General features: G+C 38.0%; 48 protein-coding genes and 1 pseudogene (1 of these 49 running past the window's edge). 35 read left to right on the forward strand and 14 right to left on the reverse strand.

Translation table 11 applies throughout. From position 1 onward, the window contains the following. From AC4MRQ_RS04385 to AC4MRQ_RS04400, 4 genes and pseudogenes are all read left to right on the forward strand, one after another. Positions 1–206 (forward strand): annotated as a pseudogene (locus AC4MRQ_RS04385) (gfo/Idh/MocA family oxidoreductase); the annotation flags it as partial. A gap of 75 nt (positions 207–281) precedes the next feature. Beyond that, positions 282–1,157 (forward strand): FAD:protein FMN transferase, encoded by an 876-nt coding sequence (locus AC4MRQ_RS04390; protein WP_491196433.1) that lies wholly within the window; start codon positions 282–284, stop codon positions 1,155–1,157. 14 nt (positions 1,158–1,171) lie between these two features. Further along, positions 1,172–2,449, forward strand: coding sequence for a Gfo/Idh/MocA family protein (locus tag AC4MRQ_RS04395; RefSeq protein WP_491196434.1), 1,278 nt, complete (start codon positions 1,172–1,174; stop codon positions 2,447–2,449). 42 nt (positions 2,450–2,491) lie between these two features. Next, on the forward strand, positions 2,492–2,740 hold the full coding sequence (locus AC4MRQ_RS04400) for a hypothetical protein (protein WP_491196435.1): 249 nt from the start codon (positions 2,492–2,494) through the stop codon (positions 2,738–2,740). A gap of 437 nt (positions 2,741–3,177) precedes the next feature. On the opposite strand, the gene dnaJ is transcribed toward AC4MRQ_RS04400, so the two are convergent. The 7 genes from dnaJ to AC4MRQ_RS04435 all read right to left on the reverse strand — a co-directional run bounded on the left by dnaJ (position 3,178) and on the right by AC4MRQ_RS04435 (position 10,933). Further along, positions 3,178–4,326 carry a molecular chaperone DnaJ gene (gene dnaJ, locus AC4MRQ_RS04405; protein WP_491196436.1) on the reverse strand — a complete coding sequence of 383 codons (1,149 nt, stop codon included), beginning with the start codon at positions 4,324–4,326 and terminating at the stop codon, positions 3,178–3,180. Between the two features lie 12 nt (positions 4,327–4,338). Next, entirely contained in the window at positions 4,339–4,947 is a 609-nt protein-coding gene (locus AC4MRQ_RS04410; RefSeq protein ID WP_491196437.1) for a nucleotide exchange factor GrpE, read from the reverse strand. Positions 4,948–5,149: 202 nt separating this feature from the next. Further along, positions 5,150–5,671 carry a TlpA family protein disulfide reductase gene (locus AC4MRQ_RS04415; RefSeq protein ID WP_491196438.1) on the reverse strand — a complete coding sequence of 174 codons (522 nt, stop codon included), beginning with the start codon at positions 5,669–5,671 and terminating at the stop codon, positions 5,150–5,152. A gap of 22 nt (positions 5,672–5,693) precedes the next feature. After that, positions 5,694–6,224, reverse strand: coding sequence for a TlpA family protein disulfide reductase (locus AC4MRQ_RS04420; RefSeq protein ID WP_491196439.1), 531 nt, complete (start codon positions 6,222–6,224; stop codon positions 5,694–5,696). Positions 6,225–6,536: 312 nt separating this feature from the next. After that, on the reverse strand, positions 6,537–7,841 hold the full coding sequence (murA, locus tag AC4MRQ_RS04425; RefSeq protein WP_491196440.1) for a UDP-N-acetylglucosamine 1-carboxyvinyltransferase: 1,305 nt from the start codon (positions 7,839–7,841) through the stop codon (positions 6,537–6,539). A gap of 26 nt (positions 7,842–7,867) precedes the next feature. Then, positions 7,868–8,470, reverse strand: coding sequence for a DUF4290 domain-containing protein (locus AC4MRQ_RS04430; RefSeq protein WP_491196441.1), 603 nt, complete (start codon positions 8,468–8,470; stop codon positions 7,868–7,870). A 132-nt stretch (positions 8,471–8,602) separates the two neighbouring features. Continuing rightward, positions 8,603–10,933, reverse strand: a complete 2,331-nt coding sequence (locus AC4MRQ_RS04435) for an ATP-dependent helicase (RefSeq protein ID WP_491196442.1) — start codon at positions 10,931–10,933, stop codon at positions 8,603–8,605. A 149-nt stretch (positions 10,934–11,082) separates the two neighbouring features. Here AC4MRQ_RS04435 and AC4MRQ_RS04440 point away from each other — a divergent pair, with 149 nt between their 5' ends. After that, positions 11,083–12,321 carry a T9SS type B sorting domain-containing protein gene (locus AC4MRQ_RS04440; RefSeq protein WP_491196443.1) on the forward strand — a complete coding sequence of 413 codons (1,239 nt, stop codon included), beginning with the start codon at positions 11,083–11,085 and terminating at the stop codon, positions 12,319–12,321. Positions 12,322–12,387: 66 nt separating this feature from the next. Here AC4MRQ_RS04440 and fusA2 read toward each other — a convergent pair whose 3' ends face one another. After that, complete coding sequence (fusA2, locus tag AC4MRQ_RS04445; protein WP_491196444.1) at positions 12,388–14,544, reverse strand: elongation factor G2; 2,157 nt, start codon at positions 14,542–14,544, stop codon at positions 12,388–12,390. A 258-nt stretch (positions 14,545–14,802) separates the two neighbouring features. Between fusA2 and AC4MRQ_RS04450 the strand changes: the two genes are divergently transcribed. After that, positions 14,803–15,153: a DUF190 domain-containing protein gene (locus AC4MRQ_RS04450; RefSeq protein WP_491196445.1), complete on the forward strand. Its 351-nt coding sequence runs from the start codon at positions 14,803–14,805 to the stop codon at positions 15,151–15,153. Positions 15,154–15,327: 174 nt separating this feature from the next. Here AC4MRQ_RS04450 and carB read toward each other — a convergent pair whose 3' ends face one another. After that, positions 15,328–18,543 (reverse strand): carbamoyl-phosphate synthase (glutamine-hydrolyzing) large subunit, encoded by a 3,216-nt coding sequence (gene carB, locus AC4MRQ_RS04455; RefSeq protein WP_491196446.1) that lies wholly within the window; start codon positions 18,541–18,543, stop codon positions 15,328–15,330. A gap of 457 nt (positions 18,544–19,000) precedes the next feature. Here carB and argR point away from each other — a divergent pair, with 457 nt between their 5' ends. The 18 genes from argR (at position 19,001) to AC4MRQ_RS04545 (ending at position 37,803) form a co-directional block, all read left to right on the forward strand. Then, positions 19,001–19,480 (forward strand): arginine repressor, encoded by a 480-nt coding sequence (gene argR, locus AC4MRQ_RS04460; protein WP_491196447.1) that lies wholly within the window; start codon positions 19,001–19,003, stop codon positions 19,478–19,480. A gap of 57 nt (positions 19,481–19,537) precedes the next feature. Then, positions 19,538–20,185, forward strand: a complete 648-nt coding sequence (locus AC4MRQ_RS04465; protein WP_491196448.1) for a GNAT family N-acetyltransferase — start codon at positions 19,538–19,540, stop codon at positions 20,183–20,185. Between the two features lie 33 nt (positions 20,186–20,218). Further along, entirely contained in the window at positions 20,219–21,436 is a 1,218-nt protein-coding gene (locus AC4MRQ_RS04470; RefSeq protein WP_491196449.1) for an argininosuccinate synthase, read from the forward strand. Next, entirely contained in the window at positions 21,390–22,391 is a 1,002-nt protein-coding gene (gene argC / locus AC4MRQ_RS04475) for an N-acetyl-gamma-glutamyl-phosphate reductase (RefSeq protein ID WP_491196450.1), read from the forward strand. The genes AC4MRQ_RS04470 and argC overlap by 47 nt, the downstream gene beginning before the upstream one ends. A gap of 169 nt (positions 22,392–22,560) precedes the next feature. After that, the gene (locus AC4MRQ_RS04480) at positions 22,561–23,691 is read left to right on the forward strand and encodes an aspartate aminotransferase family protein (protein ID WP_491196451.1); all 1,131 of its coding nucleotides are present in this window, start codon (positions 22,561–22,563) and stop codon (positions 23,689–23,691) included. Positions 23,692–23,702: 11 nt separating this feature from the next. Beyond that, on the forward strand, positions 23,703–24,293 hold the full coding sequence (locus AC4MRQ_RS04485; protein WP_491196452.1) for an NUMOD4 domain-containing protein: 591 nt from the start codon (positions 23,703–23,705) through the stop codon (positions 24,291–24,293). 101 nt (positions 24,294–24,394) lie between these two features. Continuing rightward, positions 24,395–25,195: a pyrroline-5-carboxylate reductase gene (gene proC / locus AC4MRQ_RS04490; RefSeq protein WP_491196453.1), complete on the forward strand. Its 801-nt coding sequence runs from the start codon at positions 24,395–24,397 to the stop codon at positions 25,193–25,195. Between the two features lie 5 nt (positions 25,196–25,200). Continuing rightward, positions 25,201–26,289 (forward strand): glutamate 5-kinase, encoded by a 1,089-nt coding sequence (proB, locus tag AC4MRQ_RS04495; protein WP_491196454.1) that lies wholly within the window; start codon positions 25,201–25,203, stop codon positions 26,287–26,289. Positions 26,290–26,307: 18 nt separating this feature from the next. Next, positions 26,308–27,555 (forward strand): glutamate-5-semialdehyde dehydrogenase, encoded by a 1,248-nt coding sequence (locus AC4MRQ_RS04500; RefSeq protein ID WP_491196455.1) that lies wholly within the window; start codon positions 26,308–26,310, stop codon positions 27,553–27,555. A gap of 62 nt (positions 27,556–27,617) precedes the next feature. Continuing rightward, positions 27,618–28,568, forward strand: coding sequence for an N-acetylornithine carbamoyltransferase (locus AC4MRQ_RS04505; RefSeq protein WP_491196456.1), 951 nt, complete (start codon positions 27,618–27,620; stop codon positions 28,566–28,568). Between the two features lie 4 nt (positions 28,569–28,572). Continuing rightward, positions 28,573–29,352, forward strand: coding sequence for an acetylglutamate kinase (gene argB / locus AC4MRQ_RS04510; RefSeq protein ID WP_491196457.1), 780 nt, complete (start codon positions 28,573–28,575; stop codon positions 29,350–29,352). Between the two features lie 5 nt (positions 29,353–29,357). Further along, positions 29,358–30,431 (forward strand): M20 family metallo-hydrolase, encoded by a 1,074-nt coding sequence (locus AC4MRQ_RS04515; protein WP_491196458.1) that lies wholly within the window; start codon positions 29,358–29,360, stop codon positions 30,429–30,431. 178 nt (positions 30,432–30,609) lie between these two features. Then, positions 30,610–31,941, forward strand: coding sequence for an argininosuccinate lyase (gene argH / locus AC4MRQ_RS04520; RefSeq protein ID WP_491196459.1), 1,332 nt, complete (start codon positions 30,610–30,612; stop codon positions 31,939–31,941). A gap of 6 nt (positions 31,942–31,947) precedes the next feature. After that, positions 31,948–33,288: a citrate/2-methylcitrate synthase gene (locus tag AC4MRQ_RS04525; RefSeq protein WP_491196460.1), complete on the forward strand. Its 1,341-nt coding sequence runs from the start codon at positions 31,948–31,950 to the stop codon at positions 33,286–33,288. A gap of 819 nt (positions 33,289–34,107) precedes the next feature. Then, complete coding sequence (carA, locus tag AC4MRQ_RS04530) at positions 34,108–35,190, forward strand: glutamine-hydrolyzing carbamoyl-phosphate synthase small subunit (RefSeq protein WP_491196461.1); 1,083 nt, start codon at positions 34,108–34,110, stop codon at positions 35,188–35,190. Positions 35,191–35,339: 149 nt separating this feature from the next. After that, positions 35,340–36,269 carry an AraC family transcriptional regulator gene (locus tag AC4MRQ_RS04535; protein ID WP_491196462.1) on the forward strand — a complete coding sequence of 310 codons (930 nt, stop codon included), beginning with the start codon at positions 35,340–35,342 and terminating at the stop codon, positions 36,267–36,269. Positions 36,270–36,567: 298 nt separating this feature from the next. Beyond that, on the forward strand, positions 36,568–36,852 hold the full coding sequence (locus AC4MRQ_RS04540) for a putative signal transducing protein (protein ID WP_491196463.1): 285 nt from the start codon (positions 36,568–36,570) through the stop codon (positions 36,850–36,852). A 6-nt stretch (positions 36,853–36,858) separates the two neighbouring features. After that, entirely contained in the window at positions 36,859–37,803 is a 945-nt protein-coding gene (locus tag AC4MRQ_RS04545; protein ID WP_491196464.1) for a pyridoxal-phosphate dependent enzyme, read from the forward strand. 142 nt (positions 37,804–37,945) lie between these two features. Here AC4MRQ_RS04545 and AC4MRQ_RS04550 read toward each other — a convergent pair whose 3' ends face one another. After that, positions 37,946–38,380, reverse strand: coding sequence for a Rieske (2Fe-2S) protein (locus AC4MRQ_RS04550; protein WP_491196465.1), 435 nt, complete (start codon positions 38,378–38,380; stop codon positions 37,946–37,948). A gap of 177 nt (positions 38,381–38,557) precedes the next feature. Between AC4MRQ_RS04550 and AC4MRQ_RS04555 the strand changes: the two genes are divergently transcribed. The 11 genes from AC4MRQ_RS04555 to AC4MRQ_RS04605 all read left to right on the forward strand — a co-directional run bounded on the left by AC4MRQ_RS04555 (position 38,558) and on the right by AC4MRQ_RS04605 (position 53,481). Beyond that, positions 38,558–38,974 (forward strand): hypothetical protein, encoded by a 417-nt coding sequence (locus AC4MRQ_RS04555; RefSeq protein ID WP_491196466.1) that lies wholly within the window; start codon positions 38,558–38,560, stop codon positions 38,972–38,974. Positions 38,975–39,128: 154 nt separating this feature from the next. Further along, positions 39,129–39,593: a transcription elongation factor GreA gene (gene greA, locus AC4MRQ_RS04560; RefSeq protein WP_491196467.1), complete on the forward strand. Its 465-nt coding sequence runs from the start codon at positions 39,129–39,131 to the stop codon at positions 39,591–39,593. A gap of 12 nt (positions 39,594–39,605) precedes the next feature. Continuing rightward, on the forward strand, positions 39,606–39,998 hold the full coding sequence (locus AC4MRQ_RS04565) for an HIT family protein (RefSeq protein ID WP_491196468.1): 393 nt from the start codon (positions 39,606–39,608) through the stop codon (positions 39,996–39,998). Positions 39,999–40,451: 453 nt separating this feature from the next. Further along, positions 40,452–42,179, forward strand: coding sequence for a T9SS type B sorting domain-containing protein (locus tag AC4MRQ_RS04570; protein ID WP_491196469.1), 1,728 nt, complete (start codon positions 40,452–40,454; stop codon positions 42,177–42,179). Then, on the forward strand, positions 42,176–43,111 hold the full coding sequence (locus AC4MRQ_RS04575; RefSeq protein ID WP_491196470.1) for a PorP/SprF family type IX secretion system membrane protein: 936 nt from the start codon (positions 42,176–42,178) through the stop codon (positions 43,109–43,111). The genes AC4MRQ_RS04570 and AC4MRQ_RS04575 overlap by 4 nt, the downstream gene beginning before the upstream one ends. A gap of 9 nt (positions 43,112–43,120) precedes the next feature. Further along, a complete protein-coding gene (locus AC4MRQ_RS04580; RefSeq protein ID WP_491196471.1) occupies positions 43,121–44,524 on the forward strand; it encodes a PKD domain-containing protein in 1,404 nt (467 codons plus the stop codon). A 2-nt stretch (positions 44,525–44,526) separates the two neighbouring features. Beyond that, positions 44,527–45,495, forward strand: a complete 969-nt coding sequence (locus AC4MRQ_RS04585; RefSeq protein ID WP_491196472.1) for a hypothetical protein — start codon at positions 44,527–44,529, stop codon at positions 45,493–45,495. A 74-nt stretch (positions 45,496–45,569) separates the two neighbouring features. Continuing rightward, positions 45,570–48,773, forward strand: coding sequence for a two-component regulator propeller domain-containing protein (locus AC4MRQ_RS04590; RefSeq protein WP_491196473.1), 3,204 nt, complete (start codon positions 45,570–45,572; stop codon positions 48,771–48,773). Between the two features lie 136 nt (positions 48,774–48,909). Next, positions 48,910–49,257, forward strand: a complete 348-nt coding sequence (locus AC4MRQ_RS04595) for a hypothetical protein (protein WP_491196474.1) — start codon at positions 48,910–48,912, stop codon at positions 49,255–49,257. 422 nt (positions 49,258–49,679) lie between these two features. Continuing rightward, on the forward strand, positions 49,680–50,903 hold the full coding sequence (hydF, locus tag AC4MRQ_RS04600; protein ID WP_491196475.1) for a [FeFe] hydrogenase H-cluster maturation GTPase HydF: 1,224 nt from the start codon (positions 49,680–49,682) through the stop codon (positions 50,901–50,903). 106 nt (positions 50,904–51,009) lie between these two features. Continuing rightward, positions 51,010–53,481 (forward strand): AMP-binding protein, encoded by a 2,472-nt coding sequence (locus AC4MRQ_RS04605; protein WP_491196476.1) that lies wholly within the window; start codon positions 51,010–51,012, stop codon positions 53,479–53,481. 40 nt (positions 53,482–53,521) lie between these two features. Here AC4MRQ_RS04605 and AC4MRQ_RS04610 read toward each other — a convergent pair whose 3' ends face one another. The 4 genes from AC4MRQ_RS04610 to AC4MRQ_RS04625 all read right to left on the reverse strand — a co-directional run. Then, entirely contained in the window at positions 53,522–55,087 is a 1,566-nt protein-coding gene (locus tag AC4MRQ_RS04610; RefSeq protein ID WP_491196477.1) for a PAS domain S-box protein, read from the reverse strand. A gap of 92 nt (positions 55,088–55,179) precedes the next feature. Then, on the reverse strand, positions 55,180–55,725 hold the full coding sequence (locus tag AC4MRQ_RS04615) for a hypothetical protein (RefSeq protein WP_491196478.1): 546 nt from the start codon (positions 55,723–55,725) through the stop codon (positions 55,180–55,182). 162 nt (positions 55,726–55,887) lie between these two features. Further along, positions 55,888–57,330 carry a lyase family protein gene (locus AC4MRQ_RS04620; protein WP_491196479.1) on the reverse strand — a complete coding sequence of 481 codons (1,443 nt, stop codon included), beginning with the start codon at positions 57,328–57,330 and terminating at the stop codon, positions 55,888–55,890. 5 nt (positions 57,331–57,335) lie between these two features. Continuing rightward, positions 57,336–57,671, reverse strand: the end of a protein-coding gene (locus AC4MRQ_RS04625) for a sigma-54-dependent transcriptional regulator (protein WP_491196480.1). Its footprint extends 828 nt past the window's final position; 336 of the gene's 1,164 nt are visible here — the last part of the coding sequence; its start codon lies beyond the right edge, outside the window — the gene reads right to left on this strand; the stop codon is at positions 57,336–57,338.

Here is a 57,671-nt window from a genome sequence, read left to right on the forward strand (position 1 = left end):
TTTTTGACGCTATTCGTGGTAAGGATAAACTGACTTCATCTATTGAGGTGGGAGCAATCAGTCAGATGCTAACACATTATGCCAATATCTCGTCAAGAATTGGTAAGGGTTTTGAAGTTGATGAAATAACCGGCCGGATTTATGATCGTGATGCCATGAAACTATGGCGTCGTGATTACGAACCAGGTTGGGAACCCAAATTATAATGTTGATATTTAAAATTCCCTTTCCCTTCTTATCATTTGAAGGGAAAGGATATAAATAGATATTAATTCTCAATCATGAAAGTCTTTTCTCACAGTTTTTGGGCAATGAACACACGCTTCGTGATAGTCATTCCAGGCCTTGATCAACACACCGGCTCTGAACTATCCAAGGGTGCTGAATTAATTACTGAAGAGTGGGAGCAAAGACTTTCGCGTTTCAGGTCAAATTCTGAACTAAGTCAGCTAAATGAGAAGGCGTACGAGATGGAATTTGATGTTTCACCTGAAATGGCAGAGGTATTGAGTACTTGCACACATTATTATCATGAAACAGGAGGCCTTTTCGATCCTGCTTTTTCAACTGTTTATGATCAGATTCGAGCTAATGCAGCATTCAATAAGGAACAACTTGATAAGCTTCAGCAAAATTGTGGCTGGCGACATGTTGACTGGGATGAGAAAAAGCAGAAAATCAGGTACCAAAAATCCGATGTAAAACTTGATTTTGGTGGCATTGGCAAAGGAATAGCTTTGAGGGAAGTTGTTGCATATTTAAAAGAACACGATATCAACAGTGCTTTTCTGAGTTTCGGAGAAAGTTCTATAGCAGGTATTGGATCGCATCCACATGGTGATTATTGGCCTGTAAGCAATAGTAATGTTGAAGGCAATACTATAGAAGATCAGGTATTTCAACTGAAAGATGAATTTCTCTCTGTTTCAGGCCTGCAAACAGGGGCTGATGATCTTAAAGCCCATATATATCATCCTCATAAGGGGCACATGGTAAATGAAACAGGAGAGGTGATGGTTAAAGCACATTGCCCGATAGAAACAGAAGTTTTATCTACTGTTGGTTATTTGGCAACTGACAGTGAAAAAGAATGGTTAAAGAGTCGGTTCCCAAAAGCCAGCTGGCATTTCAATAGAACAGCCGGAACTGTGAAATAAAACAATTAAAGTATATGAATAATAAACAGCATAGACGACAATTTATAAAGAATAGCGCAATAATTGGCAGTAGCTTGTTACTGCCGGGAAAGTTACTGGCAAGCCTTTCCAGTCCGATTGATTCAGACAGGAAGGTTAAACTCGGAGTGATTGGAGTTGGATCGCGTGGTAAATACCTGATCCAGATTATTCATTCACTTGGGGAAAACAATCCCTTTGAAATTGTTGCCGTGTGTGATAACTACGAACCTAATTACCAGAAAGCTTTAAAGTTGACGGGCTCTAAAGCAAAGGGCTTCTATGATTACAGGAAATTGTTGGAAGTAAAAGACCTGGATGCTGTTATTGTGGCAACACCACTATATCAACATGCCCACATTGTAATTGATGCATTAGAGGCCGGAGTCCATGTTTTCTGCGAGAAGGCGATGGCGCGTACGCTTGAGGATACAAAAAAGATGGCTGATGCTTTCTACCGGACAGGTAAGATCCTGCATATAGGTCACCAACGATTGTTTGATCCAAAATATCTGAAAGGGTTGGAAATGGTGCACCAGGGAAAATTAGGTACTATTACCCAGATGAGAGCCTACTGGCATCGTAACAATGATTGGCGCCGTAAAGTACCAAGCGATAAGCCGGAATTGGAACGTCAAATCAACTGGCGACTGTACAAAGAGTATTCGTGCGGTTTAATGACCGAACTTGCTTCTCATCAGATTCAGGTGGCTAATTGGGCTAAGCAGACTATTCCGGTTTCGGTTCAGGGAGTAGGCAGTATTAATTACTGGAAAGACGGACGCGAAGTATACGACAATGTTGCGTTGATTTATTCTTATGCTGATGGTACCCAGTTTATCTATGATTCAATGACCAGTAACCGACATTACGGTCTTCAGGAGCAGATTATGGGACCTAAGGGAACTTTAGAGCTGGAAACGAATACTTTCTTTTCTGAAAACCCGCCTTCACCTCCAAAGCCAGCCGGTATCCTCCAGCTTATAACTGATATTGAAAAAGGAATATTTGAAACAGTACCTATTGGCGGGGCTTCCTGGTTACCTGAAACAGAGGTAAAATATAAAGGTGAAACTGTGGCACAAGGTAATGGAACAGATGGCACACCTGAACAATTAAAAGCTTTTGGGAAAGCAGTGATAGACAATAAGCCAATACCAGGATTGTTTGAACACGGTTACCATGCATCGGTATGGACTCTGTTAGGTCAGGAAGCAATGGACAGCAGAAAAGTAATGACACTTCCCGATGATATGAAGTTATCCAATCAATAAAAAGTTATAATTCAATGTGACAGTTGAAGAAAATATAAATACATGAAGTCAATTATCATTAGTCCCCGACAAATAAAGAAGGAAGCATTAATTATTTTAATTGCTTTTATATTGGCAAACATCCTCAATATCTATGCAATTATCCATTATCAAACAGAATGGAAAGAGTTATTAACTCACCTGCATGTGGTGATAATACTAACTGGTTTGATTTATTTGCTGGCTGGTATAATCAGAGGATTAATCAAGCTCATTAAAGGAGTTGTATCTGTTTTTAAGCGTAAGAGATGATATTCCAATCTCAGAAAATATCTATAAAAGAAAAGCTACACATTGATTTGGGTAGCTTTTTCTATTCTAACGGATCGCATCTTTAATTACAGCTTGCAAATAAAGATGCGATCCGTTTACTCCAAAGAGGCAGGACATGTGCCGAAGGGGGTACAAAAAGATTATTCAATAAGAATGTATGCGAAGGATTGAATTTTGGGCAATAAAACACGTTCCTTTTTTCTCAAAATACCAAATCCCTCTGGGCAGAGTTAAATCCAACTTAATTTGGTATTTTACGAATCACACCTTTAAACCCGATTACTAATAAAGGTTGTATGTTTGTAATTGCACGAGCAAACTAGGGTAACTTTGTGTAGAAGATACAATCCTTATAAGACTATAATAAAAAAAGCCGGCAAATAGCCGGCTTCCGTATATTATAAACAAAGAGTTTTCTAATCAAACATATTCCTCATTCGACTAAAAAAGCTGTCACCACTTCCTTCTTTTGGTTCAAAGCTTTCGGATCCGTGAAGCTTTTCAACTGTCTTTCTTTCTTCTTTGTTAAGATCTTTCGGGATATATACCTGAATGTGAACTAATAAATCACCTTTGCCATAACTATTTACTTCAGGCAGTCCTTTTCCTCGTAAGCGAAGAATTTTACCTGGTTGTGTTCCTGCATCAACCTTAACCTTTACGGCTCCATCAACGGTTGGAATTTCTGCTGTCTTTCCTAAGATAGCATCAGGAATACTAATATTCAGACTATATATCAGGTTGTTTCCATCACGCACAAGATCGGGATGCTTTTCTTCTTCGATAAGTACCAACAAATCACCATTGATACCTCCTCGACGAGCTGCATTACCTTTGCCTGATACAGATAGTTGCATGCCTTCTTCAACTCCAGCCGGAATATTCAGGCTGATGACTTCTTCATCGCGCATGATGCCTTCCCCGGCACAGTGTTTACATTTATTGGTGATTATTTTGCCTTCTCCACCACAAGTAGGACAGGTAGAAGCAGTTTGCATTTGTCCTAGAATGGTATTGGAGATTCGTGTTACCTGACCAGTACCATGACATGTTGAACAAGTGCTGTGTGAAGAACCATTCTCTGCCCCTGAACCACTACAGTGATTACATTCGACATACTTCTTGACTTTGATCTTCTTTTCGGCGCCATTGGCAATTTCACTCAGGTTAAGTTTAACCTTAACACGAAGATTGGAACCTTTGTTAACCCGGCGACCACCTCGTGATGATCCGCCAAAGCCTCCGAATCCACCAAAACCGCCACCAAATATATCACCAAAGTGAGAGAAGATATCATCCATTGACATACCTCCGCCACCAAAGCCACCACCTGCAGCTCCACCAACACCTGCATGACCATACTGGTCGTAACGTTGACGTTTTTCGTCGCTCGAAAGGACTTCGTAAGCTTCAGCCGCTTCTTTAAATTTTTCCTCTGCGGCTTTATCTCCCTGGTTTTTGTCCGGGTGGTATTTAATAGCCTTTTTTCGGTAGGCTTTCTTTATTTCTTCTTTTGAAGCACCTTTTGATACCTCCAGCACTTCATAGTAATCTCTTTTAGACATAGCAAAGTTTGTTTATTCGCCTACAACAACTTTTGAAAAACGTACTACTTTCTCATGTAGGGTATAGCCCTTCTCAATACAGTCAATAACCTTTCCCTTCATATCTTCTGCAGGAGCCGGTATTTTTGTTACAGCTTCATGAACATCAGTATCAAAATCCTTATCCTTTGCTTCAATTTCTTTCATGCCCTGTTGACCAAGGAAATCATTGAATTTGGTATGGATCAGTTTAATACCTTCTTTAAGAGCATCAATATCTTTAGCTTCGTCCATATGTGACATGGCACGGTCAAAATCATCAATTACAGGTAATAATGCTAACAGGATACTCTCTCCGGCAGTTTTCGTTAACTCCATTTTTTCCTTCAAGGTGCGTCTGCGATAATTGTCATATTCCGCACTTAAGCGAAGGTATTTGTCATTTACTTCGTTCAATTTTTCGGCTGCCTTCTCTTCTTCAGTCTGTTCAGGTACCTCTTCGTCTTTTAACTCTTCTTTTTCCTCTTCCTGTGTTTCCGCAGCTACTTTCTCTTCATTCAGTTCGTTAATCTCTTCCGCTGCTTGTGCATCCATTGCCTTTTCCTTAGCCTTTTCTTTTTTAGATGACTTCTTATCCATCATTTTATGCTTTATTTTGTTTTTGCTTATCAGGAAATAACTCATTAGAATTATTCGCGTGCAAATTTACAATTATTCTGCCATTTTATTTCCAAAGGACAAATTGACAGACAATGTTTGATTTAGAATCGTTTTATGGGATTAAAATGACAAAAGGCACTTATTGATTAATCAAAAGTGCCTTTTTGCCATATTTTAAATGTCTTTATTTGACAATGGATTCCAGTGCTGCTTTTAGTGCGTGTCCACGCAGATTTTTGGCGATAATCAAACCATCCTTATCAATAAGAAAGTTCATAGGGATGCCATTTACACCATATAAAGCCGCGGCCCTGCTATTCCAGCCAGCTAAATCACTAACGTGATATGGCCATTCTAACTTATCATCTGCAATGGCTTGCTTCCACGAAGATTGCCGCTTATCAAGCGAAACACTAAATATGGTGAATTTGCTTCCTGCTTTAAATTCCTTATCCTTATAGTTCTGATATGCATCAACAACCACTGGATTTTCTCTTCGGCATGGCCCACACCAACTGGCCCAAAAATCAATTAACACCACCTGGCCGCGCAGGTTTTCTAACTCCATAACCTTTCCTTCCGGATTACGAAGTTTGATATTTGGAGCAATCTGTCCAATATCAGTTCCCTTCTTTTGGGCATTAGCGGGCATTATTAATAAAAACGTCAGCAAACCTATCCATAGTGGATACAATCTAACTTTCATAATCAAAATAATTTAGGAATCATTAAATCGCTGCAAGGAAGGCTAGCGATCTTTCAATCTGTGAATACTTGACGTCGTACTTAATGATACGTCCCTCACCGTCAATAAGAATATTAACCGGCTCTTTGATGTTGTACATCTTGCTAATGCTACTATTAGCGCCCATGAAATCGCAGATGTGCATAAAATTCATGGTTTCGTCCTGCTCTATGGCAAGGTGTAACGGAGCTTTAAAGCGATCCAGAGAAATACTTACTACTACAAATTCACTACCATTATGAAAATCTTCATTTTGATAGTCTTTGTGAATTTGATTCAGGTAGAAATTATTCATCCGAGACTGCGAATCGTATGATGCCCAAAAATTAAGAAGAACCATCTTTCCATTAAGGTTTTTTAAATTAAAGGGCGTACCATCGATCAGCTCAGCTTGAATACCCGGTGCTTTATCTCCGGCCTCCAAACCAATAACTGCTTCCTGATTGTCGGTAATAAACGACAAAAAGAACAAGCTCACAGTTACAGTAGCTAATATTAATTTTAGCTGCCTCATGATACAATTGTTGAATTAAATTTCAGTATAAAGTTTCAGAAAAATAAATGAGGTATTTTTTCTTTTTAGATTAACATGCAGTTTTATGTGACAAGTGTGTGATTTCTGCATGCAAAAGTAAATTGACTATGGCCGATTTGCAATTTTAAAAGGCTTGTATTTGTAGAATCTATTTTTATATTAGTCGATAAAAGTAATTAAAAACTTGATATACAGTAATATGCAAATATGAAATTTAGGAAAATTACATTAGAATCATTCTAAATAGGTGAATTTCAGAACTATATTACCTAAATAAAAAGTTAAAATACTTTAAATTCTTTTAATACGCGCACCTAATTTTTGAAGTCGTTCATCAATATTTTGATACCCACGGTCAATTTGCTCAATGTTTTGAATTGTACTTTTACCCTGAGCGGATAGTGCAGCAATTAATAAAGCAACGCCTGCGCGTATATCAGGTGAAGTAAGAACAGCTCCGCGAAGAGCATTTTCTTTATTAAGTCCGATAACGGTTGCACGATGAGGATCACATAAAATAATTCGCGCACCCATATCAATTAATTTATCGACAAAAAACAGTCGACTTTCAAACATTTTCTGATGTATCAGAACACTTCCTTTTGCCTGCGTTGCTACAACCAGAAATACGCTTAATAAATCAGGCGTTAGGCCCGGCCAGGGAGCATCGGCAATGGTCATTATTGAACCATCAATAAACGTATCTATTTCATAATTTTCCTGTGCAGGAATAAATATATCATCGCCTTGAACTTCGAGCTTAATACCCATACGTTGGAACATCATAGGAATAATTCCTAAATGCTCAATCCCTACATTTTTTATGGTAATCTCAGAGCTGGTCATAGCAGCCATTCCGATGAAGCTACCAACTTCAATCATATCAGGTAATATGGTATGAACGCAGCCACCAAGCTGATCAACTCCTTCAATTTCCAGCAAATTGGAACCAACTCCTGAAACCTTAGCGCCCATTGCAATCATCATTTTGGATAACTGTTGCAGATAAGGCTCGCAGGCTGCATTATAAATAGTTGTTTTTCCAGGTGTTAAAACGGCAGCCATCAAAATGTTTGCTGTTCCAGTTACCGAAGCTTCATCAAGTAACATATATGTCCCTTTCATATCTGAAGCTTCGACAGTATAGAAAATGTCCTCAGCGTCGAAATTAAAACGAGCTCCTAATTTCTCGAATCCGATGAAATGCGTATCTAATCTTCTTCGCCCAATCTTATCACCACCAGGCTTTGGGAAATAGGCCTTTCCGTATCGGGCCAGCAAAGGCCCCATTATCATAATTGAACCTCTTAATGAAGATGCACGTTTTTTGAATGCTTTTGTTTGAAGAAATTCCAGATTGACATCGGCAGCTGTAAATTCACAGGTATTACGATCAATTCGATTGATCTCAACACCCATTTCCCCTAATAAATCAATCAGGTTGTTAACGTCAACAATATCAGGAATATTCTTAATAGTAACTTTTTGGGAGGTTAATAAAACCGCGCAGATTACTTGCAGAGCTTCATTTTTAGCACCTTGTGGTGTAATTTCTCCATTAAGGCGGTGTCCTCCTTCTATTTCAAAGCAATTCATTACGACAAAGTTTAAGGCGGGTGGTATTACTTTTTCTTTGACTTGTTTTGTGGTCTTTTCTTGCGGTTGTTACGATTCTGATACTGATCCTTGAATTCGGTCAGCTTGGTACCTTCCTCGGCGATCAGTTTACCATTCGATAATCGCTTTAAATCGTCAAAGATACGCTCGTCGGTTACCGAGTCTTTATTCCAGATGAACAAAGATTTTTTCATATGATTGGCAATCATTACAATCAGATGTTTTCTTTCAGTTTCATCTTCCAGTAAAATTGCTTGTTCAATCATTTTTTCGGCCAACTCGCCATAATGCATGTAACTGATTTTACTGTTGCGGTATGGAATCTTTTCTGGTCGCTTTGTTAATGCTTCCTTCTCAAGTAATTCATATGGATAATCAATGTCGAGTTTAAAATCAGACATAATTGCCAAATGATCCCATAACTTATGCTTAAAATCATTTACATCGCGTAAGTGCGGAAACATATTACCCATAATGCCAATAATAGTTTTGGCACATTTAGTTCTTTCTTCTCGATCCTCAATGGTGACTGCATGGTCAACCATTTTTTGAATATGACGCCCATATTCAGGCAGAATCAAATTTTTACGATTAGAATTGTAATCCATTAATAGGTATTAAAATCTTACTTGTTTTATTATCCTTCAAACGGTGGCTGTTCTACGGAATCTTGTTTTGTAATTCCTTTCGGAGTAGTGTTACTTAATTGTTTATTAGAACAGTAACTGAATGGCACAAAACTAAGGCAAAATTTTTAGTTTGGCAAATTTGAGTAATAATTGTTTCTGACCTGCATTAATGAACTGTACGGTAGCCTTAATATTTGGCTCAACTCCTTCTATTGCAGTTACCTCTCCCTGGCCAAAACGCTCATGTTCTACCCTCATTCCCGGTTGCAAACCACTCGTATTTGATGCCTTAAAATTGATTTTTGGCTTGGCCTGGCCGGCTTCAGAAGTGTAATTCATTCGTATTCGTGGCTTCAATGAGCTACCAGACTGACTTGTTATTGGTTTTCTGAAGGAGGTTTGAGGCCTTTCGTTTCCTACAAAATCTTCAGGGTTGATGTCGAGGTAAGATTGATCGATATCGGCTATAAAGCGACTGGGACGGCTGTAAGTTAATTCACCATATTTGTACCTCGATCGGGCGAAAGATATGGTTGCATTATGTTCGGCCCTGGTTACTGCAACATAGAATAGACGACGTTCCTCTTCCAGGTCCTTTTCATTTTCAGTTGCTTGAGTTCCTGGAAATAAACCTTCTTCAACACCAACAATATATACATTTTTAAACTCCAGTCCTTTGGCTGAGTGAATGGTCATTAAGGTCACCTTATTAATATCGTCGGACTTTTCATTATCCTGATCGGTTAATAGTGCCACATCCTCGAGGAAGTTAACAAGCTTTGCCGGTTCACCTTCTTCCTGCTTAGTTTCCGTAAACTCTTTAATACCGTTTAATAATTCATCGATGTTATCAATACGTCCTTGTCCTTCGATTGACTTATCATTGTGAAGGTCTTTCATTATTCCACTTGATGAAGCCACTTCGGCAGCCAATTCATAAGCTGACAGGTTTTCAAGTTGCGCCTTAAATTGTGCAATAAGAGCTACGAAGTTGGCCAACTTCTTTTGCGTACCAGAATTAATTCCAAGCTGGGCAATATTTGGATTGGTTAAAACATCCCATAAACTTCTTTCGGTAGCATCGGCTGCTGCCGTCAACTTATCCATGGTAGTTTTTCCAATTCCCCGGGCAGGATAATTGATCACCCGTTTTAATGCTTCTTGGTCAGAAGGATTAATGGTAATTCTGAAATAAGCCAGCAGATCTTTGATTTCTTTTCGCTGATAAAATGAGAGGCCTCCGTATATTTTATACGGAAGGTTCTTTTTTCGAAGAGCCTCCTCAAATACCCTTGATTGTGCATTGGTACGATACAGTATGGCGAAATCTTTATAATCAAAGTGCTCTTTCATCCGCTTCTCAAAAATATCATTGGTGATGAGAAAACCTTCTTCCACATCTGAGTATGCTTTCATTACGCGGATGGGCTTACCTTCATCATTCGCCGAAAAGACATTTTTCTGAATCTGCCCTTTATTTTTAGCAATAATACTGTTAGCAGCATTCACGATATTCTGAGATGAGCGATAGTTTTGCTCCAGTTTAAACAATTGGTAACCCGGATAGTCGTTTCTGAAATTGAGGATATTCTCAATCTTTGCACCACGGAAACTGTATATACTTTGGGCATCATCACCAACAACACATATATTGCGGTGCTTCTCGGCCAGTTTCTTTATAATCAGGTATTGCGAATAGTTAGTATCCTGGTACTCATCCACCATTATATAGTCGAACTGGTCCTGATACTTTTTCAGAATATCCGGGAAATCACGGAAGAGAATATTTGTATTAAGCAGTAAATCATCGAAATCCATTACCCCTGATTTATAACACTCCTTCATATATTGAGCGTAAATCTCATAAATCATGGGCATTTGTGAGGCCTTGTCATGTGCAGTGCGGTTTACATCACGTGCATACACAACTGGTGTTACCAAATCATTTTTTGCAGCTGATATGCGAGAAAGTACACTTCCGGGTTTATAGGCTTTCTCATTTAACTTCATTTTTTTAACAATACTTTTAATCAGATTCTTAGAATCCTGGGTATCGTAAATAGTGAACGAAGAAGGGTAGCCAAGGTGTTTGGATTCATAACGAAGGATGCGTGCAAAGATGGAGTGAAAAGTTCCCATCCACAGATTGGCGGCAATATGCTGACCAACAACTGAACCAATTCGCTCTTTCATCTCCTTGGCTGCTTTATTGGTAAATGTTAATGCCAAAACCTTATAAGGTCTTACCTCCTGAGCCAGAAGATGCGCAATCCTGTATGTAAGTACTCTGGTTTTTCCCGAACCTGCACCTGCAATCACTAAAGATGGCCCCTCTGTTTCAACCACCGCACTTCGTTGGGCTTCATTTAAGCCTTCTAAATAATCCTGCACAATATCCTGAATTAATAAACGATAAAATGTAATGCAAAAATAGAAGTTCATTTTAAACCTTCGAATTCAGGATGTAATAATATCATCCTTTTTATCGTTTAAAGATTTATTATAGCTTTGAAAATAAATAGTCAGGTAGTTTTAAGGCAGTAGTCAGAAGTAAAAAATGTTGTTGCCTAAATATCTCAAATAAAATAATAATGCCAACAATACAATTCATAAAAGCACGTCGTATTTTATCAATACTTCTCGTGTTTTTGGTTACGTTGCAAATCGATGCACAGATAAGTTCCAATGCATTTTACTCTGAACAAACGCAATATGGTGGTGGCGAGGTTGAAGATCCCATCTTTTTTTATTCCAATATTGGTAATGCTGTATTAAATGCGCCATCAGACGGTAATAACTATGATTTTTATTGGTATAGTTATTCAACAGCCTCAAATAGTTTTGATGTGCTGGAACAAACTGACTTAAATACAACCATTTCTACATTTTCAAACCTAACAGAGAAAGGATATCGGGTCAATATTATGAGTGGAGCTACGACTATTGGCAATCATTATTGTTGGAATTTTGTACCAGCTCCTGCTATTGATTCTATTGGCATTCCTTTCGAATCCTGTAATAATTTGCGTTTAACAGCTTATACGAAAAATAAATCTCTCACTTATTATAAACACCACAGTGATAATAGTGAACTCTTTGTTGATTATGGCTATGAATGGATATCATCGCCAGCCGGACCAGTTAGTGATAAAGATGAATATTCCAGGTTTATAGCAGCACCAACAGAGGATACGGATTATACTGTTACGGTAGGAGAAAAGTTTTCAATGGGCATTGAAGCTGTTTCAGCCGATAAAAGTTATGCAGCTATTGCTGTTGAAGCGAAATATACCTTTGAAACGGAAGGAACAGCACAAAATGAGGCCACAGAAGGATCGGCTCCGATGGTAGTTAGATTTACAGATGAATCACTTGGAGATGTCTCGGATTGGGAATGGACGTTTGGTGATGCAGGGAAGGATTTTGTTCCAAACCCAATTTTCACTTTCCAGCAATATAATGAAGCAGGTTATCCGGTTGTTTTAAAGGTTATGAACCTTGATTCGGGATGTGAAAGTGAAACCGACCCCGAGGTTTTTACCGTTAATGAGATGGTGGTAAGTGCTCCTAATGCATTCACACCATTTAGTAGTCCCGGGGAAAATGATGAATTCAGGGTGCTTTACCGATCGGTTAACAAATTCACTATGCTAATCTATAACCGCTGGGGACGAAAAGTATTTCAAACAAACAATCCTGCAGTTGGTTGGGATGGTCGCATTGGTAATAGTCGTGCTGAACCAGGTGTTTATTTCTACAAGATTGAAGCAACTGGGTTTAAAGGTGAGAAAAAAGAGTTAGATGGTGCGGTGCACCTGATAGTGAACTAATCGTTTTTCGAAAAACTTAACGATTTACATTATAAAAAAGGAGGGCAATACCCTCCTTTTCTATTATTAATCTTCTTTTTCTTCTTCTTCAAATGCCTTCATCAATTCAACCTGAATTTCTGGTGGCACCTTATCATACTGTGAGAATGACATGGTGTAGAATGCTCTTCCACCTGTAATACTACTCAATGAAGTCGAGTACTTATTCATCTCCTTCAAAGGAACTTTGGCTTTAATCACCTCAAAGCCTTTTTCACTTGACATACCTTCAATCATGGCACGTCGTCCCTGGAGGTCACTCATCACATCACCCATACGATCGCTAGGTACTTTTACCTCAACATCATAAACTGGCTCAAGAATTTTTGGACCTGCATTTTTAAAGGCATCACTAAAGGCATGACGACCTGCTAACTTAAATGAGATTTCGTTAGAGTCGACCTGGTGCATCTTACCATCATACACCCAAACGCGAATATCACGGGCATATGAACCGGTTAATGGTCCTTCCTCCATCTTCTCCATTATTCCTTTCAGGATAGCAGGCATAAAACGTGCATCAATGGCACCACCTACAATACAGTTGTTATAAACCAACTTACCTCCCCAAGGTAATTTATGTTCTTCAGAACCTTTTACGTTAAGCTTGATTTCCTGCCCTTCAATCTTCATTGATCCTGGCGTAGGCATATCTTCATAAAATGGTTCAATAATCATATGTACTTCACCAAACTGACCTGAACCACCTGATTGCTTTTTATGACGGTAATCGGCACGGGCAATTTTTGTAATTGTTTCACGATAAGGAATACGAGGAGAAAGAAACTCGATTTCAATCTTATCGTTGTTCTCAATGCGCCATTTCATCGTATTTAAATGGAATTCACCCATTCCGAACACGATAATTTGTTTCAGTTCTTTAGAATATTCCACGCTTAGTGTTGGATCTTCTTCATGGATACGCTGAAGCACCTCACCTAATTTTTCGTCATCACTTTCGTTAACAGCTTTAATGGCCGTGCGGTATTTAGGATTTGGATAACTAATGGCATCGAACAGAAATTCTGTTCCCTTACTATTTAATGTATGATTGGTATGTGTTTCTTTAAGCTTTACGGTGGCGCCAATATCTCCAGCCACTAGTTTTTCAACCTTATGACGGTTATTACCAGCTACGCAGTATAATTGAGCAATACGCTCTTTGGCATTTCGGTTTACATTTATCAGATCCATTCCTTCTTCAACCTGACCAGACATAACCTTAAAGTAGGATACTTCACCCAGGTGAGGTTCAATACTTGTTTTGAAAATAAACAAAGAAGTAGGACCATTCACATCGTAAGGCACTTCAGTGCCATCCTGAGCAGTTGGAACAGGCATTTCTGATACATTAGGAACAACGTTCCCTAAGAATTCCATTAATCGGCGACCACCCATATCTTTCTTTGCCGACACACAGAATACAGGGAACATGTCGCGGGCAATTAATCCCTTATGAATTCCCTGGCGCATTTGATCTTCGTTTAAGGTTCCTTCTTCGAAGAAAAGTTCCATTAAAGATTCATCATTTTCAGCTGCAGATTCCACCAAGGTATTATGCAACTCATCTGCCTTTTCTTTTTGATCGGCTGGCACTTCAAGAATCTCAGGTTCGCCCCCATCAGCTCCCCACTTGTACATCTTCATTTTCAATACGTCAATCACTGCATTAAAGTCAGGACCAACATTCACTGGGTACTGTACAATCACCACTTTGTTACCAAAGGTTTCCTTGGCATTATCTATGGTTTGTTCAAAATTGGCCTTCTCATGGTCCAATTGGTTAACTACAAAAATGACGGGTTTTTTATGCTCTTCGGTATATCTGAACAGGTTTTCAGTACCTACCTCAACACCTTGCGTAGCGTTTAGCAACATCAGAGCAGTATCAGTTACATTTAGGGAAGTGATTGCTCCTCCAATGAAATCATCTGATCCCGGGCAGTCAATAATATTGAATTTTCGTCCAAGATACTCAGTGAATAATACCGACGAAAAAACCGAGTAACCATATTCATGTTCCACTCGGTTATAATCAGAGACTGAGTTATTGCTTTCAACGTCACCACGACGCTTGATGACCCCGCCTTCGTATAACATTGCTTCCGCTAGGGTGGTTTTACCGGAGCCGCTACCACCGAGCAGCGCCAGATTCTTTATTTGATCAGCTTGGTATACTTTCATAAAGCTTAATTTAAGAGTTTGTAATTATTTTAGGTAAATTATGGGTATGCGTAAAATTAGTAATATTTAAATAACATACAAGTTAATTTCCCTTAATCTATGGGCTGACATAGAACTTTTATATAGCTTACAATCAAACGGATAATAAGAGCCCAAAGTCTTTATTATTATTGCCAAAACGGACAAAGCATACCCTAGCTGGTTGATAATGAAAGTTAATATCCGTAATTTGATTACTCATTTTATAATCCACACCCAATGGTTTTAGAAGGAGAAGCTAAAAAGTTAAAAATAATCACCGGGGAATCCGACAGAGTTTATCAGCGTCCATTATTCGAGGCCATTGTTTTTGCAGCTAAAAAATATAAGATGGCTGGTGTTACTGTCTCTAAGGGCTTAATATCATATGGGGCCAGCAGCATAATAAGTAATAGTAAGGTGTTCACTTTGTCAGATGAACAACCGGTAATAATTGAATTGATTGATCGGCCGGAGCGAATTAGTAGTTTCTCAGAGATAGCTTCAAAACTGATAGAGAAAGCCAGTTGCGGAGGTATTATATGTATTGAAGATGTGGAAGTGATATTATATAAAGGTTGCAAAAAGTAGAATTGTTAATGATATAGTTCCACTATTTTAAAGCTTTATTCATCAATGGAGAACCTTATTTCTACCTGATCGTTGCATCAATAGTCTCACATTCAGTAATTCTCAAATAAAAACCCCACATCTAATGATGCAGGGCTTTATATCTAATGGTCTATCGACCTGAAATATTAAAAGCTATTTATATTCATCCCAATGCTTAATGCTAATCTGATCCTGTCCTAACTTGCAGAAAGAATAGATAAAGGCACTCGCTAAACGTGCATTGGTAATCAATGGAATGTTAAAATCAATGGCATCACGTCGAATCGAGTAACCATTTTTAAGCTCATCCTTACTTAAGTTCTTAGGGATATTAATGACAAAATCAATCTTTTTCTCACGGATGTAATCCAATGTATTCGGCTTTTTGTTTTCGTTTGGCCAGTGGAGCAATGTTGTTTCCACACCATTTTCGGCAAAGAACTTGTGTGTACCGCCCGTGGCAAACAGATTATAACCCCGTTCTCTTAACATACGTGCACTCTGAAGTAATTCCAGTTTTGAACGAGCTGGTCCTGAGGAAATCAAAATGTTCTTTTCAGGAACGCGATAGCCAACTGACAACATCGACTGAAGTACTGCATCATAATAACTTTCGCCAATACAACCAACCTCACCCGTTGATGACATATCTACACCCAAAACTGGATCAGCCTTGGCCAGACGAGCAAATGAGAACTGGGGTGCTTTGATGCCAACATAATCCAATTCGAATGAACTCTTATTAAGTTTCTCAACAGGTAAGCCAAGCATAGCGCGTGTTGCTAAATCAATCAGGTTTACTTTAAGTACCTTCGATACAAATGGGAAACTACGCGAGGCACGCAGGTTACATTCAATTACCTTAATGTCGTTGTCTTTAGCCAGCAATTGCATGTTAAACGGACCAGTAATATTCAATCCCTTCGCTATTTCACGTGCAATCTTTTTCACGCGGCGAATAGTTTCTACATATAATTTCTGTGGAGGGAACACAATGGTAGCATCGCCAGAATGTACTCCAGCAAACTCAATGTGCTCACTAATGGCATAACCAACTACTTCACCATTGTTGGCAACAGCATCGACTTCGATTTCTTTTGCTTGTTCGATGAATTCAGATACTACAACAGGAAATTCTTTCGATACATTAGCTGCTAATGTTAAGAAGTGTTCCAATTCATCTTTGTTAGATACCACGTTCATAGCTGCACCTGATAGTACATACGAAGGGCGCACTAAAACCGGGAAGCCAACTTCATCGACAAACTTAAAGATATCATCAACAGAAGTTAATTCACTCCAACGAGGTTGGTCAACACCTAATTCATCCAATAAACTTGAGAACTTCTGGCGGTTCTCTGCACGGTCAATATCTTCTGGTGATGTACCCAGAATTGGCACTTGCTGACGATGCAGTTTCATTGCCAAATTGTTAGGAATCTGACCGCCTACTGATACAATTACACCTTTAGGCGTTTCCAGATCAATGATGTCCATTACACGCTCTTGAGTTAATTCGTCAAAGTAAAGACGATCGCACATATCGTAATCAGTACTTACCGTTTCCGGGTTGTAGTTAATCATCACTGAGCGGTGATCTTTCTGCTTGTTAATAGTGTTTAGTGCATTTACGCTACACCAGTCAAACTCTACCGAAGAACCAATACGATAAGCACCCGAACCTAGCACAACCACTGATTTACCATCTTTTTCGTAATCAATATCGTGAGTTGCACCGCTGTAGGTTAAATACAGATAGTTGATTTGTGCAGGGAACTCACCTGCCATTGTATCAATTTGTTTAACAACTGGTAAAATGCCACTAGCTTTACGGAAGTCACGGACCTTCAACAGACCTTCTTCCATATTATCTGAATTCAATACTAATCGCGCTACCTGAAAGTCTGAGAATCCCATTTTCTTGGCATCTAACAGAGCCTCTTCCGGTAGTTTGTCTAGCGAATCGTATTTATTTAGTAAAGTAGCATGATCCGATATATTTTTTAACTTTTCAAGGAACCATTTATCGATGCGAGTCATCTCATGGATTTCATCAACAGTAGCACCTGATTCAAAGGCTTGTGCAATGGCAAATACACGCTGATCGGTTGGTTCTTCTAGTTCTTTTTTAACGTCTTTAGAGAACGGTTGATTACCTACAAAACCGTGCATACCTTGTCCAACCATCCTAAGACCTTTCTGGATGGCTTCTTCAAAGTTTCGTCCGATAGCCATAATCTCACCCACCGACTTCATACTCGAGCCAATTTCTTTCGAAACACCAGTGAACTTTCCTAAATCCCAACGAGGGATCTTACAAACAATATAGTCTAATGCAGGTTCGAAGAAAGCTGTTGTAGTTTTGGTTACCGAGTTTTTCAACTCATGCAAGCTATAACCTAATCCAAGTTTAGCAGCGATAAAGGCCAAAGGATAGCCTGTTGCTTTTGACGCCAATGCACTCGAACGTGACAGACGTGCATTTACTTCAATTACACGGTAATCTTCGGAGTTAGGATCAAGTGCATATTGTACATTACACTCACCCACAATACCAATGTGGCGAATAATTTTAATCGCCAACTCTCGTAATTTATGATACTCAGAGTTGGAAAGGGTTTGTGATGGAGCAACCACAATACTTTCACCGGTGTGAATGCCCAATGGATCAAAGTTTTCCATGTTACACACAGTGATACAGTTATTATATGCATCACGAACCACCTCGTATTCTACTTCTTTCCATCCTTTTAATGATTCTTCAACCAATATCTGATTCGAATAAGAGAAAGCATTTTCGGCACGTTTAATTAACTCCTCTGTGGAGTGGCAGAAACCAGAGCCCATTCCTCCTAATGTGTAGGCTGCACGCACAATGATCGGGAATCCGATCTTTTTAGATGCTTCTACAGCTTCTTCTACCGAAGTAACAGCGATACTAACTGGTGTTTTAACGTCAATTTGGCGTAGTTGATTCGCAAAAATCTCACGGTCTTCGGTATTGATAATAGCCTGAACAGGTGTGCCCAGCACTTCTACATTATACTTCTTAAGAGTACCAGCCTCGTATAATGCGGTACCACAGTTTAGTGCAGTCTGACCTCCAAACGCCAATAGGATACCTTCCGGACTTTCTTTCTTAATAACTTGCTCAACAAAGTACGGTGTAACCGGCAGGTAATAGATTTTATCTGCAATTCCTTCGGATGTTTGTACTGTTGCAATATTGGGATTGATTAAAACCGTTTCAATACCTTCCTCTTTCAAGGCCTTAAGAGCTTGTGAACCGGAGTAGTCAAACTCTCCAGCTTCACCAATTTTAAGTGCGCCTGAACCCAGTACCACCACCTTTTTGACGTTCTTCTTCATCTTTAATTATTTATTATTGTTTCTTTTCTTTTTTGTTTAAACCTCTTTGTAAATAAATCTGCCCGCGTTAAGCTTCATTGATTTACTATTCTTTTAACATCTTTTGTCTATAAATATGCATTATTTAATGCTTAAGTGACATTTGTTAGCACTTTTCTGGCTCAGATATCTCATTTTTATGCATGTTGATTCATTTCATCTTTGTTTAGATGAAGTATGAATATTGATGAATAGAAATGAATGAAAAATAAAGGGATTAACCCTTGAAGAGCGTAGTTATTAATGCTTATATACAGACTAAAATTAGTCACTAGTTGACTGCTGTTTTTATGCGTTTTTCAAATTATTGTCATGCAAAAATACATATTTTTTGCAAAAAACAGCTTTGAAATTAATAATTATTGAATAAATTTGCATCGACGATGTATAAATATACATTTCAACAAAGAAGAACCAAATGAAGATTAAAGCACAAAGACTAATTGCTATTAAGCAAATCATCAGTTCTCAAAAAGTGAGTTCACAAGAGGAGTTGGTGGTACTGCTTGAAGCAGAAGGTTATAAAATTACGCAGGCAACATTATCGCGTGATTTAAAATATTTAAAGGTGGCAAAAGTGCCAGATGCTGAAACAGGATACAAATATGTTGTACCCGAATCGGCACAAAAACAAGAAGAGCCGGCCAAACAAGAGGAGTTTCCGGTGAGTGGAGTTGAATCCATTGAGTTTTCAGGGCACCTTGCTATTATGAAAACAAGACCTGGGTTTGCCAATGGCATTGCTTCGGTTATTGATAGTCATGGTCCGTATGAAATATTAGGAACCATTGCAGGTGATGATACTATACTATTGATTAGCCGTGAAGGTGTATCAAAATCAGATGTTATCAATGCCTTATCCTTGTTTATGCCTGGCCTTAAAGAAAAGACTTTGTAAAGTAAAGGCGATTGAAAAGATATAGTAGATCTCCGATTAAAATAGGGACCAATTATAATGAGTAAGTTTAACATATTTGTCGCAAAAAAAGAGCATCTGAATTATGTAGATGTGGTGTTGAATACCATAGCAGAAGCAGCTAAGGTGCGTGGGACGGGTATAGCCAAACGGAGCCCTGAATATCTTCAAAAGAAGGTGGAGGAAGGGAAAGCAATTTTGGCTTTACAAGGAGAGGAGTTTGCCGGGTTTTGTTACATCGAAACCTGGGGGCATGACAAATTTGTAGCCAACTCTGGTTTAATTGTAGTTGATAAATTCAGAGGTTTTGGTCTGGCAAAAGATATTAAGAGAAAGGCATTTGAGTTGTCTCGCGAGCGTTACCCTCAGGCGAAGATTTTTGGTTTAACAACCGGGCTAGCTGTGATGAAGATCAATTCGGAATTAGGTTATCGACCTGTTACATTCTCTGAATTAACGGATGATGAGCAGTTCTGGAAAGGTTGTCAGAGTTGTGTTAATTACGACATACTAGAGCGTACCGAGCGGAAACATTGCCTTTGTACGGGCATGCTGTTTGATCCAATATGGAAGAATAACTCTAATAATAGAAAGTCAGAAAATGTGTTTTCCCGATTACGAAAAGCTGTTACGAAAAGTGATAGTGGAATAGGAAAGGCATTAAAAGCAATTACAGCCTTATTTTAATTGAAGGAATAGACAATTGATAATTATATAACGATGAAAGAAAAAGTAGTTTTAGCGTACAGTGGAGGTCTGGATACTTCTTTTTGCGTGAAGTATTTAGCTGAAGAAAAAGATCTGGAGATTTATTCAGCGATAGCTAATACTGGTGGTTTCAGTGATGATGAGCTGGAGGATATCGAAACAAAGGCTTACGAATTGGGCGTTGCTAAACATGCAACACTAGATGTAACTGAGCGCTACTACCGACGATGCATTCGTTATATGATTTATGGAAATGTTTTAAAGAATAATACATATCCGCTGTCAGTTAGTTCAGAGCGTGTTTTTCAGGCTTTAGCTATCGTTGATTATGCTCGTTCGATAGGTGCTAAATACATAGCTCATGGCAGTACCGGAGCTGGTAATGATCAAATCAGATTTGACCTTACTTTCCAGGTTTTGGCTCCCGATATTAAAGTTATTGCTCCAATTCGTGATTTGAAATTGTCTCGTGAAGCCGAAATTGATTATCTAAAAGAAAGAGGCGTGGTGCGTGACTGGACGAAGATGGAGTACTCTATTAACAAAGGCTTATGGGGAACCAGTGTTGGTGGTAAAGAAACATTAACATCAAACCAAACATTACCGGAGGAAGCATACCCAAGTCAATTGCAAAAAGATGGGGAAGAAACTCTTGAGTTAGGATTCATTAAAGGTGAATTGGCAACCGTTAACAATGAGGTGTTTGATGACCCCATTGAAGCGATCAAGAAGATTGAAAGCCTGGGTGCTGTTTTTGCTATCGGTCGTGATATGCACGTGGGTGATACTATTATTGGTATAAAAGGACGCGTTGGTTTTGAAGCCGCAGCTCCTTTGTTGATTATTAATGCCCACAGGGTACTGGAGAAGCATGTGTTAACCAAGTGGCAGATGCACTGGAAAGAGCAATTAGCTAACTGGTATGGTATGTTTTTACACGAATCACAATACTTGGAACCGGTAATGAGGGATATTGAGAAGTTCCTTGAGAGCTCACAAAATAATGTAAGTGGTAAGGTAATTATCAAACTAAAGCCTTATCGTTTTGAGGTGGTTGGTATTGAATCGGATCATGATTTAATGAGCAGTGCATTTGGTGAGTATGGAGAAATGAATAAAGCCTGGACTGCAAATGACGTTGAGGGTTTCACAACGATTATGGCAACACCAATGAAAATTTTTAATGCCGTTAATAAAGGGCAACTGGATATTAAGGATAGCGATGATTAAGGTTGGAATTATAGGCGGAGCCGGTTATACGGCAGGTGAGTTGATCAGAATACTTTTGAATCATTCTAAGGCTGAGATTGTTTTTATTCAGAGTTCAAGTCAGGCAGGTCTTCCGGTAACGGATATTCATACTGATCTGGTTGGTGAATGTAAGCTGTTGTTCATGGCGGAAGTTGATTATAGCGTTGACGTGTTGTTTTTGTGCATGGGACACGGTCGATCACGTAGCTTTGTGGAGGATATTCCGGTTGACTATAAAGGAAAAGTCATTGACTTAAGCCATGACTATCGTTTGAAAGATAAAGCTGATGGCTTTATATATGGATTACCTGAATTAAATAAGGATGCAATTAAGCAATGCGATAAAATTGCCAATCCAGGATGTTTCGCAACTGCTATACAGCTAGCGTTATTACCTATAGCTAACAAAAAGCAATTGAACGAAGTGCATGTGCATGCAATAACAGGTTCAACTGGCGCAGGTCAGGCTTGTTCGTCAACAACTCATTTTAGCTGGCGAAATAACAACGCCTCTGTTTACAAATCCTTTGAACATCAGCATCTGGGAGAAATTGGTGAATCGTTAGAGCAATTGCAGCCCGGATTTTCAAAGGCCATCAATTTTGTGCCAATGCGTGGTAATTATCCACGTGGTATCCTGGTTTCGGTTTATATGGAGAGCGAATTATCCGAGGAGGAAACTGTTAGGATTTACGAGGAATATTACAGTGAGCAACCATTTACATTCGTCGTTAATAAAAATCCGGATGTAAAGCAGGTTGTCAACACCAATAAAGCATTGGTGTATGTAAAAAAATATGGAACGAAAATACATGTAGTCAGTGTGATCGATAATCTCTTAAAAGGAGCATCAGGTCAGGCTGTACAAAATATGAATCTTTTATTTGGTTTGGATGAAGCAGAAGGTCTTCAGCTAAAACCTGTGGCATTTTAGTCGGTTAAAGAATCGGTCTACACGGGTTATTTGGTTTAAATTTTAGGTGTTCATTCTTCTTTGTATGAAGGCTGACTGCTTTGAGTACCGAGGGCGCAGTCCCTTGGTACTTCATCCTTTTTTCTTTATTACATTTAATAGTTGATTATCATTCTTAGGGAGGTTAATTATGGAATTATTCGACGTATATTCACTTTTTGATATAACGCCGGTTAGAGGCGAAGATTGCTATATCTGGGACAGCGAAGGAAATAAGTACCTTGATTTATATGGCGGGCATGCAGTTATTTCAATAGGTCACAGTCATCCGCACTATGTCGAACGCTTAACTTCTCAGATCAAAAAGATCGGTTTTTATAGTAATTCAGTTCAAAATCCAATGCAGCAAGAGTTAGCAGATAAGTTAGCTGCTCTGACACAGTTGGAAGATTACCAGTTGTTCTTATGCAACTCAGGAGCTGAGGCTAATGAGAATGCGCTTAAGCTGGCATCTTTTCATACTGGTCGTAATAAAATTGTAGCCTTCGAAAAAGGGTTTCATGGGCGCACTTCAGGAGCTGTTGCTATAACGGATAACACAAATATAATCTCACCGTTTAATGCAGGTCATAATGTTGATATTTTGCCTTGGCTTGATTTGGAAGCAGTCGAAAAAGCATTAGCTACCAATGATGTTGCGGCTGTAATAATCGAAGGTATCCAAGGAATTGGAGGTATACATATTCCATCACCCGAGTTTTTGGAAGAGCTTAAGGTCATATGCACAAAGTATGGAACCTTATTAATTCTGGACGAAATTCAGTCAGGTTACGGACGTAGTGGAAAATTCTTTGCTTTCCAGTATGCTGATATTGAACCTGATATTATAACAATGGCTAAAGGGATGGGTAATGGATTTCCTGTTGGAGGAGTATTAATATCCCCGGCAATAAAAGCAAAGAAGGGGCTTTTGGGAACCACATTTGGGGGGAATTATCTGGCTTGCGCTGCTTCACTGGCAGTTCTCGAGGTTATTAAGGCTGAGAATTTAATTGAGAATAGTAGTAAAATAGGTTCTTATCTTTTAGATAAGTTATTAAATATGAATCTTTTTAAGGATGTTAGAGGGCGTGGTTTGATGTTGGCGATAGATAGTTATAAAAAAATTGCACCTACAAGGGAGGAGTTATTAGTAAAAAATTATACTTTTACCGGCGTTTCCGGCACATATACTATGAGGTTACTACCTCCAATGACTCTCAGCAAGAGCCATGCAGACTGCTTTTTGTCCAGTCTTGAGGCTAGTGTTGATAGTGGCTAATATCTAACAAAATGGTAAGAACGTACTGGAACGAAGAATGGAAAGAAGTTGAGTTTGAAAAGGGTGCTTTGCAAAAAAGATACGCAGTATCAAACTACGGGAGAATTATTAGTTTTAATGATAAAATTGAGAACGGTGACTTCCTCAGGGGAGGAATGCTAAGGGGATACCCGACTTTGCCACTCAGACCGTTTGGCAAGTCTAAAACATATTATTTGCATAAACTTGTAGCCGAGCTCTTTTTACCAGAAAAATCTCCCGGACAGGAATTTGTAATACACATTGATTATAATAAATCGAACAACTTCGTAGAGAACCTGAAATGGGCCAGTAAAAAGGAGATGTTTGCACACCAGCAAAAGAATCCATCAGTCAAAAAAGCAAGAGAGAAACAAAAAGGTCAAAGACAACACGAAGGTCATAAGCTTACAGCAACTCAGGTGATGCGCTTAAAAATGAGGATCAATGATCCAAAGCGTAAAACCCGCTTGAAACTGATAGCAAGAGAATTTGGTATTAGTGAGATGCAGCTTTATCGAATTAAATCAGGCGAGAATTGGGCTCATATTAATGTGCGCTCACGCGACGAAGAAGGTAAGTAAGCTATTTGCTGTATTTTTTTGATCATTTTTTGTGTAGATTTATAAGTTTAAAGTTTGTTTCTCTTATAGGTTAATGCAAGAACGATTTAAAAAATTACAGCATGAAAGTTAATAAATTGGCCATCATCGGTGGTGGAAACTTAGGAACGGCTATAGCTAAAGGCTTGTTGGCTAATGGCCTGCTAAAACCATCGCAAATTGTAATAACAAGAAGGCGAACATCCTTATTAAGTGATTTTACCGAAAAAGGAGTGGAAGTCACCAAGGATAACCTGAAAGCTACAAAGGGAGCTGATGTTGTATTACTTGGCGTTAAACCTTACCAACTTGAGGGTGTTGTCAAAGAAATTACACCCGAGTTAAACGAAGGAACTGTACTTGTGTCATTGGCTACAGGTATTTCGTCGGAAAAGATTCAGTCATACAGTTCAATTAAGCTACCTATATTCAGGGCGATGCCTAATACTGCCATTGAGATCGGGGAATCCATGACCTGCATTTCGTCATTTAATGCATCGGAAGAGCAGGAAAAGCAGGTGGTTGATATGTTCTCCGAAATGGGGCAGGCTATAATTATTCCTGAAGAACTCATGGCTGCTTCAACTGTTTTAGCCGCATGTGGAATTGCGTTTGCTATGCGTTTTATCCGTGCTGCTACACAGGGGGGGATAGAAATTGGTTTTGGTTCGAAACTTGCTTTACAAATTTCAGCACAAACCATTAAAGGTGCTGCCGACCTACTGATTGAGAAAGGTTCACATCCCGAGGATGAAATTGATAAGGTGACAACCCCCCGCGGTGTTACCATATCTGGTTTAAATGAGATGGAACATCAGGGTTTCAGTTCGTCACTTATAAAAGGTTTACTGACATCGTTTAACAAAATTGAAAACGGGAAATAATTAGCATGTACAATAAAGTATGCATAAAGATAGGTTCAAATGTATTGGCCAATTCAGAAGGTGGACTGAATAAAAGCCGTGTGAACGAATTGGTGATGCAAATAGCTCGTTTGCATAAGCAAGGTAAAAAAATTGTTTTGGTGTCTTCTGGGGCGGTTGCCTCTGCACGTGGACTTGTTGTACCCGATAAAAAAACGGATCGGGTGAGTCAGCGTCAGTTGCTTTCGTCAGTTGGACAGGTTAAGCTGATGAATCTTTATGCACAATTGTTCGATCTGCACGATATTTCAATTGCACAGGTTTTAGTTACGAAGCAAGATTTCAGTACCCGTGAGCACTATTTAAACATGAAAAATTGCGTAAGTGCTTTATGGGAAAATGATGTACTGCCAATCGTTAATGAAAACGATGCGGTTTCTGTAACAGCTCTCATGTTCACAGATAATGACGAACTGAGTGGCATGATGGCTTCTATGATGAAATGTGAAGGGTTGATTATACTATCCAATGTGAATGGAATTTACAATGGTCATCCTGATGATTCATCTGCTCATGTAATTCCTCAAATAGAGGCTGACGAAAAGGATTTATCCAAATACATTTCTGCAGCTAAATCTGACTTTGGTCGCGGCGGTATGTTAACTAAATGTCGCGTAGCACAAAAATCAGCTATGTCTGGTATAAACGTACATATTGCCAATGGTCAACATGATGGTGTATTGACTCAATTGATGGATCAAGCCCAAAAGCTTGTGCACACACACTTTGTTGCCGGAGAAGGTTATCCAGCCGTTAAGCAATGGATTGCTTACTCGGAGGGATTTGCCAAGGCAAGCATTGTGATTAACGATGGGGCTTTCAAAGCTTTGTGCTCAAAAAAAGCAACCAGCTTATTGTTGGCTGGTGTCAGTCAATTTGTGAACAGTTTTGAAAAAGGTGATTTGATAAAAATCCTGGACGAGAATCAAACTGCCGTCGGTATTGGTAAGGCATCGTATAGCAGCCATAAAGCAGAAAAGCACTGGCGCGATGATAAGTACAAACCATTGGTACACTACGATTATTTATATGTTTTCCCTGAGTTTTTAAGTTGATCAAAAGCCTTCACCATTATGTATAAAGACTATTTCGAAAAAGTAAAACAAGCCTCACGGTATATGGCACGATTGAGTGCTGAGCAGACAAGAGCCATCTTACAGGATCTAAGTGCAGCTTTACGTGCGTCGGTTAATGATATTCTGGTTGCTAATAAACAGGATGTAGATCGCATGGATATATCTGATCCGAAATATGATCGTCTGAAGTTAACACCAGAAAGAATTAATGCTATTGCTGATGATGTTAATAATGTTGCTCAATTGAACTGTCCTGTAGGAGAAGTGTTGGAAAGTCGTCAGTTAGAAAACGGACTTCAATTGGAAAAGAAAAGGGTTGCATTGGGAGTTGTAGGTGTGATTTACGAGGCTCGTCCTAATGTTACTATCGATGTATTTGCCTTATGCCTGCAATCTGGCAATGCCTGTGTTTTAAAAGGTGGAAGTGATGCCGAGGATAGCAATCGAGTATTGGTAGACTTGATAAAAAAGGTGCTGCGGAATAATGGTGTTGATGAAGGTATTGCGCAGCTTTTACCAGCTGACCGTCAAGCTACAGACGAACTTATGAATGCTGTTGGTTATGTGGATGTATTAATTCCGCGTGGTTCACAAGGTTTAATTAATGCGGTGCGCGATAACGCTAAATTACCAGTTATTGAAACAGGTGCTGGTATTGTGCATACCTACTTTGATGAGTCAGGTGATTTAGATATTGGTAAGCAAGTCATTTTCAATGCAAAAACTCGTCGTGTAAGTGTATGTAATGCGTTGGATTGTTTGGTATTGCATAAAAATCGACTAAACGATTTGCCGGTATTGGTGCATGATATGGCCAAAGAGAAAGTTGAGGTGTTTGCTGATAAACAGTCATATCATAAGCTGAAAGGTTTATATCCTGATGATTTGTTGAACCAAGCCAGTGAAGAAGATTTCGGAACAGAATTCTTATCTCTTAAAATGTCTGTGAAGACTGTAGATGATTTTGATTCCGCATTGGATCATATTTACCAGTTCAGTTCTAAACACAGTGAGGCGATTATTGCTGAAGACGCAACTGTTGTTGAAAGATACCTTAATGAGGTGGATGCAGCCGCTGTGTATGTTAATACCAGTACAGCTTTTACTGACGGTGCACAATTTGGTTTGGGGGCAGAGATCGGAATCAGCACTCAAAAGCTGCATGCGCGAGGTCCTATGGGTTTAAGGGAATTGACGTCCTATAAATGGATTGTTAAAGGTCAAGGGCATATACGTCCTGCCTAAAATGTGATTAGCCGAATCTACGATCATTATGTAAATGTTTTGAATCTTTATACACTATCAATATGAAACGATTTCTCAAAGTAAATGATATAGGCGATTTAAATACCGCTCTTAAGGAAGCTGCTGAAGTAAAAAAGAATCCGTATGCCTGGGATACTATGGGTAAAAACAAAACCATTACCCTGATTTTCTTTAACTCAAGCCTTCGCACACGCTTAAGTACTCAAAAAGCAGCCATGAATCTGGGTATGAATGTCATTGTGTTAGATGTCAATAAAGATGGCTGGCAATTGGAAACAGAATTTGGTGTGGTGATGGATGGCGATAAGCCTGAACACTTGCGAGAAGCAGTTCCTGTAATTGGTCGTTATTGTGATATTATTGGAGTACGTTCTTTTGCCTCATTCGAGGATAAAAAGGCTGATTATGAAGAGCAGATACTGAATCAGTTTATTGAGTTTGCTGGTGTACCTGTGATCAGCATGGAATCGGCAACACGACACCCATTACAGGCTTTTGCTGATTTATTTACCATAGAAGAGCATAAGACCAAAGAACGCCCTAAAGTTGTGTTAACCTGGGCGCCGCATCCCCGAGCTTTGCCGCAAGCTGTTCCAAATTCTTTTGTTGAATGGATGAAGGAAGCTGATGTTGATTTGGTGGTCACGCACCCCGAAGGGTATGAGCTGGCACCAGAGTTTAGCGATGGTGTAAAAGTAGAGTATGATCAGAAAAAAGCATTTGAAGGAGCCGATTTTATTTATGCTAAAAACTGGGCTTCCTATAATGAATACGGTCAGATATTGAATAAAGATAAAAGTTGGACTGTTGACTCTGATAAAATGGCTTTAACCAATAATGCCAAGTTTATGCACTGTCTGCCCGTTCGTCGCAACATGATTGTAAGTGATGAGGTGATTGACAGTCCCAATAGTATCGTAATTGATGAGGCGGCTAATCGTGTGGTATCTGCGCAAGTAGTGATCAAGCGAATGTTGGAAAGTTTAAAATAACAAGATGAACGATAGATTAACCATTGTAAAGGTTGGAGGTAAAGTTGTAGAGGAAGCTGAATCCTTAAAGGCGTTTATTAAGGATTTTGCCAGCATTGCCGGACAAAAGATTTTGGTTCATGGAGGTGGACGATCGGCAACAGCGATAGCCGAACAGATGGGGTTTGAAACAAAGATGGTGGAAGGCCGGCGTATTACCGACAAAAACATGTTGGATGTGGTCGTGATGGTATATGGCGGTTTAGTCAACAAAAATATTGTAGCTCAACTGCAGGCACTCAATAAGCAAGCGGTTGGATTAACCGGTGCTGATTTGGATTGTGTGAGGGCTGTGAAGCGTCCGGTTCGTGAAATAGATTATGGTTATGCGGGTGATGTGACTTCAGTAAATACTGAACAACTCGAAGAACTTGTGAAGAATGGTGTGATTCCGGTGGTGGCTCCTTTAACGCACAATGGAGAAGGACAAATGCTCAATACCAATGCCGATACAATGGCGGCCGAATTGGCCAAAGCATTTGCAGGTAGTTTTCGGGTGCAGTTAGTTTATTGTTTCGAAAAGAAAGGTGTTTTGGAAAAACCGGATGATGACGATTCAGTTATTGTCAATTTAACCAGTGAACTATTTGAAACATACAAACAATTGGGTGTTATAAGTGATGGAATGGTACCTAAACTGGATAATGGTTTTGGAGCATTGAAACAAGGCGTTTCAAAGGTGTATGTTACCAATATTGAAGGTTTGAAAAATGAATTTTCAACCGGAACATTATTATCTCTTTAGAAGACATGGATAACAAGCAAAAAAAATATACAGGCGAAGCCATTGAGTTGCTTAAAAAGCTAATTGTTACGCAGTCATTTAGCCGAGAGGAAAATGATGTAGCTGATTTGATGGCAGCCTATCTTTCGGAGAATGGTTTGAAAGTCAATCGTCAGGATAATAATGTTTGGTGTTGGACTGCAGATATAGATGCCTCTAAACCAACCGTATTGCTAAATTCACATTTAGATACAGTCAAACCTTCTTCTAAGTGGACATACAACCCTTTTGGTGCGACTGTTGAAGGTGATAAACTTACCGGGTTGGGAAGTAATGATGCAGGCGGACCTTTAGTGTCGCTTATGGCAACATTTCTATATCTAAAAGACGAGGAATTACCATTTAATTTGGTATTTGCCGCAACTGCTGAAGAAGAAATATCGGGAACCAATGGCGTAGCCTCAATTTTAAGTGAGATTGGCTCGGTTAATCTTGGTATTGTTGGTGAACCAACGCAAATGCAGATGGCAGTTGCTGAGAAAGGTTTGATGGTACTCGATTGTGAGGCCCATGGTAAAACAGGCCATGCTGCACGTGATGAAGGAGAGAACGCGCTTTATAAAGCACTCAAAAATATCGAATGGTTTAAAAGCTATCAGTTCGATAAAGTATCACCACATCTGGGACAGGTTAAAATGACCGTAACGCAGATTGATGCAGGTAGTCAGCATAATGTTGTGCCCGATTCCTGTCGTTTTGTTGTTGATGTTCGACTAAACGAATGCTATAGCAACAAAGAACTTCACCATATTATTGAGCAACACGTTGATTGCGATGTCAAACCACGTTCCTTTCGATTAAACAGCTCATTTATTCCGGTTGATCATCCTTTGGTGAAACGAGGTGTTGATCTGGGGCTTTCCTATTATGGTTCACCAACAACATCCGATCAGGCAGTGATGGATTTTACCACCATCAAAATAGGTCCGGGCGATTCAGCACGCTCCCATACTCCGGATGAATACATTTATCTGTCAGAGATAGAAAAGGGCATAGATATATACATTAAATTACTGAAAGGAATAAAACTATCTTGGTAGTGAATAGTTTATATGCATTAAAAATAATGACAAAAGTCATAAATATTCAATCGAATAGTTCGATTATAAATAAAAAGTAAATATATTTGCCAATTCGAAAGATAGGGGTTTTGAAATCTTTCAGATAGTAACTTCTTTTGAATAAGTGTGAATAATACGAATAAGAAAAGGTCAAGTTATGAAGCTTTGGGATAAAGGAACCTCTGTAGATAAGCGAATTGAGGATTTTACGGTCGGACGTGATCGTGAGCTGGATGTTTTTCTGGCACCTTTCGACATATTGGGAACTATGGCTCACATTACCATGTTGGAGAGCGTTAACCTGATTAGTGAAGCAGAATTAAAATGCCTATTGGCAGAGCTGAATATTCTCTATCAGAATGCTGTTGATGGTGATTTTATCATAGAAGACGGCATAGAGGATGTACATTCGCAAGTGGAGCTTATGTTGACGCGTAAGCTGGGCGATGTTGGGAAAAAGGTACATAGTGGCCGGTCGAGAAACGATCAGGTATTACTTGACCTTAAATTGTATACCCGCCATCGCATTGAAGAGGTGGTTAAAGCTGTTGATAAGTTATTTGGCTTATTGCAGCAAAAGAGTGAGGAGCATAAAGAGGTTTTAATTCCTGGTTATACGCATTTGCAAGTGGCTATGCCATCATCATTTGGTGTTTGGTTTGGAGCCTTTGCCGAAAGCTTAGCCGATGATCTGTTGTTGGTTCAGGCGGCCTGGCGTACAGCCAATCAAAATCCTTTGGGAACGGCTGCAGGTTATGGTTCATCATTTCCTTTAAACCGGACGATGACCACTCAGTTATTGGGCTTTGAAGATCTGAACTATAATGTGGGTTATGCGCAAATGGCTCGTGGTAAAATGGAGCGAACAGTGGCTTATGCATTATCATCAGTGGCTCAAACAGTGGGTAAACTGGCCGTTGATGGTTGTTTATTTACCAGTCAAAACTTCGGGTTTATTAAACTGCCCGATGAGTTAACAACAGGTTCGAGCATTATGCCGCATAAGAAGAATCCAGATGTATTTGAATTGTTAAGAGCACACTGTAATAAGCTGCAGGCTTTGCCCGAAACCATTGGAATGATAACGGCTAACTTACCAACAGGCTATTTCCGTGATCTGCAATTGATCAAGGAAGTGTTTATGCCGGCTTTTGATGAGATGATTGACTGCCTGGAGATTGCAGCTTTTGCCATCGAAAACATCGAAGTGAAGAAAGATGTGATGCAGGATGAACGGTATAAGCTGGCCTTTAGTGTTGAAGAAGTCAATAAGTTAGTTTTAAGCGGCGTACCGTTTAGAGATGCCTACAAACAAGTAGGATTGGCAATTGAGGCAGGTGAGTTTGAGACCGATGGTCATATTGATCATTCCCACGAAGGATCCATTGGGAACCTTTGTAACGAAAGGATAGAAAGTAAGAAGAATAAGATTGTTAAAGAATTTGGTTTTGAAACAGTTCATGATGCTGTTCAGAACTTACTAAAATAATATTAAATGGCATTATACGAGAAATTGGCGAAGGATGCGGTAGCATCAAGTGATATTGAAAAATCATTGTTTGATAAGTTCAGTGTTAAAAGGGGACTAAGAAATGCCGATTTCTCTGGTGTATTGGTGGGTTTAACTACTATTGGTGATGTAGAAGGTTATGACAAGGTTGATGGTAAGTTAATCCCTAAAGAAGGAAAATTATTTTACAGGGGCGTTGAGCTAAAGGAGCTGGCTAAAGGATTCCAGTCCAAAGGACGACATGGATTTGACGAGACAGCCTATTTACTGCTGTCAGGAAGCCTGCCCAATGACACTGAACTTAAAGAATTTTCGAAGGAATTGGCTGATGAGCGTCATTTGCCACCTTTCTTTTCGAAAAATATGATCCTGTCTTTAAGGGGCAGAGATATTATGAATATGCTGGCGCGTTCGGTACTTGGTTTATATACAGCGGACGAAGAAGCTGAGGATTTATCACCTGAGAATCTGATTAAACAATCAATCAGTTTGATTGCGAAGTTTCCAGTAATTGTAGCCTACTCTTATTTTGGTATGCGCCACTCTTTTCAGAAGCGTTCGTTGGTGATTCGTCACCCGCAGCCACACTTAAGTACGGCCGAGAACTTCCTTTACATGCTGAAAGGAGATAATTACACCAAGTTGGAGGCCGATTTACTGGATTTGTCGTTGGTAATTCATGCTGAGCATGGCGGTGGTAACAATTCATCCTTTACAACGCGGGTGGTAAGTTCGGCACAAACGGATACCTATTCTGCCATTGCTGCAGCATTGGGTTCGTTGAAGGGTGGCTTGCACGGAGGTGCCAACCTGAAGGTGATGGATATGATGGAAAACATCAAGACCAATGTTAAAAACTGGCGCGATGATAAAGAAATCAAAGCTTACCTTCTTAAAATATTGAATAAACAAGCATTTGATAATACAGGTAAGATTTACGGTATTGGTCATGCTATATATACAAATTCAGACCCTCGGGCTGTACTTCTAAAGGAGAAAGCAGAAGCATTAGCAATTGAAAAAGGGCGTTTGGATGAATTTCATTTATATGCAGCCATTGAGCGATTGGCGCCGAAAGTATTTTACGATTTCAAAGGAGCTAATGCCAAAGTTATTTGTGCCAATGTCGATTTTTATAGTGGATTTGTTTACGATTGTTTGCAGATTCCAAAGGAGATTTACACACCCATCTTCGCTGTTTCAAGAATTGCCGGATGGTGTGCTCATCGAATTGAAGAAGTAACTTTCTCAAGCCGTCGTATTATTCGTCCGGCCTATAAAAATGTTTGTGAACGAATTGATTATACAGAATTAGACAATAGATAAATATTAGGATTTTTTGTTGATTGGGTATGAGGGACCGTTGCATGGGGGAGATATGCTAGGTCCCTCTTTTTTTGTCTCAACTAATTGCTTTACCGATGGTATGAAGGATGATATTCTAAATTAAGCTGCTTAGTAATTTACGAGATGGAAAATTTAAATGATAGAATCTACTCTATCACTTTGGGGAATGAAAACTGAAGCTGAAAAGCCACTCAGTAAGCTGCTTGATGGAAAAGCTAAGCTTACGATTTACTATACTCTCTGTGGAATGAAAAAACGGAACCAACAGCCAACTTTATTACCCGCGAGAATGGAAACTTAAGCTGACAACCAACTTTATAACCTGTCAGGAGGAAAAATAGAGCTAACAATCGACTCTACGATCTGCGAAAAAGGAAACAGAAACGATCTACGGTTTCGACAACTTGCGAAGAGGAAAAACAGAACCGTTCAGCGGACTTTATCACTTGTAAGAAGGATTATCGAAACAGCTTATCGGACTTTACAGTTTTCTTGTATGGGAATCTAAGTCGAGTAACTGACTTTTTCATTCGTGTGAAAGGATTGTTTTAGTTGAATTATGGCAATAAATAAAAGTTTAGAGTTGTAATTTATGATATTTAAATGCATACTTATGCGATGTTATGGAAAAATATGCAATAAATATGCAATATGGTTTCAAAAATTGTGTGGAGACATAAATAATTATTACATTTGTGCGGCATAAGGGAAGCCTTATGCATGCATTTATTCCGGCTCAATGGGTAAATGCATTTTTTGTGTAGAAAATATTGTATAAGCATTAAGTTTCAGAAAGGTATGCCTGAAGTACAAAAGATTAAATTAGTGTTGGAAGACGGTTCTGTCTTCGAAGGTAAATCGTTTGGATACCATAAGTCGGTGGCCGGTGAAGTAGTTTTTAATACAGCCATGACCGGATATCCTGAAAGTTTGACTGATCCGTCGTATGAAGGGCAAATCCTTGTTTCTACTTATCCTTTAATAGGAAACTACGGAGTGCCAAAGAATGATACCGAAAACGGTATTCCTAAGTTCCACGAATCCGATCGTATTCATATTTCAGGTCTTATCATCTCTGATTATTCATTCGAGTACAGTCACTGGAATGCTGAGAATAGCCTACGTGAATGGTTAATTCAGAATGAAGTTCCAGGTATTTTTGGAATTGATACCCGCGCATTAACAATGATTTTGCGTGAGAAAGGATCCATGCTGGGTAAAATTGAGGTGGATGGTGAGAATGTTGACTTTGTTGATCCAAACAAAGAAAACCTCGTTGCCAAAGTGAGTGTGAATGAGAAAAAGGTATATGGCAACGGTCAGCACAAAGTAGTATTGGTGGATACTGGTGCAAAAAACAATATACTGCGATGCTTATTGAAACGCGATACAACTGTTATTCGGGTGCCTTGGGACTATGATTTCACGCAGGAAGATTACGATGGAATCATGTTGTCGAATGGCCCAGGTGATCCACAAATGTGTGAGGTTACCATAAAACACATTCAAAAAGCGATGGAGATTGGTAAACCAATCTTTGGTATATGTCTGGGTAACCAGTTATTAGGAATTGCTTCTGGTGCATCGACTTATAAACTTAAGTATGGCCACCGTGCGCATAATCACCCGGTTATCAAAGTAGGTACTGATACTTGTTATATCACCAGTCAGAACCATGGTTTTGCCATTGATAATAATACCTTGAGTGATGAATGGGAGCCATTGTTTGTGAATATCAACGATAAAACCAACGAAGGTATTAAGCACAAAACAAAACCATTCTTCTCAACTCAGTTCCACCCAGAAGCTTCGAGCGGACCAACCGATACTGAGTTTTTGTTTGATGAGCTGATCGCTAATATTGAGAAAAGCAAGCAATAAAGTAAATCAGGTTAGTGCCTGAAGAGATATAGGAGCCCTGCATCAGAACGATGTGGGGCTTTGTGTATTTAAAACGTACAATACCTGATCACATTTATTTGTAAATAATGTTTACTTTCAAATTCAAAACCTAATTATACAAATCTAACATGAAGAACGTCGACGAATACAAATCCCGGGTAAACAAAACGCTGGACTATATTGAATCTAACCTCGATCACCCATTCACATTAGATGAGTTGGCAGCGGCAGCGAGTTTCTCAAAGTATCATTTTCATCGAATATTTATGGGGCTCATTGGAGAAACACCTTTTCATTTTATTAACAGACTTAGGTTGCAGCGTGCCGCCACCTTTTTAATAATGAACCCAAAGATAACTGTTGGAGAGGCCGCTGTTCAGGTCGGGTTTAATGATATCTCTGTTTTTTCACGAAACTTTAAGCTCCACTTTGGTCAATCACCCTCGTCCTGGCGAACGCAGATGATGAAAAAAAGCAATTTGAGTCAAATCAACAGCAATCCCGAAAAAGTAAAGGAGGAGCTAAGCATCTACTTTTGTTCACATACAAAATCAATTAAATGGAAGACGAATATGGAATTGAACAAAAGTATTGAGATTAAGCAATTGCCAGATATGACAGTTGCTTACGTACGACACATTGGCCCATACAAAGGCGATGAAGAACTGTTTAGAGGTCTATGGCAGAAGTTAATGACGTGGGCAGGACCCCGAGGTTTAATGGCGCAACCTGATTTGGTTTCTTTAGCTATTTATCACGATGATCCGAATATTACGGATGATATGAAGTTGAGAACCAGTATTTGCATAACCGTGCCTGACGATACAAAAGTAGATGGAGATGTCGGTAAGATGAAGGTTGAAGGTGGTCAATATGTAGTAGCTCGTTTTGAAGTTCAAACGCACGAGTTTGCTGAAGCGTGGTCTTGGATGTATGCTAAGTGGTTTCCTGAAAGTGGCTACCAGCCGGATGATAAACCCTGTTTTGAGATGTATACAGAAGAACCTAAAGATGGTAAATTTAAAGTAGACATCTGTGTCCCAGTTAAACCACTTTAATCTGAAGTGATTATTTATAGGCCCTGATGTAACAGGGCCTATAATAGAATTAAAACCAACAATGTTTGGATAGCTATGGTAGCTAATCCCACTATCAAAGTTTTGTAATAAGCTGTTTTTTCTGATCTCGACATAATATGGAGTTTTTGTCTTGAAAAATCAAAATACATGCCATAAAACAGAGCTATGTTATAGATAGTCAGTGTTATGTCATTAAAAAATGTTAAAACAGGATCTTGTCTATGAGGGATTAAAAAGGATTCCCATAACTCTGTCCCATTTGTAAACATCTCTTTTTATGATACCTTTATTGGGAGTATATACAACGATATTAACTACAAAAAATAAAGCTATGGATGATCTGGTGCGAATTTTTTCCGATACAGAATTAACAGTAACACATCTAAAAAATTTATTAGCGGATAGTGGGATCGAATCAATGGTTAAGAATGATTTTGAATCAGGTGTCTCGGCAGGATTTGTTGCAGGAACGACCAGCACAGTTGATCTGTATGTTTTAGAAAAGGATCTGGAGCTTGCCCGTCCTGTTGTAGAACAACTGAAGAAGGAACTTAAAAAGTAATTGTTTATGCTGTTGCCTACCGCAGGGGATATTATTAATGCACATCGAAGAATACAGCCCTTTGTACATGAAACACCGGTATTAACCAGTGCGGCAATTAATGAATTGACAGGAGCTAACTTGTTCTTCAAATGCGAGAATTTTCAAAAGGTTGGAGCTTTTAAATATCGGGGAGCCACTAATGCTGTCTTGAGTTTGACAGATGAACAAAAGACAAAAGGAGTTGCTACCCACTCTTCTGGTAATCATGCTGCAGCTCTGGCTTTGGCTGCTAAAATGAACAATACAAAAGCTTACATTGTAATGCCTGATAATTCGCCGGATATTAAAAAAAAGGCTGTTGCGGGTTATGGGGCTGAAATAACTTTTTGCGAACCCACTTTGCAGGCCAGGGAGCAAACGCTTGAAGATGTGGTTCGTCAAACCGGAGCAACTTTAGTGCATCCTTATAATCAATTCGAAGTAATTTGCGGACAAGGAACTGCATCTGTCGAATTATTACATCAGGTTAAGCATCTTGATACAGTTATGGCACCAGTTGGCGGAGGAGGATTATTAAGTGGAACTGCTACTTTTATTAAGGAGACATATCCCGATATTAAGGTAATTGCCGGTGAGCCCCTGAATGCTAATGATGCTTTTCTTTCTTTTAAAACGAAAACCTTTCATCCGGTTGTAAATCCCGATACAATAGCTGATGGATTAAGAACTTCTTTAGGTTCGATTACTTTTGAAATAATAAAAAACAAGGTAGATGATATTCTCACGGTTAATGAGGCTAGTATTGTGGAAGCCATGAGAATGATTTGGGAGCGCATGAAGATTATTATTGAACCATCGTCGGCCGTTCCATTAGCTGCTATCCTTGAAAATAAGAGGCAATTCCAGAATAAGTGCGTTGGGATTATCTTAACAGGTGGAAATGTAGATTTGAATACGCTTCCATTTTAAGTTAAGTGAATAAAGAATGCCTCGCTAAGTACGAGGCATTCAAGGGGAACGTAACAAGCAATTAATTTGCTCTACAGTATGTTGAATTACTGATAGGATTCTTGCGAATGCAATTTCTATGCCGAAAAATGTAAAAAAGAGTTTAATTTCTAATAGTTAACTGACCATTACTATACGAGGTAGCATATGGCTTGAGAGCATATACTGCAGGGCCTTTTATAATATCTCCATATTCTGTTGCGACCAGATATTCTGATTCACATTCAGGACATTTAACAACTGGATTTCCATCTTCAATTATTTCAACAAAGTGATACTTGCCGTCCTCATGTGTATGTGTGCACATCCTGTCGAAAGCATAATATTGGTCACCGCCATTGTTCCACACAACAACTCCATTCACACCAACTACCTGATTACTGCCACTTGGCATTATCATAAACAGGCTTTTCCCTGAATATTGAGGTACAATATTAACCGTTGCAATAAATCGCACATTTGGGATAATATTAACAGAGTCTTTATTGCAGCCAACGGCAAGTATTACAATAAAGAACCAAAAAACAATTTTATTCATGTGGTACCTTTTGTTTTTAAACGCGAATATACCTGTTTTATTGTTGTTTCGAAGTTATCTGTTTTAGCTTAAATGCATACATCTAAAATCTGATAGAACTTAGCATCCTTTGCGTAATGTTTTTTTATAGTTCGTTTAAATTTGGTATTTTGGCTAAATATTCAAACCAGATGTATTATGGATGACATAGGTAATATATTATATATACTTGCAATGCTTGCAGCATTGGTGTTCAGTGCTTATAAAAAGCAAAAACAGTCAAAGAGACAACAACAACCAATGCCTGAGGAAGAACACAGACCGGCATACGATCCAATGGACGAAGATGATGTGCTAACCGAATTAAAAGAGCTTTTTGGCAAACCTAAAGCAGAACCGAAGCCTGTGGTTGAGGAAGCAGTAGTTCAGAAGGTAGAAGTAAAACCAAAACCGCTTGTTATTCAAGATGAAAAGGTAAGTGAAAAAGTCAAACAAGAACCAATACGCTTGGAAGTTTATGATGACGAACCGGAGGGATTCATCTTCGATAAAGAGCAAATTGATTTAAGACAGGCTGTGATATATTCTGAAATTTTGAAGCGACCATATGAGTAGGTAATAGCCTGTACTTTAGTTTTCTACATTAAAGTATTAGAGCTGTGCATTTGTAATTATTGATAACTTTCATATCTTTGTAACAAAGAGTTCTGCGAGATCGGGATTCTTTATTTTTTTATATAATAGCTTAGTAAAACAGAGGAGGATAAAAATGAAATATATAACTGAAGCTGGCTTAAAGAAGCTTAAGGAAGAACTTCATCAATTAGAGACATATGAGCGTCCATCTATTTCAAAACAAATTGCTGAAGCGCGTGATAAAGGTGATTTGTCAGAAAATGCTGAGTACGATGCAGCAAAAGAGGCACAGGGACTGTTAGAGATGCGTATCGCAAAATTGAAAGATACCATTGCTAATAGTCGTATTATTGATGAGTCGCGGATTGATACATCAAAGGTTCAGTTATTAAATAAGGTAAAAATTAAAAACCTTAAAAATAAGGCAACAATGACATATACATTAGTGCCTGAAAGCGAAGCTAATCTTAAAGAAGGTAAAATATCCATTTCAACCCCAATTGCTAAAGGATTATTGGGGAAAGAGGTTGGTGACCAGGTAGAGATTAAAGTGCCTTCCGGTTTAATGACATTCGAAATTATTGAGATATCAATTTAAAGCAATTAGTTTATGTCGAGCATATTCACGAAAATAATAAAGGGTGAGATACCTTGTTATAAAATTGCTGAGGACGATCGCTTTTTCGCCTTTCTGGATATTAATCCTTTAGCGAAGGGTCATACATTAGTGATACCAAAACAGGAAGTAGATTATTTGTTCGATTTAGATGATCAATTATTGGCCGATATGAATGTGTTTGCGAAAAAGATTGCAATCGCTCAAAAAAAGGTGATTTCCTGTAAAAGGGTTGGAGTTGCTGTATTAGGGCTTGAGGTGCCTCATGCGCACGTTCATTTGATACCAATGAATAGTGAAGCAGATGTTAACTTCTCAAACCCAAAGTTAAAGTTGACAACAGAAGAGTTTAATACAATTGCTGATTCTATCAGAAAAGAATTATAGTTGCTCATTAGAAGATATTTTAAAAGGCTGCCTTGAGCAGTCTTTTTTTTGATAAAAACCGAAAAATATATCAGCAAAGCATTATAAAGTGCTTGTTCTGAATGAACATTTGCCTGTTATAATTTTTAAAATTAGGTAGGAAGCTTTGCTACTTCATTAGTATATGGAGGTTCGAAACTTATTTGGGTTTTATCCGATTAATTACTTCTGTATGAAAATGATTAGGCAGAGTAAATAGCTTTAGCTTGGTTAATATTACTAATTAGGTTATTAATTTTTGATTAACGGGTGAATTTTTGGTGTTAAAGCAACTGACTTGATGGTTAAAATACTCTTGGTTCGCCTTTTTTTAATTATGTTTGTAATAGACGGAACAATATTAATTATCAGGCGTATATAACATGGTTGTTGAGCATGTTGGGGAATTTATGTTTGATAACAATTTTAACGGGGATGAAGAAATATCTACTTGGAATAATTTTGCTTCTGATTTGGACGGGAGTAGATAAGGTAAGAGGTCAATATGTTGCTGACGTCACATACACTAAAGTGCAATTTTGTGAAGATGAAAAGGATGGTGCCGGAGCAGTTCTTGTTACAGTAACAATTAAGTTTAAAGTATCTGAAGGATCTTCAACAGACGGTACTTATTCGTTTAAATATACATATAATAGCCAGACATCAAGTGTAAATAATCACGCATCGGAAGATTGGTCACAAGAACTTCCATTTTATGATTCGGACCAAATAATTATAAGTGATTTTTACTTTGTGCCAAACGGAGGTGGTGATGATGTTCAGGGAACTATCAATAACGGATCGACAGATATTCAAATTGATTTGATACCAACCCCTATTATAAATGATCCTATCAGAACTTGTGATTTGGATGTTTATCTAAGTACAACCAAAGAGTTTGATTCCAGTTCAGTACTCTGGCGAATGGAAAATCCTGATCATGATATATACCTTAGTGATCCGACCCTTGTGAATCCTGTCTTTTCGGCTCCTGCCGAAGACGATTACAATGTGTATGTTACGGAAATCCACGGAGAATGCCGTACTGAGGTGATGAAGACAATTCCGGCAGTTTATTCAGCCAGCCCGTCAGGAGGCCCCGTTAGTAACAGTGAGATAATTTGTTCAGGCACACAGGCAACCATCGATCTTGATCTAAATGGAACATTCCCGATAACTGTACAATATGAAGATGGAAGTACTCTTTTTAGTGAAACAGATCAACATCAGATAACCACTCGCATTTTAACAGATAATGAATCGTATAACATAAGCAGGTTAATAGATACTAATGGGTGTGAAACGGATATTAATGATCCTGTGGCAATTCAGGTAGATTTTGTGCCAATAGCCAATGCTGGTGATGATATTAGTGAGTGTTCCAATACAGTTGCTTTATCTGCATCTATAAATGATAATATTACCGGGCAATGGTTTTTTGAATCTGCTCCTGATTATCTTTCTGATCCAACTTCTCCAACATCTCAATTTACAGTGCCTTTAAACCTTCAAAAAACGAAAGAAGAGTTTGAACTAGTGTGGCGCGCTACGAATAAAGATAATGAGGAGTGTTTTAGTGAAGACCTTGTTAAAGTTAAATTAAATAAAGTACCAGAAAGTGAGATTTTAACTGATATCTCAAAGTTGTATCTGGCTAAGGAGTTGGAATTAGAGGCGGTTACCATACCCAATGGTATGATTGGAGTATGGGAGGTTGTAGAATCACCATCGCAAAGTCCAGATATTATTACCCCTAATAATAATGTAACGATGGTAGAAGATCTGGTAACAGGTAATTATTCATTTAGATGGACGGTTTCGAATGGAGATATCTGTCCGGCACCCCATGATATTTTAAATATTACTAACGAAGATATTTATCGTACTACCGGATTTTCACCGAATAATGACGGAGTGAATGACACTTTTATTATTGGAGGAGCTGAGAATGTTAGCAATAGCAAACTTGTGATTTTTGATATTACCGGAGAGGTTGTATTTGAGGTAGAAAACTTCTGCCATGCAGGTACTACAACAGAGGGTGGTTGGGATGGCACACAAAAGAATGGAGAAAAGAAAGACGGAACTTACTATTATATTTTTACCGGTAATGAGATTGATCCGGTTAAGAATTACCTAATCATAAAAGGGAGCAGGGAATGAAACTAATAATTCGAATAACAATCATAGCTTTGACTTTTGTTTGTTCAATGGCTCCAGTTAGTGCTCAGAAAGACATTGTAATGAGCCAATACCTCCATAATCGCTATGCCCTTAATACTGCCTTTGCCGGTAATCGAGAGGTACTGTCGTTGTATGGAGGATATCGTCAGAAATGGACTGGAATCGAAGGAGCACCACGCACAATGCTATTTAGTATGCATTCGGCATTAAAAAATGATAATGTAGCATTAGGTTTAGAGGTATATAATCAGCAATATGGTGTAAATAAACAAACCGGTTTTGCATTTTCATACACTTACAGGCTGAAAATGTCAAATAATCAGAAACTGGCTTTTAGTATCAATGGTGGTGGCGGCTTTTATAATGCAAATTGGTCAGATGTCAATACCTTTGATCCGGTTAGCGGACAACCGGATGATTTATTTCAGAGTAACGAATCTAATTTTGCACCAATTGTTGGCTTTGGTTCAGCATGGTATTCAAATCGGTTTTTTGTGGGGTTTTCAGTTCCAAATTTCTTCTATTACGACCCTTATGTAGATGGTGGAGACTATAGTTTTGCACTTGATAAAGTTAATTACCTGATTACCTCTGGTTATTTGTTTAATGTATCCAAAAGATGGCATTTGCAACCAAGTATCATGGCAAGATATAACTCTGAATTTGGTTCATCAGTTGATGTTAATGCAACAGTAATTTATAATAATCTGGTTTGGGCAGGAATGGCTTATCGAACAACCAATGATTTAGTAGCCATGGTTGCTTATCAGGTGACACCCCAAATACGACTATCCTATAGCCTTGATTATACTACAGGTGAAATTAGTTCGTTTAATAATGGAACCCACGAAATAGCCATTCAATACGATTTTGGTTATAAAGTAAGAACACCAAATCCTAAATTTTTCTAAACCAATCCTATGTGTCAAAGAATTATCTGTAGCGGTTTATTGTTCTTTTTAGGTCTTCAGTTTTTGGGGGCTCAAGGGATCAGTGTTAAAAAGTTACCCTTCAATAAAAAAGAACATAGTGAGATAGCTCCTGTATATCTGGATTCAGTATTGTATTTTAGTTCAAATAAAAATGTTAAGTGGTTAAATAAACCAACAGATCAGGATAATCAAAATTTCTATAATCTCTTTTCAGTGAGGCAGGAAGCTGATTCGTCATGGTTAAACGTGAAACAATATCAGCCTGATTACTTTTCGGAATACCATACATCATCTATAACTTTTTCTCATAATCTTGATGAGGTATATTTTACTGAGGTCCAGTATAAAGACAAAAAGCGTTTAAAGGGTAAAGACCAGAACTTACACGGGGTTTTTCAGGCAACTATTAATAATGGAGAGTACTCACGAGCTAAAAGTCTTCCATTTAATTCCCGACGTAGTTATAACACCGGGCATCCAACTATTTCCACTGATGGGCAATTTTTGTTCTTTGTTTCAGATATGCCTGATGGTTATGGTGAAACGGACATTTATATGTCACAAAGAAATGGTGACGAATGGGGGCCGGCTGTTAATCTGGGTATGTTTGTAAATTCTTCTGGGAAAGAAGTATTTCCGTTTTATCACTCAAGCGGTAAGTTGTATTTTGCTTCTGATGGTTGGGGCGGACAAGGAGGTTTGGATCTGTTTTATACCTATCAGACGGAAGATGGATGGGCTAAACCAATAGCTGTTGATAATTCAATTAATAGTCCGGCAAATGAATTTAGTTGCTTTATCACGGATAATGAACAAAGCGGTTATTTCGCATCAGACAGGGATGGTGATGATGATTTATTTGAATTTACCTATCTGTTTCCAGTGTTTGGCCGTGGTAAAAAACAAAAAGAGAATACTTTCAAATATCGTTTCTACGATGAAATGAATGGCAAAGGAGATGGACCATTAAAATATGTTTGGCATTTTGGTGATGGTCAAACGGCCGATGGAGATACAGTGATTCATCAATATAAAAAACCAGGCACTTATCATGTGCAATCTGTTTTGGTGGATACAATCGAGAATGTTGAGCTGTTTGTTTTGAATGATTTCTATCAGGACGTTAAGAAGAAGGTACAAGTCTATATTAATTGTCCAAATGAAGTAAAATTGGGTGAATTACAAACTTTAGATGCAGCAAAATCACATCTTGGAGACTTTGAGCCTAATGGTTTTTATTGGGAATTGCCTGATGGTTCAAGACAAAAAGGTGAAACAATTCAGCATATTTTTCGAACAAAAGGAAAACACATCATCAAGTGTGGGACAATTAGCAAAACAGACCCACATCATAAAATGTGCTCATATAAAGAAATTAATGTAATCGATTAACTATGTCCAAACTACTTAAGTTGTCTTTTTTGTTATTATTACTTGTAACAATAACAAACGCTCAGCCAGTACCAGGTGCTGACGAGAATATTCCAAATCTGATTACTTTTGGTGCCAATGCTGAAACTTCGTGGGGAGATGATAATTTCTGCCAGATAATTTTCTTTACAGTTCCTAAAAATCATACAGCACCCATTTATATTAAAGTTTACGACCCTGATTGTGGAAATGGAAATGATGAGATTCAGGGAGAATGGAATACTGAAACATCTTATAGTATTTATGGAGGCCAAGGTTCCTGTTCTAATGAGGATGCCAAAAAGTTAAATTTAGATGGTGATTATGACGAAGGAACATTGTTAGCTTCAAAAACCTTTGGGAATGATGCCGAATATGATCAAAAGTGGTACACCTTTGGACCAATTAACCCATCTGAGGGAGAATATCTGCCAGAGGAAGGTGGACATGTATTTAAAGTCATTGTAGAAGGTGTTACGGGTGATGATGGCAACATGTATCAACTTTTTATGAGTACTAAAGAAGATGCGGAGGACGAGGTAGAAGGTGGTTATGCTTTTTATTACAAATACACTGTCCGACTACATGATAACCCAAGAGAAATGTCTCACATTTATCCATATATCAACGATTCAAGTATTGTTTCGATCAAGCAAACAAACTTCGATTGGGATAACGATGGCTGGATCATTGTACGATCGGTTGCAACGGCTGGTCAGATGATGAAAATATCCAAAGATGATGAATGGGCAGCAAGTGTGTATAATATAAAACCAGATGAATATAGCACCTCATTGGATATCCAAATGAAAAAACATCCTTCAGGTAATATCCGAAACAACAATGTGGTGATCTATTTCGAAAACCAATATGGTGAACTTCTGAAATCATATAGTGTACCAATTGGAGGGGTACCTAAATATAAAGGAAGGCCTGCAGCCGAGGAGTTGTAGAGCAGATACTAATTTGACAGTTTTCTTATTCAAAGTGCTTAAAGAATGATATAGCTTTAAATAAACACAACCCTATGAATAAAGGCAATTTAATTTGGCTTCTTTTGCTAATAATCCCATGTATTGGAAAGGCACAATCGTTCGACTTTAAAATTTATAATACATCTGAAGGTCTGGCCGATAACGATATTATTGCACTTGCTCAGGACAAGAACGACTATGTGTGGATGGCAACAGATGAAGGATTAATTCGTTATGATGGGATCGATTATGAGGTCTATACAACAGCAGATTCCCTGGCTCATAATTACATTAATTGTCTTTATTTTGATCGTAATGATCGTCTGTGGATCGGTCATAAAAATGGATTGGTTAGTTATCTGGATAATAACCAGTTTTACAAGGTAAGCATTCCCGAAGCATCACAATTGATAGCTGATGTAACTGAAGATGAGCAAGGTAATATATGGGGCATTGATCAAAAAAGAGGATTATTCAGAATTGATAAAGACGGAGTCGTATCCACTTTTTTTGATCGAAAAATATTCGGAAGGAAAAACTATACTGCGATAAAGGTTTTGTCAGCTGATCAAATACTTGTTGGAACAGCAAGGCAAGGTTTGTTTATTTTTAATTTTAAGAACGATTATCAGTCAGTTGAAATATCAAAAATTGATGGTATACCAAATGTTTGGGTGAATACCATTAAAAAAAGTAAGAAGGATAATAAATATTGGATTGGAACCCGAGGAAAGGGATTCTTCTCTTATCAAATCGGAGTTGGAGAACAAGGAATTAAACACGTAACTGATAATAACCTATGCCGAAAATTTGATATTGAAAGAGAAGAGGTTACTGATGTCTATGAAGAGGCTGAAGGACACCTTTTGGTTTCCACGGTTGGTAATGGAGTTATTCGCATTATCTACGATCCGGTAATTGGATTGTTTAACGATTCGTTTAAGTATTCTAATAATAATGGGCTTAGTAATAACGACGTGCTTGATATACTTTGCGATAGAGAGGGCAATTACTGGTTTGGAACAAAGGGTGGCGGAGTTTCCTTGTTGGTTAATCAATATTTTGTTTTTTATAATCTAGATGAAATAGGTTTTCATTATAAAGCAAGATCTGTTTTAAAGGATAAAGAACAACTTTGGATTGGTCTTGATCGTGGTTTGCTGCAAACTGATCCGATGTGTTTCGATGTGCAATATTATGATGCGCAATATGGAGGAATTCCGAATGATGAAATTGTAGATTTCTGTAAATCTAATGATGGAACACTTTGGGTTGGAACGGCAAACAGCGGCTTATATTATAAAACGACTGGTTCTGATAAATTTAAAGCAAAGACCTATTATACAGATCAATTAGCCTTAAGAATAAATAGATTAGTTGCACACAACAATGAATTATTATTAGCGACTCAACGTGGGTTAATCATTATAGACCTGAAAACAAATGAGATAAAAAATTATCAGATAAAGGATGGTTTATCTCATAACAACATCAACTTTGTTTATATCGATACACAAAGTAATATCTGGGTAGGGCCTAAAGATGGAGGTTTGTGTAAGATTAATCCAGCTATTAACCGGATTGAACGTCATCCAATTAAAGACAATGCCGCTGTTGATGTTACAGGTATGTCAGAAGATCATGAAGGTAATCTGTGGATTAGTACCAAAGGGGAAGGTGTGATTTGTTATGCTGACGGTAAAGTAAAAGATCAGATTACCAGTGCACATGGATTGAAAAAGGATTTCTGTTACGGAATTCAGAGAGATATTAAAAACAGGTTCTGGATTTGTCATGATGGTGGGTTGTCCCGTATTGAAATTAAAAACCGTGACGAAGACAATATCGTAAAGTCATATGGTCATAATGAAGACCTTGGGAGTGAATTTTTTCAGGTCAAACAAGACAACAGCGGAGGTGTTTGGTTTGCCTCTAATGAAGGTGTGGTAAACTATTTGCCGGAGAATGATCGGCCTAATACTGTGGCGCCTATTCTTAATGTGACAGGTATTCAAATTAATGATGAAGAGATTCCTCTTACAAATCGTATCAAGCTAAAATATCCCTATGGTAAAGGAACTTATAAGCTTAGATTGGATTTTAGAGCCATTAGTTTTAAAAATCCTGAAGAAGTTTCTTACCAGATTAAAATTGAGGAAGAGGGTAACGATGAGGATTCAAAGTGGAACAGCCTTGATAATATTAGTTATAAAGAGGTTGATTATTTGAGGCATGGTGACTATAAGATAAGACTTCGCGCTTTTAATGCCGATGGAAAAGAAACAAGCCTGCAAAGAACAATCTTTGTGTCTATTGCAAAGCCGTTCTGGTATTCGATTTGGTTTATTATTTGTTGCGTTTGCTTGGCTATTGCCGGAGTATACGCATTGATAAAATATCGCGAAAAAAGCCTTATCCGGCAAAAACAACAACTACAAAAAGAGGTTGCATCGCAAACAGTCGAATTACGTGAACAGAAAGCAGAAATTGAACGAAAAAACAGGGACATAACCGATAGTATCAATTACGCCAAAAAAATCCAGTCATCTATTCTACCCGCAATGGATGAATTGAATGAAGTATTTCCTGATTCATTTGTTTATTTCTTGCCTCGTGACATTGTGAGTGGTGATTTCTATTGGTTTAATCGTTCTAAAGATTATTTTATTGCTTGTTGTGCCGATTGTACAGGTCATGGTGTACCAGGAGCCTTTATGTCTATGATAGGAACCACTATCTTAAACGATATTTTCAGGCTTCCTGAAATTAACTCTCCGGCTGTAATGTTAGAACGTTTAGATCAGGAGGTTAAAAAGCTGCTTCAGAAAAATGAAGGAAATGAAAGTATGGATGGAATGGATATCTCCGTTTTGGAAGTGCATATTCCTACAAGGCGAATTCGCCTGGCATCAGCCAAACGTCCGGTATATTTAATAATTAATAATGAATTGACGGTTTATAAAGGTAGCAGAAGAAGTATTGGCGATAGCTATGAGGAACAGATAAGTCCTTATGTCAATGTTGAATATAGTTGTCAGAAGGGGGACAAAGTTTACATGTTCTCTGATGGGTATCCTGATCAGTTTGGTGGACCTCTTGGAAAGAAGTTTATGAAAGTAGGTGTTCAAAACCTGATTGAATCAATGCACGATAAGCCAGCAAGTGAGCAGTCAGCGATTGTGAGAGAGAATTTCGAAAAATGGAGAGGTAACCTTGATCAAGTAGATGATGTTTTGTTTATGGGTGTAAAATTATAGATATATTAAGTTAATAAACGTAAATACAAGCTGCTCAATTAGATGCAGATTTTTTTGTGTCTTGTTTACTTATAAAAGTGTTACGTTTTTAACTTTTTGCTATTAACTACTAAAGAAACCTCTAACCAGACATACAATGAAAAACATGGTTTTAGATAAGCTTGTACAAAAAGCAACCCTTATTTGGAGTGACATTGAATCGGAGAAAGAAATTAAAGTTAATGCCCTCAACACAATCAAAAATCGCTTAGCAGCTATTGCAACTCCCTGTGAAGAAAATGAAGTTAAAATTGAAATTGTTAGACAAACTTGTCGTCGTTTAAGAGAATTATATCCCGCATATGCTCAAGCAATAGATGAAATAATAAAGCCTTTTGAGCACCATCTTAAATTTGACAAAATGGCTGTGCTTCCTTTTAAGCAAATTGATGCACTTACCTTTCGGATATTTATGAATCAAAGTATGATGGGATTTGTTAGTTAAGATATTTTGAGTAATAAAAAAGAGGAGCTCCATTACGGATATCCTCTTGTGGTTAATTATTCAAGGGTTAAAATGGAGAACCATCCTAACATATCAGACTATACGAATTGATTAAAAAAAATGGGCTGTGGTTTATCCTAGTATCTGCTTAAACCTTTAGTATATTATGAAAGAAATTCTTAAAGAAAAATACCACAGCCCTTTCTAAACCCATGAGAAACTATTCACTTACGCCAATAGCTAAATACGCTTTCGCATTCAGTAATATAGACACTCAAAAAGTGAAATAGGGTGACAATTAGTCGTATTTTTTCTGTGTTTTATTTCTGCTATTAATGTAATTGTCAGATACGTAGTTGTTTATGTGTCTAATAGATTGAAAATATTTATTTGTAAATTTGCATGCTTGTAAATTAATAGGCATGGGTAGAGAAAGAACACCTCATATTGGCTTGTTTGGAAGGCGAAATAATGGGAAGAGTACTATTATCAATAGGTTAGCTGATCAAGATATTGCAATAGTATCGGATTTTGCCGGAACAACAACAGATCCGGTAAAGAAATCATTCGAAATAACAGGTTTTGGTCCGGTAGTTCTTATAGATACCGCCGGAATAGATGATATTGGGGAGTTAGGATCAAAGCGGGTTAAAAAAACACTTAATGCGATTAACCTCGTTGATTTGGCAATATTAGTTATTGTAGATAATCAATGGGGCGAGTTTGAAGATAGGCTAGTAAAAGCATTTAAGTCAAAGGATACACCTTTTATTATCATTCATAATAAGACGGATTTGTCATCGCTTCTGGACTCTACCATCCAACATGGAATTGATTCCGGGGGCAGTGCTATTTTACCATACAATTCAATTAATGGTAGTATCGAACCTATTATCAATAGTATCAAGAAAACAATACCTGAGTCTGCTTATACAACACCATCATTAGTAGGCGATTTGGTAAAATATGGTGATATTGTATTGCTAATTACTCCAATTGACATTGAGGCACCTGAAGGCCGGTTGATATTACCACAGGTTCAGGCTATTCGCGATATATTGGATAACGATGCCATCTGTATTGTTTTAAAAGAGAGAGAAGTAGATGCTTTCTTGAAGAAAACGAAAATTAAACCTGCATTGGCAATTACTGATAGTCAGATATTCCTGAAAGCTGATGCATCAATCCCCAAAGATATTCCTTTAACAAGTTTTAGTATCCTTTTGGCCCATTTTAAAGGGGACTTTGATAACTACATAAAAGGGACCTCAAAAATTGATGACCTAAATGATGGTGATAGGGTTCTGTTATTGGAGTCATGTTCGCACCATGTAGCTTGTGATGACATAGGACGGGTTAAAATACCAAGATGGATTTCAGCTTATACGGGTAAAAAGTTGGAGTATGATGTAATTGCAGGTTTAGACAAGATAAACAGGCCAATTGATGACTACACTTTATTAATTCAGTGCGGAGGTTGCATGATTACACGGAAGCAACTTTTTAATAGATTGGGTCCAGCTAAGGTGAGTCAGGTAGCAATAACTAACTACGGCATGGCAATTGCTTACGTGCAAGGAATATATGATCGGGCTGTGAAACCGTTTCTTAAAGTTGAGAATCATGATATGTCTGATTATTTGTGATTTAAATTTAGAAGTACGGGATGATCAATGTATAATGGTTAACCGCACATAAGTATTAAAAAAATCGTAGGTTTGTCAATCTGTAACGAAGCAAAAGGAGTAGAATATGATATATAATGCCGGGGAAAAAAAAGCCATTGTTTGCGGAGAAGAAGAAATTAGCTACAATCAATTAAAACTGCATATCTCAGCCTATTCCGAGTTGTTAGACGGATTGACGATCAATCGTCTGGCAATATTTTCTGAAAATCAGATAGGATGGATTTACTCCTTTTATGCTGGATGGTATAATAATGCCACTATAGTTCCGATCGACTTTATGTCTTCATTAGATGAAGTTGCTTACATATTAAAAGATTGTTTTCCTGAGGTTGTTTTTACTTCGAGGGAAAAGAAAGATTTGTTGGAAAGTGCTGTTGAGAAAGCTGGTATCTCTACCAAGATTTTTATAATTGAAGAGTGTAATCAATTTTCATTAGATCAGACCAAGGTATTAGGCGAGATTAACACAGATAATGAAAAGACGGCCGTAATAATTTATACTTCTGGTACAACGGGAAGTCCCAAAGGAGTAATGCTTTCTTATAAGAATTTGCTTGCCAATGTTGATGCCGTATCAAATCAAATAAATATCTACACTGATAGCGATGTGGTGATGATGCTTCTGCCAATGCATCATATTTTTCCATTGATGGGAACCATGATTGCTCCATTATTTGTTGGAGGTACAATTGCAATATCTCCATCAATGGCCTCAGAGGATATTATTAAGACACTACAGAATAATAAGGTGAGTATTATTATTGGTGTTCCTCGCTTGTATTCAGCCATTCGTAAAGGAATACGTACAAAAATTGATAGCAGTGCTATTGCCAGAACTTTATTTAAGATAGCACAGAAGATAAACTCAAAGTCATTTTCAAAAACTATATTTAAGTCAGCTCACCAGAAGTTCGGTGGAGCTGTTAAATATATGGTGTGTGGAGGTGCTGCTTTAGATCCTGAAGTTGGAGGTGATTTTAAAACGTTGGGTTTTGAGGTACTCGAGGGATTTGGAATGACAGAAGCGGCTCCAATGATTACTTTTACGCGCCCTGGTCGGGTAAGGATTGGAAGTCCGGGAGAAGCTTTGCCACAGGCAGATATTGAGATTCGGGACGGGGAAATATTGGTAAAAGGCCCCAATGTTATGCAAGGCTACTTTAACAGGCCGGAAGAAACAGCCGAAGTTTTGAAGGATGGCTGGTTATATACAGGCGATCTTGGTCGTATTGATAGTGATGGCTACTTGTATATTACCGGACGAAAGAAAGAGATTATCGTATTGTCGAATGGTAAAAACATAAATCCTGCTGAAATAGAGGCGAAAATTGAGAATCGGGCAGCGTGCGTTGCAGAGATTGGAGTTTATGCCGATTTAGATCAGATTAAGGCTGTTATTGTGCCTAACAGAGCTGAAATGGTAGGTTTGTCATCTGAGCAGGTTTTAGACAAATTACGATGGGAAGTGGTTGATGTGTATAACCAGTCTGTTTCACCATATAAAAAGATAATGGACTTTTCTGTGACAGATACTGAACTACCAAGAACCCGTCTTGGTAAGTTGCAGCGTTTCAAATTAACCGAATTAGCTGAAAGTAAGCCTGAAATTGAAGAACAAGTTGAGGAGGTAAAACTTGAAGAATATAATATAGTTGCCGACTTCATTGCTAGTGAGAAAAATTGCAATGTCCGGCCAAGTGATCACATCGAATATGATTTAGCGATGGATTCACTTGATAAGGTTGGTTTATTAGTGTTTATTCAATCAACATTTGGTATTGAAATGGAGGTGGATCAATTGGTAAGTTATGCATCAGTATTCGAGCTAAGTGAGTTTATTGCTGATAAGCGAACAAAAATGACTGTTGAAAAAATCAATTGGTCAAAAATTCTCAAGGAAAAGGTCAATCTGCAACTACCAAAAACGTGGTTGACAGGAACAATATTCTTGAAATTATCCAAGTATTTCTTCTATTTGTATTTTCGTTTCAGAGGAAAGGGAGCGGTCAACATTCCTGAAGGACCATGTATTATTGCTCCAAATCACCAAAGTTATTTCGACGGGTTATTTGTTGCGTCTTGGCTTAAAAATAAATACGCTCGAAATACCTACTTTTATGCGAAGGAGAAGCATGTAAAATCACGTTTTCTTAAATACTTTGCTAACCGTCATCATATTATTATTATGGATTTGAATAAAGATTTGAAAGAATCAATTCAAAAGATGGGTGAAGCATTAAAGAAGAAAAAGAAACTGATCATTTTCCCTGAAGGAACCCGTTCTTTAGATGGAACACTTGGTGAATTTAAGAAAACATTTGCCATCCTGAGTCGGGAGTTAAATGTTCCTATAGTGCCTGTTTCTATAAAAGGAGCAGTTAACGCATTGCCTCGTGGTTCTAAATTTCCGCGTCCATTCAAAAAGGTTAGTGTTGAATTTCTGAAACCTGTGTATCCAAGCGGTGAGTCCTATGAAGCGTTGACCGAGTTGGTTTATGACAGTATATCCCTTAATCAGCAGGTTGCTAAGTACTAATTGTTGTTTAATCAGGTTTTGATTTACCTGGCTCTAAAGTTTAGATCGAGCTCTGCTTCTTGGATACAAGAGGAATTGTAATTGTGAATTTAGAACCCTCTCCTTCTGTGGATTCAACACTTATTTGACCATTCATTAGTTCAATATATTTTTTGCAAATAGGCAACCCTAAGCCTGTGCCACTATGAAAGCTATGCTTATTTTCAACTTGTAAAAAGCGTCCGAATATTTTATCCTGATACTCAATCGGAATACCAATGCCGTTATCTTTAACCGATACAGAAACATGGCTCTGGCTTCTTGAGGCTGTTACCGTTATTGTTCCATTTTGAGTGAACTTAATGGCGTTGTTAATCAAGTTGGTAAGTATTTGTTTCACTTTCGCCTCATCGGCTTCAATAATAAAGTCATTAGTATCAGGAACTAAAGTGACAAGTATTGAATGCTGACGATTGGCTGCCGGAGTAAAAAACACTTCGAGTTCTTTTACAATTTTGTGAAGATTGAACTTTTGGTAATTTATCTTGACTTGGCCTGTTTCAATGCGTGATATCTCAAGAACATCGTTGATGATGTTTAGTAACTGGTTGCCACTACTAATAATAACATCCAGGTAATTACTATGTATACAATTATTTAGAAATTCATATTTAAGTAGTTCAGCAAATCCGATAATGCCGTTCATAGGTGTTCTGATCTCATGACTCATATTGGCCAAAAAAGCTGACTTTAAACGATCACTTTCTTCAGCTTTCTCTTTGGCAAATCTCAATTCTTCATTTTTTTGCTTTAGGTTTTCTTCTGCTTTTTTTCGTTCTCGTAAGTCTCTTATTATCGCCAAATAATAATCGCTGTGTGGACGTTTCGAGTTCATTTCAATGGGAATCAATGTTCCATCCTTCCCTAATAAATCCCTTTCAATAAGAACCGATTGCCCTTTATCTAAAAGGTCAAAACGAAGTGGTTTGTTTTTAATTGTATCTTGAGAAAAGAGTATCTTGATATGTTTATTAAGTAAGTCGTTACGACGATACCCTGTCATACTTAAAAAGGTTCGGTTAACTTCAATGATTTCTCCTTTAAGATTTCCCAAGAGTATACCATCACCTGCATTCTCGACTACCTCTCGATATTTTTCTTCACTTTCAACTAGTGCTTGTTGTGCTTTTTTGTATTCTGTAATATCTCTTATTGAAGTTATTCTCACATTTTCACCTCTGTAAATGTAATTTTTTCCTTGAATTTCGGCTATAAACGTGCTCCCATCTTTTCTGCGAGCAATAGCTTCGTATCGACCTTCATATTCTTCACTGATATTTTTCTTAACCAATTCTTTTGACTCATCGTCAAAAACTGAGGTAGCTAATATACCAATAGCTTCTTCTCTTTTAAAACCAAATAGTTCGCATCCACTTTTGTTGGCTTCAATGCATACTCCATTTTTTGAAATAAATATACCTTCATTAGTGGCCTCTGATAAGGCGCGGAAACGCTCTTCACTATCTCTGATTTCCTGATTATAGCTTTTGGAAGCATTCCTGACAAGAATATCTTCTAACTCTTTTACCCGATTAAGTAGTTCTTCATACGAAGCAGCTTTTTTCATAACTAACTAACCTGTTGGTTATGGTATTCAATGTAGTGAAAATGGCAATAAAATGCCAAGTTACTGATTTGTAGACAATTGACGAGAATTACTTACGTTAAAAGAAAATCAATTTCATCACTAAGAGTGTTGAGTTGCTCTTTAGTTGGAATCCAATGTCCTTTTTCAATTAGATATTTCTTTAATAATAAGAAGTAAGTAAAAGGGAATTCGTCTTTCTGCCACTTTTGTTCGTAGTTGAGAAGACCTTCTTTTTTAATGAATATATCAAGTCTGTGAATAATCGCGTAATATAAATCAAGCATTCCAATTGTTGTTTCTAAAACCACCTGACCAGAAGATTCATCAAAAAAATCTTTGTATCGAATGATTTTAAGTAATGCTGTATGTCCGTCATCAGTAGATAAAACCCATTTTAAACTACCAGATTCCTCGTACCAATCTACCCAACTTATATTGTCCTCACCCCAAATGTGTGACGGTTCAAATATCAGGTTAATCATCCCCTTTAATAGATCATGTAAAGGGTTGCTATTGTTGGACAAGTGAAAATCAACCTTTTGATCATTTGCACAAATGCAGCCTTCAACTTCCCCAACCGCAACTAAATCGTATGCAAAATAAAATGGAGGGTTCATTGTTGAGTTATTATCAAAAGAGATATTCTTGCTCTTTGTAGTGTCGAGATTCACGATTAGTGTTAGGTTCTTAACTGATTAATATTAAGCAATATCAGCTTAAATATATGAAAGAACTTTAGAAGTTGATACAATTAGACGTTTTTTTTGACTTATTGCACCTTATTTAAGGTCGTTGAGACTATATCCCTGACGTATGAGAGATTCCGGTTTCATTAAATTTTCAAGCTTCTCGTTATCAATCAGCTTAAGCTTTTTGTTTGCATCAAAAATATTAAAACCTTCTTGTTTCATATATTGAGCTATTTTACTCGCATTATGATAACCAATATATGGAGTTAAGGCTGTTGTAACCGATGGATTATTATAAACCGGATTTGTTTTGCAATTATCAGTCTTGATAATAAGATGTTTAATAAGATTTTGCCTGATGGATTTATTACACGCAATCAATAGTTTCAGAGAATCCAGTAAGGCATGTCCAATGGAAGGCAGATAGGCATTTAGCTCAAGGCATCCCAGCCCACTTAGTGCTGTTATTTGTTGATCGTTGGCATATATTTTTTGAATGGCACTTATTACAAATTCCGGAATGACAGGGTTTACTTTACCTGGCATTATTGAACTTCCAACCTGTCGCTGTGGAATGGTAATTTCCTTGTTATTGAAAAGGTCTGAACTTAATAATCTTAAGTCATTAACCATTTTTTCAAGGTTAACAGCATGCGCTTTTAAAGTTGCGCTAACTTCGACAAATCGATCAAGATTCGAGGTGGCATCAGATAAATTCTCACTACGCGTAATAGGAAGGCCGGTTAGATGTTGCAGTTCAGTTACAACCTGCATAATAAAAAAGCGAGGGATGCTAATACCGGTACCAATAGCTCCACCGCCCATATTCACTTCTTTGATTCGCTCAAAGCATTTTGAAACTCGCCACCAATCACGCGAAAGCGCATTATTGTATGTGCTGAAAAGTTTATCATAGGTACTTGGTACTGCAGCCTGCATCTGCGTATAACCTTGCCTTAATACATTTCGAAATTTACTTTCTTGCCTTTCAACTTCCTGACGTAAATTGTTGATGCCAGCTTCCAGATCATTTAATAATTGCATGGCAGCCACCGTCAGCGCTGTGGGAATGACATCATTGGTGGATTGAAATATATTGGCTTGTTCAAAAGGATCAATTACATGATAGTTACCAGGTGAATGATTGAGGTGTTTTAACGCCGCGTTGGATATTATCTCATTGACATTCATGTTTATTGATGTACCTGCACCTCCCTGAACGGCTGGTACTAGAAAATGATCAAAATAATCTCCTGAACTAACCTCTTGTGCACTTTTGATTAAGGCATCGATTACCTTATCATCCATAAATGAGATGGGGAGAGAATTGATATCAAATTTGGTATCAGCTGCCTCCTTAAATTTAAGATAGGTTTGATAGCAAGCTAGTTTAACAACACCAACTGCCATATACCATTCTTTAAAGAAAGGGGTTTTATCAGGGAAGTTTTCAACAGCCCGAAGAGAATGAATGCCATATAAAGCATCATTCGGTATGCTAACTTCGCCTAAGAAATCTGATTCAATTCTCATAACGATTAATTCATTGGGCGAGCATAGGCTTGCACATCATCTTTTGTAATTGTGTCTTGTCCAAGAATTATCAAGCGCTCAATAACATTACGGAATTCGCGAATATTACCAGTCCAGTTTATATCCTTCAATTCATCAATCGCATCGTCATTGAAAGTTTTTTGAGGCATCCCGAGTTCATCACAAATGATATCTTTGAAATGATCTGTTAACAAAGGAATATCATCTTTGCGATCATTTAAAGCCGGAACATGTATCAAAATTACGCTTAAACGATGGTATAAATCTTCACGAAAGTTACTATTAGCTATTTCATCTTTCAGGTTCTTATTGGTTGCCGC

Source organism: Carboxylicivirga sp. (genome assembly GCF_982718395.1).

Bases quoted from the DNA above. Each gene is read 5' to 3' on its own strand.
- AC4MRQ_RS04390 (WP_491196433.1), top strand. From the start codon at position 282: ATGAAAGTCTTTTCTCACAGTTTTTGGGCAATGAACACACGCTTCGTG.
- AC4MRQ_RS04395 (WP_491196434.1), top strand. From the start codon at position 1,172: ATGAATAATAAACAGCATAGACGACAATTTATAAAGAATAGCGCAATA.
- AC4MRQ_RS04400 (WP_491196435.1), top strand. From the start codon at position 2,492: ATGAAGTCAATTATCATTAGTCCCCGACAAATAAAGAAGGAAGCATTA.
- dnaJ (WP_491196436.1), bottom strand. From the start codon at position 4,326: ATGTCTAAAAGAGATTACTATGAAGTGCTGGAGGTATCAAAAGGTGCT.
- AC4MRQ_RS04410 (WP_491196437.1), bottom strand. From the start codon at position 4,947: ATGATGGATAAGAAGTCATCTAAAAAAGAAAAGGCTAAGGAAAAGGCA.
- AC4MRQ_RS04415 (WP_491196438.1), bottom strand. From the start codon at position 5,671: ATGAAAGTTAGATTGTATCCACTATGGATAGGTTTGCTGACGTTTTTA.
- AC4MRQ_RS04420 (WP_491196439.1), bottom strand. From the start codon at position 6,224: ATGAGGCAGCTAAAATTAATATTAGCTACTGTAACTGTGAGCTTGTTC.
- murA (WP_491196440.1), bottom strand. From the start codon at position 7,841: ATGAATTGCTTTGAAATAGAAGGAGGACACCGCCTTAATGGAGAAATT.
- AC4MRQ_RS04430 (WP_491196441.1), bottom strand. From the start codon at position 8,470: ATGGATTACAATTCTAATCGTAAAAATTTGATTCTGCCTGAATATGGG.
- AC4MRQ_RS04435 (WP_491196442.1), bottom strand. From the start codon at position 10,933: ATGAACTTCTATTTTTGCATTACATTTTATCGTTTATTAATTCAGGAT.
- AC4MRQ_RS04440 (WP_491196443.1), top strand. From the start codon at position 11,083: ATGCCAACAATACAATTCATAAAAGCACGTCGTATTTTATCAATACTT.
- fusA2 (WP_491196444.1), bottom strand. From the start codon at position 14,544: ATGAAAGTATACCAAGCTGATCAAATAAAGAATCTGGCGCTGCTCGGT.
- AC4MRQ_RS04450 (WP_491196445.1), top strand. From the start codon at position 14,803: ATGGTTTTAGAAGGAGAAGCTAAAAAGTTAAAAATAATCACCGGGGAA.
- carB (WP_491196446.1), bottom strand. From the start codon at position 18,543: ATGAAGAAGAACGTCAAAAAGGTGGTGGTACTGGGTTCAGGCGCACTT.
- argR (WP_491196447.1), top strand. From the start codon at position 19,001: ATGAAGATTAAAGCACAAAGACTAATTGCTATTAAGCAAATCATCAGT.
- AC4MRQ_RS04465 (WP_491196448.1), top strand. From the start codon at position 19,538: ATGAGTAAGTTTAACATATTTGTCGCAAAAAAAGAGCATCTGAATTAT.
- AC4MRQ_RS04470 (WP_491196449.1), top strand. From the start codon at position 20,219: ATGAAAGAAAAAGTAGTTTTAGCGTACAGTGGAGGTCTGGATACTTCT.
- argC (WP_491196450.1), top strand. From the start codon at position 21,390: ATGCCGTTAATAAAGGGCAACTGGATATTAAGGATAGCGATGATTAAG.
- AC4MRQ_RS04480 (WP_491196451.1), top strand. From the start codon at position 22,561: ATGGAATTATTCGACGTATATTCACTTTTTGATATAACGCCGGTTAGA.
- AC4MRQ_RS04485 (WP_491196452.1), top strand. From the start codon at position 23,703: ATGGTAAGAACGTACTGGAACGAAGAATGGAAAGAAGTTGAGTTTGAA.
- proC (WP_491196453.1), top strand. From the start codon at position 24,395: ATGAAAGTTAATAAATTGGCCATCATCGGTGGTGGAAACTTAGGAACG.
- proB (WP_491196454.1), top strand. From the start codon at position 25,201: ATGTACAATAAAGTATGCATAAAGATAGGTTCAAATGTATTGGCCAAT.
- AC4MRQ_RS04500 (WP_491196455.1), top strand. From the start codon at position 26,308: ATGTATAAAGACTATTTCGAAAAAGTAAAACAAGCCTCACGGTATATG.
- AC4MRQ_RS04505 (WP_491196456.1), top strand. From the start codon at position 27,618: ATGAAACGATTTCTCAAAGTAAATGATATAGGCGATTTAAATACCGCT.
- argB (WP_491196457.1), top strand. From the start codon at position 28,573: ATGAACGATAGATTAACCATTGTAAAGGTTGGAGGTAAAGTTGTAGAG.
- AC4MRQ_RS04515 (WP_491196458.1), top strand. From the start codon at position 29,358: ATGGATAACAAGCAAAAAAAATATACAGGCGAAGCCATTGAGTTGCTT.
- argH (WP_491196459.1), top strand. From the start codon at position 30,610: ATGAAGCTTTGGGATAAAGGAACCTCTGTAGATAAGCGAATTGAGGAT.
- AC4MRQ_RS04525 (WP_491196460.1), top strand. From the start codon at position 31,948: ATGGCATTATACGAGAAATTGGCGAAGGATGCGGTAGCATCAAGTGAT.
- carA (WP_491196461.1), top strand. From the start codon at position 34,108: ATGCCTGAAGTACAAAAGATTAAATTAGTGTTGGAAGACGGTTCTGTC.
- AC4MRQ_RS04535 (WP_491196462.1), top strand. From the start codon at position 35,340: ATGAAGAACGTCGACGAATACAAATCCCGGGTAAACAAAACGCTGGAC.
- AC4MRQ_RS04540 (WP_491196463.1), top strand. From the start codon at position 36,568: ATGATACCTTTATTGGGAGTATATACAACGATATTAACTACAAAAAAT.
- AC4MRQ_RS04545 (WP_491196464.1), top strand. From the start codon at position 36,859: ATGCTGTTGCCTACCGCAGGGGATATTATTAATGCACATCGAAGAATA.
- AC4MRQ_RS04550 (WP_491196465.1), bottom strand. From the start codon at position 38,380: ATGAATAAAATTGTTTTTTGGTTCTTTATTGTAATACTTGCCGTTGGC.
- AC4MRQ_RS04555 (WP_491196466.1), top strand. From the start codon at position 38,558: ATGGATGACATAGGTAATATATTATATATACTTGCAATGCTTGCAGCA.
- greA (WP_491196467.1), top strand. From the start codon at position 39,129: ATGAAATATATAACTGAAGCTGGCTTAAAGAAGCTTAAGGAAGAACTT.
- AC4MRQ_RS04565 (WP_491196468.1), top strand. From the start codon at position 39,606: ATGTCGAGCATATTCACGAAAATAATAAAGGGTGAGATACCTTGTTAT.
- AC4MRQ_RS04570 (WP_491196469.1), top strand. From the start codon at position 40,452: ATGAAGAAATATCTACTTGGAATAATTTTGCTTCTGATTTGGACGGGA.
- AC4MRQ_RS04575 (WP_491196470.1), top strand. From the start codon at position 42,176: ATGAAACTAATAATTCGAATAACAATCATAGCTTTGACTTTTGTTTGT.
- AC4MRQ_RS04580 (WP_491196471.1), top strand. From the start codon at position 43,121: ATGTGTCAAAGAATTATCTGTAGCGGTTTATTGTTCTTTTTAGGTCTT.
- AC4MRQ_RS04585 (WP_491196472.1), top strand. From the start codon at position 44,527: ATGTCCAAACTACTTAAGTTGTCTTTTTTGTTATTATTACTTGTAACA.
- AC4MRQ_RS04590 (WP_491196473.1), top strand. From the start codon at position 45,570: ATGAATAAAGGCAATTTAATTTGGCTTCTTTTGCTAATAATCCCATGT.
- AC4MRQ_RS04595 (WP_491196474.1), top strand. From the start codon at position 48,910: ATGAAAAACATGGTTTTAGATAAGCTTGTACAAAAAGCAACCCTTATT.
- hydF (WP_491196475.1), top strand. From the start codon at position 49,680: ATGGGTAGAGAAAGAACACCTCATATTGGCTTGTTTGGAAGGCGAAAT.
- AC4MRQ_RS04605 (WP_491196476.1), top strand. From the start codon at position 51,010: ATGATATATAATGCCGGGGAAAAAAAAGCCATTGTTTGCGGAGAAGAA.
- AC4MRQ_RS04610 (WP_491196477.1), bottom strand. From the start codon at position 55,087: ATGAAAAAAGCTGCTTCGTATGAAGAACTACTTAATCGGGTAAAAGAG.
- AC4MRQ_RS04615 (WP_491196478.1), bottom strand. From the start codon at position 55,725: ATGAACCCTCCATTTTATTTTGCATACGATTTAGTTGCGGTTGGGGAA.
- AC4MRQ_RS04620 (WP_491196479.1), bottom strand. From the start codon at position 57,330: ATGAGAATTGAATCAGATTTCTTAGGCGAAGTTAGCATACCGAATGAT.